Consider the following 45959-nt stretch of genomic DNA (forward strand, 5'->3'; position numbering starts at 1 on the left):
TACTGAGCAAGTTAGAAGTATATTTAAAGATGCCATCGAGGTGGATGGTGTACTCGTGGGTGCTTATCCTATGCATGATGAGATCAGGGATAAGTTTCGTGCAGAAACAGGGGTGAGTTATAACTTTACAGCGGACTGTAATGACAATCAACAAGGTAAATATTTTTATATTGAGCTAAGTACCAGTTTTAATGATCCTGAAGTGATTGATCATATGTATTTTTATAATTATTTTGACATAATTAGTGATGAAGAAAAAGAAAGACAACGGAAAGAGTTTTGTGAAGGTCCGGATAGAGATGATCCTATTATTGGGGGAGGATGTGAAAATTATCCTTTAAAAAAATAATGCATATATTTCAAAAAAAACTAGCGCTATTTCTCCCCCTTTTACTGTGCATTAGTTGTAGTAATGGTCAGTCTTCGACAAAACAAGACGTTGAAACAGAAGGTTTTATAAAGAAAATAAATCCACAACATCAGTTTAAGGTCCATGGCTGTGCGATTAATTATAATGGTACGGATTTATATATGAGTTCAGGCGTTGAGCCATGGCTTAAAGCTTTAGGTAAAAACTATCGGGTTGTCGAAAGTGTAGATCCAATTAATCGAATTAATATTTATATATATGATGATATCGGTGTTCGTTTGGTTGAGCGAATAGCGGATAAACAAATCGATAGTTTTAGGTTTCGTTTAGAGCGCCCAGCACATGATATTCGTAAAGAAACAGATGCAGAAATCGAAGAAGAGTTAAAAAAACCAGATACTGAGCAAGTTAGAAGTATATTTAAAGATGCCATCGAGGTGGATGGTGTACTCGTGGGTGCTTATCCAATGCATGATGAGGTCAGGGATAAGTTTCGCGCAGAAACAAGCGTGAGTTATAACTATACAGCGTACTGTAATGACAACCAAAAAGGCGAGTCTTTTGGCATTGAATTAAGTACAAGTTTTAATGATCCAGAAGTGATTGATCATATGTATTTTTACAATCATTTAGATACTATGACTTTGGAACAAAAGAAACAATTAGGTCGTAGAACAGATGAAAACGGACGTGAGATTTGTGGAAGTTATATGGATATAAAAACAATGTCTGTTGTTCCAAGTTATTGTACGAAAGAAGAATTAGAAGATGAAAAGAAACAACAGTCAAAATAAAGGAAAAGAAGCCGCTATTTAAGGCGTTCACATTGGCATTTTTATGGGTATAGTATGATAGAAAAAATCAGCGCTATGATTTCAAGCTTTTACCTGCAATCATGATTGCAGGTAGTCCAAAGAATTAGATTTCATGATTCAGTAACGGGTTTGTTTTAGCCACTATTGTCAAGCCTCAGTTCAAAATATTGATTTTTCTTAGGGCATAAAAAAACCAGTGCAAAGCACTGGTTTTTATTTGATACTTAATTTTGATTTTTCTTTGGATCTAAACTTGGATCTTTAATTTCAATATAAGTATTGGCACGCAACTCTCTTAACCAACTGTCATATTCTGATTCAAATTGGCGTTCCCCTAAAATTTGACGAGCCATACGTTTTTGATATTCAGAAGTCATATCTTGTTGACGTTTGCCAGTGACTTGCAGGATATGCCAACCAAATTGGGTTTCGAATGGTTTGCTGATTTCGTTGACTGTCGCACTTTGCATCATTTTATCAAATTCAGGGACCATCATGCCTGGGCTGACCCATCCTAAACTACCACCATCACGCGCTGAACCAGGGTCATTCGAATATGTTGATGCAAGTGTTGCAAAATCTTCACCCGCTTTGAGACGGTTATAGATACTCTCAATCATTTGTTTAGCGTTTTCAGGGCTAACTACTTCGGAAGTTTTAATGAGAATATGACGAGTTTCAAACTGTGGAACAAGTGCTTTTTGCTCATTTGATTTCTTTTCAAGTAGTTTTAAAACATGAATACCATCTTTCGCTTGGACCAACTCAGTGGTTTGTCCTGGTTCAAGAGAGCTTACTCGGGCAGCAAGTTCAGTTGGGATTTCTGAAAGTGGGCGAAAGCCCATGTCCGCACCATCTACTTTGATTTGAGCCGTGCTGAATTTTTTCTCTAAACTTTTTACATCATCTGTGCCTTTTAAATCAGTACGAACAGATTTGGCAACTGCCTCAAGTTCATCCGCAGGGGCATTACCTGATATACGCATATGTAGGACATGTGCTTGGCTTCCAACAGCAGCTTGACCTTCAGGTGATTTTAAAAAGTTTTCAACATCAAGATCGGTAATTTTAATACGAGACATGACTTGTTGTTGACTGAGACGCTGAATCAATAAATCTTCGGAAACACGATCACGTAATAATTCATATGTTCCGGGCGCAACGCTATCTAGCTTTTGTTGGAAAGCTTCTAAAGAATTAGAACCGGACTGTTGAGCGACTTTAAGAACAGCTTCATTTAAGCTTTTTTCATCAGCTTTTAAACCATATTTTTTCACTTGCTCAAGTTGTGCGTCATGGGTGATAAGCTGATTGAGCACTTGCTGTTGCAAAATAATTTGCGGCGGGAGTTCTTTTTTTTGTGCTTGGAACTTATGTGCAGCTTCAGCAACGCCTTGGTCTAAATCGCTTTTTAAAATTGCTGTAGAACCAACAATGGCAATGATTTGATCTTTCGGTGCTGCATAAACCGATAATGATGTAGAGATGAGTAAAGCTAAGGTTGATGCTTTAAATAGTTCTTTAAATTTTTGCGTCTTCATTAATGAGTCCAAGATTGATTAGCTTTATCAAAACCTAAAATACGATTTTGAAGTAATGAACTTAACTTGTTGTTCAAACCACCTAGTCCTTTGAGTGTGATTTCAGCCATAACTGCGCGTTTCGGCTTGGTATCTGGGAGAGAAACATCATCTAGATCATTGAAGTAAGAACGACCATAGACCGAAATTCCCCAACAACAAGATTCATAATTCACACCTAATAGATATTCGCGTGCAACATGATTGTCAAGGTCATATTGAACATGCCCCATAATACGCCAGTTATCTTTTACTGGTTGTATAAATGATGCAACTGCTTGATCGTATTCTCGTTGGCGATCAGGAAGGTTGTTTCTATAAAAATATCCAACGTTGTATAAATTTCCTTTTTCACCTGTGTAATACATTTGGAAGTCATGTTGTGCGCTATCGCCATTGGACATCCAAGCTGAATTGGTGCTTACAGTAAATTTTTGCGAAAGCTGACTCGAAATGCTGATCACAGGACCAGTGTGTTTTTCTTTATCCAACTCATCTGTATTGTTGAGTAAAGTAACTTTACGATCATCAAAATAATAACTTTGTCCAATACTGGCTCTTAAGCGTTCTAAACCAACCGTATCAAATAGACTATAACTTACTCCGAGTGACAAGAAGTTGTTATCTTCTAGGCGGTCATGACCGTAAAAACGGTAAGGGCTAAACAATTGATCATAATTGATTGATGCACTAGTCGAATCAAAGTTTGGATAACCCGTTTGATTTTTATACGGTGCATAAGCATAGAATGCGCGAGGAGTAATGGTTTGAAGGAACTTACCATCTTTTTCAAAGGTTAGCCCAGTGTCCAAAGTAAACTGAGGAACAACCACAGATTTATTTTTTGAATCTTGACTTTGGTTGTTAAGATTCAATTGATCCACAGTAGTTTGGTCATAGAATGTATTTAAACTACGGACAGAAACTTCTGGAATGACGAATGACCACGGATTACGGAAGTTATAACGTGTCGCAAACTGATTATACAAACGTGTACCGCTAGGTTGGTTGCTATAATCAGCATCATTAATATCTTTTTTGAAATATGCAGTATCGTTGTTAAATTCGTATTCCCAGCCTTGATAATCGCCACCTACATAATTGAGTAGAAACTGCGGTAGACGAGCATAAGGTCTGTCTACATCTTTGACTGTTTTATCTAAGGTTTGGAAATCTTCAACTTTTAATTGAGCTTTTAAACCAGGAATACCGTGGTTGTAGTTGAGTTCCCAAGCGCGTCGTTGATTCAGTTCGGTACGCGAGTTTGGATTGCTGTCTAAGTCCGAAAAAAAGTCTTTATCAGACACATAGTTATATTCTAGATTGGTCGACCATTGTTTATCGATATTCCATCTATGTAGAAAATGTAAGTCCTTACGATCTTCATCATCGTAGCCACGATCTGAAGGCAAGTAACTCCCCCAAATACTACCCGCACCAAAATTCTCGGTTAAATAACGGAATTCGCCTTGAGCCATTAGACCACGGTCTGTAATGAGTCGAGGAGTGATGGTCGCATCATAATTCGGCGCTAAGTTTAAATAAACTGGAACCGCAAGTTCAAAGCCACCGTCGTTGGTAAACCCGAAGTTTGGACTAATGATCCCCGTGGTACGACGATCATCAATTGGGAAATTGAAGTAAGGAACAGCAAGTACAGGAACATCTTTTACATATAATTTGGTACCACGCGTTACACCGCGCCCAGTTTCTTGATCGAGCTCAATCTTATTGGCTTGGATTTTCCAAGTTGGTTTCTGGTCAGGTGGGCATGTACTATAACTGGCATTTTCTAGTACGATATTTGTTGGTGATGTTCTTTCAATTTTTGCTGCATGACCATGCGCATGTGTTATTTCAGCAATATAAAAACTATTGTTTAATTGCCCAGTTTCATCTTTTAGGTTGTAATCAATCTGATCGCTTTGCGCAATGATACCGCCTTGCGCCATTTGTACATTGCCTTTTGCTTTTGCAAAAGTTTGTGTTTTATCAATGGTTACTTCATCTGCGCGAATCATTCGCCCAGATTGATCAATCATGACATCTCCAGACAACACAGAGTCGCCATTTGGATTGTAGTAGGCTTGATCAGCAGTAATGACAGATGAAGCTTCTTGAGGGTCAACTGTTTTTGCCTGAGTGCTAAATGGAGTAACCCAAACCCCTTCACAGTAGCGATTACTTGCATTGTTTTCATCACGTACTTGGGCTTCAGGCGCGTTTTTGTCTACATAGTATTGTTCAAAAAAGTTTTGACCAGGGTAACTCTCTTTAATCGTAGCATTTAATTGCTTGTTATTCACTTTGGAGACAGCTGCTTCAGAAACAGAGGTTGTCGATTCAGCATAGCTGGATACTGAACTTCCACAAAGAAGTGTCAAAATAGCAGTCGCTAAAGGATTAAATTTAAACTGATGCTTCATTTGTCTCATTAACCAAATATGCTAATCGCAATTAATTATTGTCGCATCATAGAGAAAAAGTTGATAAGTAGCTACACTTAGCACTTCAAAAATTCAGCCTGAATTAGATTAAATTGCAAATGAATACACAACGTGAACACTTGATACAAACATGGATAACATCTGTACTCAGTTCAGATCAATTTGAAATCAATTTTTTAGCAGGCGATGCGAGTTTCCGTCGTTATGCACGAATTACTTTGAATAATAAAACATTTATGCTGATGGATGCACCTCCTGAGAAGGAAGATTGTCGTCCTTTTGTTGCGATTGATGAATTCTTTGACTCAAATGGTGTCAGAGTTCCGCATATTGTCGCAAAAGATCTACAACAAGGTCTGTTATTGCTTGAAGATTTTGGCGATGTTCTGCTGTCTACACAATTAAATGAACAAACAGTAGACGCACATTATGCGCAAAGTTTTAAACAGTTGGTGCAATTGCAATCAATTGAAGGTAAAGCGCATCTACCCGCATATGCTTATGAAAAGTTAATTTCAGAAATGGAGTTGTTGACGGATTGGTTATTGCCTGCTTTAAACATTCAAGTGAGTCAAGAAGAGCAAGCTTTAATCAAACGAACTTTTGCAATATTGGCAAATGCTGCTTTGGCACAGCCACAAGTGATCGTTCACCGAGACTTTCATAGTCGCAACTTGATGATTCTTGAAGGTGAGGTTGAACAGGGTATCATCGATTTCCAAGATGCTGTGATTGGTGCGGATACCTATGATTTGATTTCAATTACCCGTGATGCTTATGTGCAATGGAATCCTGAACGTGTGTATTCATGGTTTAAAATGTTCTATGCGCTTTTACCTGAATCAGCGAAACATGAGCGTAGTTTTGAGCAGTTTAAACAAGATGCCGATTTGATGGCAATTCAGCGTCATATTAAAATTTTAGGTATTTTTGTGCGTTTATTTGAGCGTGATGGAAAATCAGGTTATCTCAAAGATTTACCACGCGTAATGTGGTATTTACTGGAAGAGTCTAAACCGTATGCGGAATTGCAACCGTTTATGAACTTTATACATACAAGAGTTTTGCCTAAATTTGAAGACAAATATGGCAAATATGAGGTGGTTGCAGCATGAAAGCAATGATTTTAGCTGCAGGGTTAGGCAATAGAATGCGTCCTTTAACCTTATATAAGCCAAAACCTTTATTGGAGGTGGGAGGCAAAGCACTTATTGTTTGGCATATTGAAAAATTAAAAAAAATAGGTGTGACTGAAATTATCATTAACTCTGCATGGTTGGCAGATATTTTGATTGGTACATTGGGAGATGGTGCTCAGTTTGGTGTAACAATTCGCTGGACCAGAGAGGATGAGGGTTTGGAAACCGCAGGAGGCATTATCAATGCTTTGCCTTTGTTGGGCGACGAGCCTTTTATTTTAATCAATGGTGATGTTTGGACCACATTTGATTTCTCAGCCTTACTTGATGTGAAACTTGATAAAGATTTAGCACATTTGGTTTTTGTTACAAATCCTGAACAGCATCCTGAGGGTGATTTCACTTTGTTAAATGGTCGAGCTTATACTTTTGATCAAGAACAGCTTGGTGAAAATTTAACCTATAGTGGTGTCGCTATCATCAATCCTAAAATGTTTGATGGTTTGGAACATGGTAAACGACCATTGGCTCCATTGCTCAAACAAGGCATGTTGGATGGCAAGATTTCTGCAGAAAAGATGCAAGCGGCATGGTTTGATGTAGGGACTCCTGAGCGTTTAACCGCCTTAGATTTGCAAATTAGACAGGGTGTATATGTTTAACTGCATATTAACTCATCGTTAACTACTGTTCCACGGGCTAGAAATCGGTATACTTTCAGCTAATTTTTTAGAGATGTTATTCGATCATGCATCCATTTTTTCAAGAGTTAAAGCAAGGTAGCTTAAAGCTTGGCTTAGAACTGACTGATGAAGCTTTAGAATTGTTATTGCGTTATCAAGATGCACTCGTCCTGTGGAACAAAGCATATAACTTAACCGCAATTCGTGATCCCAAAGAAATGTTGGTTAAACACTTGTTGGATAGTTTAAGTATTTTAAATGATTTACCTCAAGGTCGTTTGTTAGATATCGGAACAGGTGGTGGTATGCCTGGGATGATTATTGCATTGTGTCAGCCAGCGCGTCAGTGCGTGTTGCTTGATTCGAATGGTAAGAAAATTCGTTTTCTGAAACAGTTTATTGCAGATTTAAAATTAAAAAATGTTGTTGCGGTGCAGACGCGCGTAGAAAATGAAGACAGTATCAATGACCTTGGGCAGTTTGATGTGATTACCAGTCGTGCATTTGCTTCATTGACTGATTTTGTCGCCGCCTCAAAGCCTTATATGCATGAGAAAAGCATTATTGCTTCAATGAAAGGGTTGGTGCCTACAGAAGAAGTGGATGCACTGAAAGATCATTGGCAATGTGATATTGTAGAGTTGCATGTGCCGCGATTAGATGAACAACGTCATTTACTTTTATTAAAACAGATCTAAAACAGACAAAGGATTGGGGTTACCATGGCTCAAATTATTGCTATCGCAAACCAAAAAGGTGGCGTCGGTAAAACCACAACAGCCGTAAATTTGGCTGCCTCTTTGGCAGTATTGAAAAAGCGTGTTTTATTGGTCGATATGGACTCTCAAGGCAATGCCACAATGGGGTCTGGAATTCAAAAAAATGATTTATTGTATTCAGTTACTGATGTGTTGCTGAGTGAAGTTCCAATTGAAACAGCGATTACTAAAGCTGAAGTCGGTTATAAAGTTTTAGGTTCAAATCGTGATTTGGCTGGTGTAGAGCTGGCAATTGCAGAACAAGAAGGGCGTGAATTTATTTTACGTAATGCTTTGCAACAGATTGAAAAAGACTTTGATTACATTATTGTCGATTGCGCTCCAAGTCTCAGTTTGATTACAGTAAATGCACTGGCTGCAGTTGATGCTGTCATTATTCCAATGCAATGTGAGTATTATGCACTGGAAGGTCTTGCAGATTTGACACAAACCATCGATAAAATTCAACAAGCGCTGAACCCTGAGTTGGAAATTATTGGGGTGCTTCGAACCATGTATGATGCACGTAATGCATTGACTCGTGATGTTTCTGCCGAACTTGAACAGTATTTTGGCAAAAAACTTTATGATACAGTGATTCCGCGTAATGTGCGTTTGGCTGAAGCGCCAGCACATGGTTTGCCGATTATTTATTTTGAGAAAAGCTCTAAAGGTGCAATTGCATATTTAAATTTAGCAGCTGAAATGTTGAAAAAGAGTAAAGTGAAAAAAGGAAATAAAGCATGACCGTTAAAAAAAGAGGCTTGGCTAAAGGTCGTGGCTTAGATGCATTATTAGGTTCAATCCAAAAAGAAAAATTACAGCTTGAAGTTCAAGCTTTGGATCATGGTCAGTTAAAACAGATTGATGTCAATCAATTAAAACGTGGTGCATATCAGCCGCGTCGCTTTATTGATGAGCAAGACCTGCAAGAGCTTGCGGCTTCGATTAAAAAACACGGTGTTATGCAGCCGATAGTGATTCGTCCAATTGAGAGTGCTGAAACACCTTATGAAATTATTGCGGGTGAGCGACGTTGGCGAGCTGCACAGTTAGCGGGTTTAACAGAAATCCCCGCAATTGTTCGTGATTTGACTGATCAGGTTGCGATTGCATTGGCATTGATCGAGAACATTCAACGTCAAGATCTTAATCCTGTAGATCAAGCTTTGGCTTTACAGCGTTTCCATGATGAATTTGGTCTAAGCCATCAAGAAATTGCGGATACAGTAGGTAAGGCACGTACAACCGTGAGTAATTTATTACGCCTATTAAGTCTTGATGATGAAATTAAAAATCTGATGCAACAAGGCTTATTGGATATGGGGCATGCGCGTGCCATATTGACCTTGAAAGCCAAAGATCAATTACAAATTGCCAAAATGGTAATTGATCGCAACTTATCAGTTCGTCAAACTGAACAGCTGGTACGTGATTGGAATACGCCTAAACAGGAAAAATCTAAAGACCCACTTGCACCTGATGTGCAGCAATTGACGCAAAAACTTTCGGAACGTTTCAGCGCCAGTGTAAAATTAGATTATAACAAGCAAGGCAAAGGGAAGTTGGTCATCAGTTATAACTCGCTTGATGAGTTGGATGGTATTTTAAATATCTGTTTAGCAGAACAATAATTTTTTCATGATTGATTAATTTGGGGAACTAAAGATGTGGGAACTTGTTAAAGCCGGCGGTTGGTTAATGCTGCCATTGGTTTTATGTTCGATTTTTACAGTTGCAATTTCGATCGAGAGATTTATACGACTAAAACGATCTTTAGTTCTGCCTAAATCATTGATGCTGTATAAAGGACGAGATATTGATGAGGTTCTAGATGTTTTGGAACAGGATCAATCTGCGCGCCAATCAGCATTGGGGTATATTTTTAAAGATGCCGTGGATGCTTATTCTCAAGGTGAAGAATACGCGCGCGCGCAAATGGAAGTGACAGCTTCACGTGAAATCGGATATTTAGAAAAAAACATCAATTTCTTGGGGACTTTAAGTGCTGTTGCACCTTTGTTGGGTTTGTTGGGCACAGTGATCGGGATTATCGAGTCATTTTTAGTGATTGATTTGGGTTCAACTGCAAATCCAACCATGATGATTCCAGGTATATCAAAAGCGTTGATCACAACAGCCGCTGGGATGTTGATCGCAATTCCTGCTCTATTTGCTTATCGTTATTTTCAACGTTTGGTGCAGGAATATGTGGCTGAATTAGAGCAACAATCAACATTATTTCATGCAGCATTATTTTTTCAAAAACACCTTGAAAGTGCACAACGAAAAGCAGGTTAAGGCTGAGCTGGAGGTGTTTTATGAAATTTAAACGAAGAATGGTTGAAGATATTCATATCAACCTTACCCCATTGATCGATTGTTTGTTGTTTATCTTGGTGATTTTGTTATTGACCACCACTTTTAATCAACAGAGTCGTATCAATTTGTCTTTACCTGATGCGCAAGGTGTTCCGCCAAAAGAATACAAAAACAAGATTGAAGTCATGGTAGACTCGACAGGTCATTATGCGGTAAACGGTCAGGCACTTTCGAGTAAAGAGTCTGCTGATTTAAGTACTGCGATCAAACAGGCAGCCAATGATAAACGTGATTTAATGTTTGTCATTGCCGCTGATGCGAAAGCCACTCATCAAGATGTTATTCGAGTAATGGATGTCGCAGGACAACTGGGTTTCGTCAATATCAATATCAGTACTAAAGTTCCATCTCGAGGTTATTAATTCGTGAATCAAGATTTTAAGGTTTATATTCGCCTATTGGCATATTTGAAGCCATATTGGGGGGCAGCCTTACTCGTTATTGTCGGATTTGGAATAAATGCAGCCACTGAAGTCTCAGTTGCTAAGTTACTCAAATATATTATTGATGCGATTCAAAGCGGTAGCCGTAGTGATCTCGATTGGTTTCCTGCATTAATTATTTTGCTTATTTTCTTTCGCGGTTTAGGTTTATTCATGGGCGGGTATTTCACCGCTGTGATTTCCAGAAGTTTGGTGTTTAGTATACGCCAAGAAATTTATGCCAAACTGCTCAAACTGCCTGCACAATATTATCTTGATAACTCATCAGGTCATATTACTGCAAAGATTATGTATAACGTTGAGCAGTTAACGGCAGCTTCATCAGAATCACTGAAAACATTGGTTCGAGACGGTACGATTACACTCGGTTTATTGGGCTATTTACTTTATACCAATTGGCGTTTAACACTGTGTATTTTTATCTTTATGCCCATTATTGGTCTGCTGGTACGTAAAGCATCTAAGCGTATGCGTAAACTATCGATTCAAGTGCAAAATACCATGGGTGATGTTAACCATATTGTGCACGAAACAGTAAGCGGTAATGCTGTTGTTAAAAGCTTTGCTGGTGAGGATAGTGAACAAGCTCGTTTTTACAAGTCATCCCAAGAGAATTTAAGACGCGGCTTGAAAATGGTCGTGGTGCAGAATTTAAATAGCCCACTTGTGCAATTGGTGATGTCGTTTGCATTGGGGATTATTATTTGGTTGGCATTACGTCCGCAAATTTTGGGTGATACTTCAGCGGGCGAGTTTGTTGCTTATATCACTGCAGCAGGTTTGTTGGCAAAACCAATTAAAAACTTAACAGATATCAATGAGAAATTACAGCGTGGTATGGCTGCTGCATATTCAGTGTTTGAGGTTTTAGATTTACCACAAGAAGAAAACACGGGTACAAAGACTCCTGAGCTACAAGGCAATATTAAATTTGAGCATGTTGATTTAACCTATAAAAATAATGTCAAAGCAATTGATAATTTATCATTAGATATACAATCAGGACAAACTGTCGCACTGGTTGGTCGTTCTGGGGCTGGAAAATCATCACTTGTTAATATGTTGGTGCGTTTCCAAGAAAAAAGCGCAGGTGAAATCTATTTAGATGATTTACCGATTTGTGATATTGAATTGACATGTTTACGTTCGCAAGTTGCGATGGTCAACCAACAAGTGGTTTTGTTTGATCGAACTGTTCGTGAGAATATTGCCTATGGTCAGTTGGAAGCAGCCACAGAAGAGCAAGTAATAGCTGCTGCAAAAGCGGCATATGCACATGATTTTATCATGGCATTGCCAAAAGGCTATGATACGCCATTGGGTGCGCAGGGGCTTAGCCTATCAGGAGGGCAACGTCAACGAATTGCGATTGCACGTGCACTTCTTAAGAATGCGCCTATTCTTATTCTGGATGAAGCGACCAGTGCTTTAGACAATGAATCTGAGCATTTCATTCAGAAAGCCTTTGATGAAGCAATTTTAGATAAAAATCGAACAACGATTGTAATTGCGCACCGTCTTTCGACTATTGAAAATGCAGATAAGATTGTGGTTATGGATAAAGGGCGTATTATAGAACAAGGTAGCCATGCTGAATTGTTGGCAAAACACGGCGCTTACTATCAGTTACATGAACGCAATTTTGAGGAATAACGGATGTCTCTCGCGCAAATCATTCAAGATGCTTGGAATAAACAATCCAAGTGGTTGATTGTACTGCGTCCGTTGTCATGGCTATATCAATTTGGTTTTGTTCTCAATAAACAGTTGTATCAATTTGGACTCAAAGAAACGTATAAAGCTCCAGTCCCGGTGATGATCATTGGAAACATCACTGTAGGTGGAAGTGGGAAAACTCCACTTTTGATTCAGTTGGTCAAATATTTACAACTTAATCAGGTTCGTGTCGGTGTGATTAGTCGTGGTTATGGGGGTAAGGGTCCATTTCCTGCACTGGTAACATTAGATTCCTTACCTGAAGCGGTGGGTGATGAGCCTTGTTTGATTGTGCAATCGACTGATGTGCCTATGGTGGTTGGCGCAAATCGCCGTGCAAGCATTGAGCTGTTGCTTCAGCGTTATGATTTGGATTTGATTATTAGTGATGATGGTTTGCAGCATTGGGCATTGCAACGACAGATTGAATGGATTGTTTTAGATAATAATCGAGGCTTAGGGAATAAAAAAATGCTTCCCGAAGGTTATCTGCGAGAACCAATCAGTCGTTTAAAGCAAAGTACAGTGATTGAACATGCGCAACAGCCACATTCACCATTGAACATGCATTTAGAGGTTGCCGAACCTTATTTGTTAAATCCTTTTTTTGATCAAGCTGAAGCTTTTGACCCCACGCTCGATTATTATGCGGTGGTGGGTATTGGGTTCCCACAGCGATTCTACAATACTCTGGAAAGTATTGGTGTGAGCCAATTTCAATGTCATGAATTCCCAGACCATCATGATTATGAAATTGATGATTTACAATTTGAAGATGCAAATCCAATCATTACGACTGAAAAAGATGCGGTGAAATTACTGGCTTTATTAAAAGATCATCCTGAATTTAATCGCGAAATTTGGGTGGTTCCTGTCGGTGCAGTACTCTCAGAAGAATGTTATTTGCTCCTTAATCAACAACTCTCTCAGCTTGGTATTGATCTAATACAAGGTTAATTTGATGAAACATATTGTTATTCCTGCACGTTTTTCGAGTACACGTTTACCTGGAAAGCCACTTTTAGAAATTCATGGTCGTGCAATGATTCTGCGTGTCGTTGATCAAGCAAAAAAAGTTCAGGGGTTTGATGATCTGTGTGTAGCAACAGATGATCCACGTATTGCTGAGATTTGTCGTCAGGAGGGTGTGGATGTGGTGATTACAGATCCTAATCATCCATCGGGTACTGATCGTTTGAGTGAGGTTGCTCGAATCAAAGGTTGGGATGCAGATGATATCATTGTCAATGTGCAAGGCGATGAACCTTTACTCCCTGCACCATTGGTCATTCAAGTCGCAACACTGCTTGCCGAAAATCCACAATGCTCAATGTCAACGCTATGCGAACCCATTCATCAGCTTGAAGAGTTCCAGCGTGAAAGTATTGTTAAAGTGGTCATGTCAAAGTTTAAAGAAGCGCTTTATTTTAGTCGTTCACCGATTCCGTATGAACGTAAAACTGAACAACTGAATGATCAAACATTACATCAATCTGCATATCGACATTTAGGTTTGTATGCGTATCGGGTGAAATTGTTACAAGAATATGTGACTTGGGATATGGGTACTTTGGAGCGTTTAGAGAGCCTTGAACAATTACGTGTTTTAGAAAATGGACATCGTATTGCCATAGATATTGCACAAGTCAATTTACCGCCAGGTGTGGATACACAAGCAGATTTAGATCGTTTAAATGCCTTAGATGTTTCTGTTTTTAAATAATTTATATTTAAGCTATTTATTTTTAGGTCTTTAATTTATGGATGTATCAAGTTCTCAGGTTTACCCTTGGCAACAACAAACATGGGATACACTGACTACACGTTTTCCCAAATTAGGACACGGTCTGCTATTTTATGGTAAAAAGGGCTGTGGCAAAGATGCTTTTGCACAGCATTTTTTGTCATGGGTTTTATGTTTAAATAAGACGCGACAAGGTGCTTGTGGTGAGTGTAGCAGTTGTCAGTGGTTAAAATCGGATACCCATCCAAATTATGTCAATATCACGACCGATGAAGAGAATAAGAAACAAAACGCGAAAATTAAGATCGAGAAGATCCGTGATTTACTACCATTTGTGCAACAGACAGTAGATGGTTGGCGCGTTATTGTGATTGAACCCGCTGAAGCATTAAATATTGCTTCAGCAAATGCATTATTAAAAACACTCGAAGAGCCTGGTGAACGGGTTTTGATTATTTTGTTGGCGGATCATTATCTAAAGCTTCCAGCAACAATTCGTAGTCGATTACAGCATTTTGCGATGGATCGAATTACTCCTATACAAACAGAGCAGTATTTACAGCAACAACTTCCTGTAGAAAAACATGCTCAAATTCAGTTGTTGATGAACTTATCTAACAATATGCCTTTACAAGCACAGTCCCTTGCAGAATTGGATTGGCTGAATCGGCGTGGGGAATTTTTGCAAGATTGGTTCAAACTGGTCAGTCAAAAAAGCATGCCAATGCAGTTTGCTTCAAAATGGAATAAAGAACTGAGTTTTTATGATCTGATTCAAATGTTTGAATACTTGTTGTCGGATATAATTTGTGTCAAGCTGAATCAAGTTGTCAAAAATTCAGATTTAGTGTTTTCAGAGATTGCGACACAATATGATTTACAAACACTGTTCTCGATTTATGAAAACTTACAACAAGCGAAACTCAAAGTTGATCAAAATGTACAAACAAATCTAATTATTGATCAACTCACCATTCAGTTAATGAATGTGACATAAAATTTGAATATTTAAGGGGAATAATCATGCAACCACGTATGGGCGGTTTGATTCAAGTGAACATCGCTGATCGAGCAACTTTGCAGGCAAGCTATATGCCATATATTTTAGGTGGTGGTTTGTTTGTACCTTCAAAAACCCCAGTCAAAATGGGTGATGAAGTTTTTGTACTTGCGGGCTTACCGGATCAATCACAAAAAATTCCTTTAACGGGTAAGGTGATTTGGATCACGCAAAAACAAAATGGTATGAAGCCTCAAGGTTTTGCAATTCAGTTAACTGGTGAAAAAGGCGTCTATTACAAAATGGAAGCAGAAAAACTACTCGCCGGGAGTATGTCTTTGGATCGTCCAAGCTTTACAATGTAAGCCAATTTAGAATATTTAGGAAAGCCTGTGTTTGTTGATACGCATTGTCATTTAACCATGTTAAATCTTGAACCTTATGCAGGCGATTTGGATCTAGCATTACAGCAGGCACGGGATGCAGGGGTCTCTAAATTTATGGGGATTTCTGTTGATTTAGATGACCATATTGTGCTTGCTGATATCGCCGCACGTCATGCCGATGTTGGTTATAGTGTTGGGGTGCATCCTTGTGAAGATCCAGAGATGATGCAGCGCGCAACTGTAGAAAAACTTGTAGAACTTTCACAAACTGAAAAAGTTTGGGCACTGGGTGAAACAGGGTTAGATTACTTTCACAGCACCGAATTTATAGAAGAACAAAAACAATGTTTCGCACGACATATCCATGCATCGCAAATCGTCAACAAACCCGTAGTGGTACATACCCGTTCTGCAAAGCATGAAACTGTCGATATTATACGCGCTGAAAAGTCAACGCATGGTATTTTGCACTGTTTTACTGAGGACTGGGAAACTGCTAAAGCTGTTTTGGATTGTGGCTATTACATTTCATTTTCTGGGATTGTATCCTTTAAAAATGCACAGGATTTAAGAGATGTGGCTAAACAAGTACCACTTGATCGTGTTCTAATTGAAACAGATAGTCCTTATTTAGCGCCGATGCCTTATAGAGTAAAGTCTAACGAACCTAAATACGTTCCCTATGTAGCCAAAGCCTTAAGTGATGTATATGATAAAACACTTGAGGAGATGGCTTTCATTACCACACAAAATTTTGAAAATCTTCTTCGACAAAAGTAAAGCGCCACTGATTGATAAAATCATGACTAGAAGTGCGTCAATTTATTAACGGATAGAATTAACAAGAGAGTTTATCGGGTGAAGATGGATCGACAGGCTCAATTTAGAGCAAGAGAAGCTTTAATTTTTCAGGTTGCTGAACAATTGCTTTTAGAAAACGGTGAAGCGGGGATGACATTAGATGCACTCGCTGCGGAACTAGATCTAGCGAAGGGAACACTTTATAAACATTTTCAGAGTAAAGATGAACTTTACATGCTGCTGATTATTCGTAATGAACGCATGTTATTAGAGATGGTGCGAGACACTGAAAAAGCTTTTCCTGAGCATTTGGCTTTTTTTATGCTGCACCATTTACATCATCCTGAAAGAGCGGTGTTATTTCATCAAATTGAAGAACGTTTATCGACTACAGGACAAGGGATTTATCACTTGTTTAATGAGCTTTATCAGGTTCGCAAACAACGCCTTCGTCTGATTATTCGGATGACGGAAAGTTATTTGGAGTCCATACATAGTTTGATGTCAGTACGTGATTATTTGGCTTCGATTTGGTCAATAACACATGGCGGTGCTGCAATACTGAATTCAAGTTTTTATCAACGTTATTTGGGTTGTCGAGATACTTTGCGTGTGGCTTTGATTGATCAAGCATTAGCGATTCCCAAACACCCACAAGCTTCAGAACAAGTGGCTTAACGGTTATGAAGCGTATGCCTACATCTCTCAACAATAAAGGTTTTACCTTGATTGAGGTGATGGTTGTCATTGTGATTATCAGCATTATCGCTTCATTGATTGTTTTAAATATTGACGGTGTTGATCAGCGTAAGGCGATGCAAGCACGTGAGATGCTATTGCTTGATTTAAAGCAAATCAATCGTGAAGCCAATGATCAATCCCGTATTTATGCTTTGGATTTTCATGCTGCAACCGATGTCGCTACCGCACAATATGGATTGGTCGAATATATTCCCATGCAGCAAGATCCAGTACAGCGTGTACGTGTGATTGATAACAAACCTTGGAAAGATGTTACAGATTTTACCCGCCGAAATTTGCCAGATCAGGTTTCATTTTCAATTCAGCCTCAAGAGCATCAGTTTCGAGATGCCAATAATGCGGATTTACTGGGAAATAATGCACCTAAATTGATTTGGTTTGGCAATGGAGAAGCAAAACCTGTCATGATTCAAATGTATTATCAACAAAAACCTGTAGGTGGTGTGATTCGCGTAGACTATTTAGGTAAAGTCGATGAAGAAAAATAAAGGCTTTACCCTTATCGAAGTGGTCGTGGCATTGGCGATCTTTGCTGTTGCAGCAATAGCTTTGACTAAAGTTGCGATGCAATATACCCAATCTACAGCCAATGCCATTTTACGGACCAAAGCACAATTTGTTGCACAAAATGAAATTTCAATGATGATGATTAACCGAGAGTGGTTAACTGGAACAGCTTCAAAACAGATCACGGCTCAAGGTGAAACATGGCAAGTGGATAAAAAAGCAGAGTCTACACTGAGTCCTGATGTGCAAAAAATCGATGTGCAGGTCAGTTTATTTAATACTGATACAGGTAAAGTGGAAGCAGGAATCACCAATATGGTGTTTTATAATTATCCAATCAAAGAAAAATAGTCATGAACGTCGTCCAAAATAAAAACAATAATACTGTCAAAATGCAGAAGAGATCAGGTTTTACTTTGATTGAGTTACTTGTCGCAATTGCTATTTTTGCGGTGCTTTCTGCCTTGGGTTGGAAGATATTTGATTATTTGATTAAGGTCAAAGATCGTAATGTGATGCACGAAGAGAATTTAGGGCAACTCCAAGGTGCATATCAACAAATTCAGCGTGATACATTGCAAATCGTGCCAATTTCAGCCCGAAGTGGTGAACAAGTTGAACCTGCATTGCGCTTAGATCGACAAAAACTATCATTTAGTAAAGCTGGTGTTACAGATCCTTTAAAGCAAGGTCTCTCACCTTATGAGCGAATAGAATACGGTTATGACCAGCAAGAGAAGAAACTATATCGATTAAAGTATTCCAATCTGAATAGAAATAGCTCGGAACAACCATTGTCGAGTGTCATGCTGACGGATGTAGATGCCTATCAAATTGAAATACTCAATCCAAATGAGTCAGATCGTTGGCCAAATGACTTAACTAAAAATGATAGCCAATTACCGCGTGGAATTAAAATGAAAATCACGATTCATGAAGTAGAATATGAGTGGATTTTTAGTTTATTGAATACTGATTTTTTGATAAAGAATAATCAAAATGGATAAATCATTTATACAATTCAAACCACAGCAAGGGATTGCCTTAATTACTATTTTAGTAATGGTGGCTTTGGCAACTATTATTGCTGCATCAATTGCAAAACATCAAAGCTATACCAATGAAAGCACAGGCTTTTTAAAACGTCAAAGCCAAGCCTTGTTCTATGCCAAAAGTGCAGAAGCTTTTTATTCTGAGATATTGGTTCAGGATAGTGAGAATGGGAAAGAGGCTGACTACCTTCAAGAAACATGGGCAAAACCCATGCCAGCCTTTCCAGTGGAAGATGGTTATGTCTCAGGTGTTTTGGAAGATGAATCGGGTAAATTCAATCTCAATAGTTTATTAAACACTGAAGCTAAGCCGAATGAGGCAGCACAGAAATATTTCTCTAAATTGTTGGTGCGTGTTGGTTTACCCGCGGATAACGTTCAGGCGGTTATTGATTGGCAAGATCCTGATAATGAAACGATCGGCGCAATGGGAGCAGAAACAAGCTACTATCAAGGTCTCCCTAAACCTTATTCTGCTGCAAATCGTAAATTTGCCAGTATTGAAGAGTTAAAGTTGGTGCGTGGTTTTGAAGGTACCAAATATGATTTGATTGCGCCTTACATATCAGCTTTACCAGACATCAATACGCGAATTAATGTCAATACAGCACCTGCCATGGTTTTGGCAGCAATCAATGAAAAATTAGATGTCAATAGCATACAAACTGCATTAAATGCACGCCAAGAAAAACTTGAGTATTTTGCCAATGTGGGTGATTTGATGAAAATATCACCCTTTGATAGTTTGGATGCAACGGAAAAAACAGAAGCAGACAAAATTTTTGGCGTGAGATCGAATTATTTTAAAGCAAAAATCGAAGTCTTATTAAGCAACCGTAAGCGTCAATTTACCAGTCATTTGTTACGAAATGATCAGTCGCAAGTGTTTGTATACTCACGAAGTTTGGCACCTTTTTAATTAAAAGATTAAAAGAATTATCTGTAAGTTTATTATTCTAAAAGGATTTTTAAGGTTGTAAAAAGGTTGGTTGAGATATTTTATTGAATTGGATAAGCTCAATCCAAGCCAAAAAAGGGGATTATCCTTTTAGCTAATTGTAATGAACGAGAAAATTAATGCTCAGGGTTCGAGTTTTGCTTTATAATCGAGTTTCTTAACCGCTTTGTTTATAAAATTTGGCTCATGTTAATTCGTAAGTTATTTAAGTTTGAAAATGCACATATTGTGCGTAATTGCACATCAGATCGTTGTAAGCGATCTATACATGGGCATAGCTATAAAGTTGAGTTATTACTGAAAGCTTCAAAACTTGATCATGGTCAAATGGTATATGATTTTGGATTGCTGAAAGGAATAATCAAAGAAATTTTTGATAGCTTTGATCATGCGATTTGTTTTTGGCAAGAAGATAGTCCTGAGTATATTCAAGCGTGTAAAACATTTAGTGCGCGTTGGGTGGCATTACCTGTTTCACCTTCAGCTGAGCAGTTTTCACGTGTATTTTTCTTTCTTGCGCAACAGGTTCTAAAATCAACCATTACCCAGAATGGTGAAGGTGATGTTGAGGTTTATTCTGTTATCGTGCATGAAACAGATACAGGATATGCGCAAAGCTTTCAGGAAGATATTGAAAGCACACAAATGGGACTGCTAAGTTTGGATAAAATTATTTTTTCTGAACAAGTTCAAGTTGAGTGGACAGACCCTGAAATGTATGAAAAATTGAAACAAGGTGTTCAATTTCAAAACCCTGAAGTGGATTTACAGGTTAAAATATAAATTGCGGTTTCAATCAAGAAATCCATTGAGATATAGATACGTTTTTAGGAAATTAAAATTTAGGATGAAAGTTGATGCAATTGTCTGAACTCGAACAAACAAAACTAAATCAAGTTCGGTTAGATCAAAGTTGGAAAGAAGGCTTGGCTGATTTCCTATTAAGTCAGCAAATGGATGATTTGCGTTCTTTTTTAGTGGCTGAAAAAAATGCAAACAAAACCATTTATCCACCAAGCTCGCTCATTTTCAATGCCTTAGACACGACGCCTCTTCCAAATGTAAAAGTGGTGATTCTTGGACAAGACCCTTATCATGGTCCTGATCAAGCGCATGGCTTGAGTTTTTCTGTACAAAAAGGGGTCGCATTACCTCCGTCTTTACGCAATATTTTTCATGAACTGAATACCGATTTAGGTGTTCCAGTCTCACGACATGGTGATTTGAGTAAATGGGCGCAACAAGGCGTATTACTGCTTAATAGTGTATTGACCGTAGAGGCTGGGCAACCTACATCACATCAGAAACGTGGTTGGGAAAATTTTACCGATCATGTCATTGATGTACTCAATGAGCGAAGAGAGCATATTGTGTTTATCCTATGGGGTGCATATGCTCAGAAAAAAGGACAACGTATCGATCAGAACAAACACCTCGTATTAAAGGCTGCTCATCCATCTCCATTGGCAGCAAATCGTGGTGGTTTTTTTGGTTGTAAGGTTTTCTCTAAAACAAATAATTACCTGAAACAACATGGCATTGAGCCAATCGACTGGCAGCTGGACGCATGACAAATTCTCCCGAAATAAATAACTATCACCCTGATTTGATTATCGAAGAAGCGCAAAATGGTTGGCGCATTATTCGGTTAAATCGCCCTAAATCGCTTCATGCGCTGGATGAATCCATCGTTGCAGCACTATTGAAGCTGTTTGAAGATTTTCATGATGATGATGCAGTCAAGGCAATTTGGTTAGATTCAACTACACCTAAGGCATTTTGTGCCGGTGGTGATGTGCGTAAGCTTCGTCAATTGGTGATTAACAATGAAGTCGAAACTGCCAATCAATTCTTTGAAACTGAATACGCTTTAGATTTATTGCTACATAACTATGCCAAACCTATTGTTGTTTGGGGTGAAGGTTATGTTATGGGTGGTGGTTTAGGCTTATTTATGGCTGCACCATTCCGTTTGGTGACGCCTTACTCTCGTTTGGCGATGCCAGAAGTGAATATTGGACTTTATCCAGATGTTGGTGCGACGCGATTCTTGGCAGATCGTGGTCCTATCGGATTATTTACTGGTTTAACAGGATCCATCATGACTGCTGCAGGTGGTTATGGAATCGGTTGGGCAACCCACATTTGTGATGCGCAACGTGATGTAGTGTTGCAAAAACTACTCGATATTGATTGGGATCATTATCCTGCTGGTGATTTCCGTGCTTTGGATGACACGCTAAATAGTTTACATCGCCCGGTTTCACCGGGTCCTCTACAAAACTCATTGGATGTAATCCATAGTGTTTGTCGTGGTGTAAACTTTGAACAAGATTATGAAGCGATCATTGGTTTAAGCGATGCACGCAGTGACTGGTTGCGCCAAGCCAGTGAGAACTTACAAAAAGGTTCTCCAAGTACTGCTGCAATTACATGGTTATTATGGCAATGGGGACGCCAAGTTCATTCTTGGGCTGAAGTATTTGAATTGGAAAAGCAAATTTCTGACTGGAAAATTCGTCATCCAGATTTTGTTGAAGGTGTACGTGCGCGTTTAGTTGACAAAGATCTGTCTCCAGAGTGGGAAAAGGTTGAATCAAGAACGTTAAAAGGCATTCTTGGACACAATCCGCCGAAAACGACTATTGAAAGTTGGAATGTACTATTGACTCAATATGGCATTATCTAGTCTAAAATGACTGAATTGCCGCAGCAAAATGTTGATGAAAAATGGATGCAACTTGCTTTAGAGCAAGCTGCATTCGCAGCTTCCCTTGGTGAAATACCTGTAGGTGCAGTCTTGGTGAGTCAAGGTCAATTAATTGGCATGGGCTTTAACCAACCGATTGCACAACATGATCCTACTGCACATGCCGAGATTCAAGCACTCCGGCATGCTTGTCTCAATATTCAAAACTACCGACTTCCTGAAGATACCACTTTATATGTAACACTTGAACCTTGCACAATGTGTGTAGGTGCGTTAATACATGCTAGGGTACATCGGGTTGTATTTGGTGCAGAAGAACCCAAAGCTGGTTCACTCATCAGTAGCCGAAGGTTGTTGGAGACGGGTTACTACAATCATATATTTGAATATCAAGGTGGATGTTTGCAGCAACAATGTTCACTTCAATTGTCTAATTTTTTTAAAATGCGTCGTGAACAAAAAAAACAATTAAAGCAACAACAAAAGACCTTAAATGACACATTAAAATGATCTAGAATACGGGTGTTTTTAATGACAATTGATATTGTCAAAAATAAGTGCGACAAAATATATGACCAGCATAAAAGGGTACAATAATGAATTCTATTCAAGTAAAACAAGAGTTTGATGCACCAGTTGAACAGGTATTTGACTTACTGTCGAAACATGCAACCTACAATGTGGCATTTGCGCCTGTACAAGTGGTACGTGTAAAAGATGCGGCTGATCCTGAACGTCCAGATGGATTAGGGTCGATTCGTCGTATGGGATTTGGTCCGATTAAACCAATTCAAGAGCAAATCACGTATCTAGATGTCAATAAACGTATCGAATATAAGTTGATTAAGAATCCACTCATCAAACACCATATTGGAATTATTGAGTTTGAAGAGCTTTCACCAAATAAAACCCGTGTTAACTATACGATCGAATTACAAGCACGTGCACCTTTTGTGAGTAAATTAATACTTGCACAGCTTAAACTAGCGATTACACTTGGCTTTAAGAAACTTGCAAAGTCTGTAGCTTAATTGGAAATACAATGACAATTCAAATTATCACGATTGATGGACCGAGTGGTTCTGGTAAGGGAACACTGGCAGCAAAACTCGCAGATCATTATCAATTTCATCTCTTGGATTCTGGAGCGCTCTATCGTTTGCTTGGGTTGTCGTTACATCAAAAAGCATTGTTGGATACTTTGGATGATGTGGATACACTTCAACAAAGCGTTACAATTGCAATGCATTTGGATATTGTGTTTAAGACGACTGAAACGGGTACAACTATTTTACTCGACGGGGAAGATGTGACCCAAACCATCCGTACTGAACGGGTGGGGGAATTTGCTTCAAAAGTTGCTGCAATTCCAGCGCTTAGGGCGGCTTTGGTTGAACGTCAGCATGCATTTGCTCAAATGCCTGGTTTGGTTGCAGATGGTCGAGATATGGCGACTTCGATCTTTCCACAAGCGCAAGCTAAAATATATCTCACCGCATCGGCTGAGTCCCGTGCAGCACGTCGTGTAAAACAGTTGCAGGGAATGGGGCTGGATGTTAAAATAAGCGACATTTTAGCTAATATACAAGCTCGAGATAAGCGAGATATGGAACGCGCAGTCGCTCCACTCAAGCCAGCAGTAGATGCTTATATCATCGATAGTTCGGAATTGAACATTGATGAAGTATTTAAACTGATGACTGATTATGTCGATACTCATTTAGCTAAGTAACGAATATTTAATTAAATATTAGCAAAAGCATAGCTTGATCAGTTTCATATGGACTATGTAGATGCTTAACTAAACCGGCCTTGTCTGATCCAAGACCGCTGACTTTTCTAGGTATATCATGACCGAATCTTTTGCAGCCCTCTTTGAAGAAAGCGAATCAACTCTTAATATCGACAAAGGTGCCGTTATTAAAGGTATCGTTGTTAGCATCGACTCTGACTGGGTTACTGTTGACACTGGCCTTAAATCTGAAGGTGTTGTTGCACGCTCAGAATTCTTAAACGAACAACGTGAACTTGAAGTTCAAGTTGGCGACGAAGTTGATGTTGTTGTTGAAGCGCTTGACAACGGTATGGGTCAAACAGTTTTATCACGTGAAAAAGCGAAACGTGCTGAAACTTGGACTAAACTTGAAAAAATCTTTGAAGACGGCGAAATCGTTACTGGTGTTATCTCTGGTAAGGTTAAAGGCGGTTTCACTGTTGACATCGGTCCAGTTCGTGCATTCTTACCTGGTTCATTGGTAGACACTCGTCCTATCCGTGACACAACTCACCTTGAAGGTAAAGAGTTAGAATTCAAAGTAATCAAACTTGATGCTAAACGTAACAACGTTGTTGTATCTCGTCGTGCTGTTATGGAAGCTGAATCTTCAGCTGACCGTGAAGCGCTTCTTTCTCAATTGGAAGAAGGTCAAACAGTTACAGGTACAATCAAAAACCTTACTGATTACGGTGCATTCGTTGACCTTGGTGGTATTGATGGTCTTCTTCATATCACAGATATGGCTTGGAAACGTATCAAACACCCTTCAGAAGTTGTTGAAGTGGGTCAAGAAGTTACTGTTAAAGTACTTAAATTTGACAAAGAACGTAACCGTGTATCTTTAGGTCTTAAGCAATTAGGCGAAGATCCTTGGTTAGCGATCATGAACCGTTATCCTAAAGGTTCTATCGTTAAAGCGCGTGTAACGAACTTAACTGATTACGGTTGTTTCGCTGAAATCGCTGAAGGCGTTGAAGGTTTAGTTCACGTTTCTGAAATGGATCACACCAACAAAAACATCCACCCATCTAAAGTTGTTCAGATTGGTGATGAAGTTGATGTTATGGTTCTTGAAGTTGATGAAGAGCGTCGTCGCATTTCATTGGGTATCAAGCAAACTCGTGCGAACCCATGGGAAGAATTCTCTAAGTCACACGACAAAGGTGAAAAAGTTTCAGGTACGATCAAGTCAATCACTGACTTCGGTATCTTCATCGGTTTACCAGGCGGTATCGATGGTCTAGTTCACTTGTCTGATATTTCTTGGAACGAACAAGGCGAAGATGCCATCCGTCGTTACAAGAAAGGTGATACAGTTGAAGCTGTTATCTTGTCTGTAGATGCAGAAGGTAACCGTATCAGCCTTGGTATCAAGCAAATGAACAGCGATCCGTTCAATGACTTCTTAGCTGCTAACGAACGCGGTGCGTTGGTTAAAGGTACAGTAACTGCAGTTGACGCTAAAGGCGCTACTGTTAAGTTAGCTGACGAAGTTGAAGCTTCTTTGAAAGCATCTGAAATCAACCGCGATCGCGTTGAAGATGCAACTAAATTCTTAGAAGTTGGTCAAGAAGTTGAAGCTAAAATCATCAATGTAGATCGTAAATCACGTTCTATCAACTTGTCGATTAAAGCGAAAGACGAAGCTGAAGAGAAAGAAGCAGTAGCTAACTTGAAGACAGCTGCAAATGGTCAAGACAATGGTCCTAAGACTATTGGTGATTTGATCAAAGCGCAAATGAACCACTAAGTTATTGTTAAGAAGTATTATTTAATGTAATTAATTAATATTTTTTATTCAAATACTGTAAAAGGTAGCGTAGTATATGATGACTGCGCTACCTTTTTGTATTTAAAAAGGATATTATCTAGTGTATGTCAAATAGCATTAAAATTAATGAGGTCTTAAATGACAACTGAAGCACTTAATAAGTCTGACTTAATAGAAAGAATTGCTCTCAAGAACCCACATTTGGCAGAGCCATTGGTTGAAGAAGCAGTAAAAATTATGATTGATCAAATGATTGCATCATTGTCTTCAGATGATCGTATTGAAATTCGTGGTTTTGGTAGCTTTGCACTACATCACCGCGAGCCGCGTGTAGGTCGTAATCCTAAAACAGGTAAGTCTGTAGAAGTTGCAGCGAAAGCAGTGCCACACTTTAAGCCTGGTAAAGCATTGCGTGATGCAGTAAACGAATCTGCTAACTAATAAAATTCGAATGGGGTGATTATGCGCTATTTCTTAGTTGCATTACTGTTGGTGGTATTTGGTTATGCTTTAGCATTAGTCCTACAAAACCCTGCTGAGCTGCCAGTAGACTTGTTGTTTACACAGGTTCCAGCAATGCGTTTAGGGCTATTACTATTATTGACTTTAGTCCTCGGAATTGTTCTTGGATTGTTGCTTGGTGTACAGGTTTTCCGTGTATTCCAAAATGCTTGGGAAATTAAGCGTCTTCGTAAAGATATTGATCATCTCAGAAAGGAACAAATTCAGACTGCGCAATTGGCTGCTGCTGAAGCTGCTGCAAATGCTCGTCATGAAAAGACGGTATTAGATATTCAACCTGAAAACAAGAATTCTAATCCTCTTTAATCATTATGCTAAAAAAGCGCTTTATTTCACCGGTAAAGCGCTTTTTGCTTTCTCATTGATTCCATTTCTTTTAGTTAAAATCGCACTACTTGATCAAGCGAAACACAGTAGTAACAAGCGTAGATACGAGAATAATACTGATCAGCGAATAATTTTTCCAAATTAAATACAAACCGACAGCGACACCGATAATTTTAGCAAAATCAGTCGATTCGTTGCCTTCAAAAAAAGTACTCAAGATTGCAATCGAAAAAAGTAAAGTGGTTGCTGTATCATTAAACAATTGTTCTTGCTGTTTACTGATCAAAAAATAATGATTAAATGCCAAGCCTGAGTAGCGAATTAGGTATGTGCCACCTGCAAGAATCATAATACCAATTAAAATAATCATTTGTTGATTCATGTTATTTTCTTCCTGCAATTAGACCCAACAAGGACATGAGTATTGGGATTCCAGTTGGAAGAAAAGGAACTGTTGCTAAACTTATTATTGCACCTGTGATTGCGGATCTCCGTGTTGATTTTCGCTTTAATGCGTTGAATGTAAGTGCAAACAGCACTACAGGAAAAATCGTATCGATTCCTAAAAGTTTTGTATACTCTAGGTGGCTTCCCATAAGATAACCTATCAATACGCCTAAGGGCCAAGTCAGCAAAATTCCCATTCCACAAAGCCAATATGCACTACGTTTTAGAGTGTCTGTTGATTGTGTAAGCCCGAATAATACACTTTCATCATTCATGATATGGCTTGCAAAAAACTTAAACTTATTATTTTCAATAAAATGATGTACAGCTAAACCAAATGGGAGGTGGCGAAGATTGATTAAAAGCCCAGCAATTGCAGCAGTAATTGGGCTGCTCCCAGAAGCGATCATGCCAATAAATGTAAATTCAGCAGCGCCTGCCAGTACGCAACTTGATAGAAGCAATGGAATCCAGATTGGCAGGTGATAGTTGACGGCAAGTGAGCCTAAGGAAACACCAATTAATCCTGTGGCTATACAAATAATCACAATAGATTTGACAAGAGGTCTAGGTAAGCTTTTAATTTCTTTATACTTCATCAGAGTCAGCCTGAATTTAGAGTGTAGGATTGTTCGATATAATGAACAGTCATTTGTTATAATAGTTTGATTGTAATTGTTCGTCAAATCGAACGATCGTATTTTTTGAGTGAAATAATGACGATACCTATTGAAATCATTGCAACCAATTTACAAAGAGAACGGAAAAGTGCAGCCTTGTCCTTAGGAGAGGTTGCAAGACGTGCAGGCATCGCGAAATCTACACTCTCTCAGCTTGAGTCTGGACAGGGTAATCCTAGTCTGGAAACATTATGGGCATTATGTGTGGCTTTAAATATTCCTTTTGCTAAACTGGTAGAAGTACAAACACAATCATCGCAAGTTATTCGCTATGGAGAAGGTGCTTCTGTAACTTCTGAAATATCGAATTATCAAGCAGTCTTGTTAGCAACATGTCCACCGAATGCAAGACGGGATGTATATATTTTAACGACTCAACCAGGAGAACCTCGTTGTAGTCAACCGCATCCTGTGGGGAGTGTGGAGCATATTATTATCATGCAAGGATCAGCGAAAGTAGGTTTGGTCAATGCTTATGAAGTTCTAAAAGCTGGTGATTATATGTCTTATCCAGCAGATCAAGCGCATATCTTTGAAGCACTCGAGCAAGATACACGCGCAATTCTAATTTCTGAACAGAGATAGTGCATTTTGCAATGTTAAAACTGGGTTTTTTAGTGAAGTCGGTTTTCTGCTTCTCCTAATCACTTTATAATGTGCCAAATTTTATGTGATGGAATGAAGATCCGTGAGTATTATTGTTGCCTTAGATGCAAAAAGCCAATATGACGCCCTAAAAATTGCTGATCAGCTCGATCCATCACTATGCCGTTTAAAAGTGGGTAAAGAACTATTTACTCATGAAGGTCCAAGTGTCGTTAAAGCATTGCATGATAAAGGCTTTGAAGTATTTTTGGACTTAAAATTTCATGATATTCCAAACACGACTGCGCAGGCAGTATGTGCTGCGGCTGACTTAGGGGTATGGATGGTGAATGTGCACGCTTCTGGTGGTCGTAAGATGATGGAGACCTGTGTAGAGCGTTTAAAAGCAGGTAATTATTCTACACAACTGATCGCTGTAACTGTTTTGACCTCAATGGGGCGTGAAGATCTACGAGATATTGGTTTAGATATTGAACCTTTTGAGCAAGTGAAGCGTCTTGCCAAACTCACTCAAGACAGTGGTTTGGATGGTGTAGTCTGTTCTGCACAAGAAGCAAAAATGTTACGCCAAGATCTAGGCGCAGAATTTGCGCTTGTTACACCTGGGATTCGCCCAGCAGGTGCAAATGCAGACGATCAAAAACGTATCGTTACACCTAAACAAGCGATGCTTGATGGTTCGACACATTTAGTCATTGGTCGACCGATTACTCAATCGGAAAATCCAAGCCAAACACTTCAAGATATTCTCTCAACGCTTTAAAAAGTAAACCCTCTTTCAATATTGAAAAGAGGGTTATTTTTGGTTGCATTATAAAGAACATTTTAATCTAACGATGTATGAAAAACATTCGAAATTATAAATCGTTTAAAGTGCTGCCAACATGCTGACCGCAATTGGGGCAAGTACAGACAGGACAAAACCACTGACCATCGCATGTGGAATAAAATCATTGCCGCAGGCTTGTTTTACCATGGGTAATGTGACATCCATTGCTGTTGCACCAGCTGAAGAAATTGCAGATCGTGGGTAACGCCATCCAATCAGATACATAAATAAAATTGCAAATATTTCTCTAAATAAATCATTCATTAAAGCCACACTACCTAAGTGAGCGTTCTTTAATTCTGTTACTACAATCCCCGTCATAGAATAGAAACCATAACCTTGCGATAACATGATTAAATCTCTCATACTGATGCCTTGTATCAAGAAAAATGAAGCAATTGCACCAAAGAGTGAACCGATTACACATGCCAAAGGAACCAGCATGATTTTCCAATTTAACCAAGAACGATCCAGTGGTGAATAAGCTAGATCCAAACCGATCAATAGCATATAAACTAAAAGTAGGTTCCATGTACTGATATGTAAAGGTAAATCAGCAGCATGTGCAAATTCAGCCAGTGCATAACCGATTGCCAAAGCGATAAAGGCATAACTAATATTTAATAACGAACCGAGCAATAATTCAGCAGAGACTTTACCTTGGGCGGGTTTAAATCCAATCGCTTTAAACACGATGTAGCAACAGATAAAAGCACCCAATGATGTGGTTAATGCGATCGTCAGGGCGCTGGTTAATATTTGTGCAGGACTGGCAATATTGTGAATGGTCTGAGAAAATTCGATGGCAATCGCAATGAGTAAAATATAAGTGAAATAAGGTAATATCTTGAACGCGATTTTTTCAATAATTTGAGGAATTCTTCGAGCGAGAATAAATCCTAAAAACAAGCAAAATAATAGTTGAAAAATTAACCAAAGCGATTGCATAAAAAATAGATAGGCAGTGAAAACCTATCTATTATAGCGAAGCTTTTAAAAGCTGCTTGCAATATTATGTCCTGATTATCAAAAAATTATGCGGCTTGAGATTTGGCTTGAAGTTTTTGTTTGTTTCCTAACAGTCTAAAATCACTCGGATTAAGCTTGCGTGTTTCTAACCAAAACTTCCAGGTATATGTAGGCCAAAGCGCAAAGTTTTTACCGCCATCCTGTTGATACCAACTCACACAACCTGACTGCCAAACGGTACCTTCAAGTTGCTTTTGAACTTTTTCATTAAATTGATCTTGAATTTCTGCTTTAACGACAACAGCTTGCGTTTGGGTTTTTTGCACCATTTGAATCAATTGTAAAATATAATTGACTTGGGATTCGATCATGAAAATAACAGAGTTATGCCCTAATACAGTATTCGGTCCAAGTAATTGGAATAGATTTGGAAAGCCTTTGGTAATGACACCATAGTAGCTTTCTGCGCCATCTTTCCAAACTTGTTTTAATTCAAGACCATTTTCCCCATAGCAATCAAAAGATTTTAAGTAAATGCGTGGATCAGTAATAAAACCAGTACCATAGATTAAACAATCAATTTGGCGTGCTTTACCATCTTTCGTGATGATTCTGTCTTCCGTTATTTCTTGAATAGCATCAGTAATCAGTTCAACATTGTCACGATTGAAAGTTGGAAAATATTTATTTGAAATAAGGATGCGTTTACAGCCCATAACATAATCAGGAATGAGTTTTTTCGCTGTTTGTTGATCTTTGACTTGGAATTTAATGAAGGCTTCAGCAAGTTTTTGACCGTATTTCATGATTTGTGGTTTAACAATAGGTACTACACGCGACTCATTCGACCAATATAAACGGGCACGATGTAGTTTTCTAAACCATTCAAAGCGCTGAAATAGCTTTTTATCAAGCGTATTGTAGGCACGCTCATCACGTGGGATTACCCAAGCAGGTGTCCGTTGTAATACATAGAGATTTTTGACTTTGGCAGCGATTTCAGGAATGTACTGAATTGCACTTCCTCCAGTCCCAATGGAGGCAACATTCTTTTGATTCAGATTATATTTATGGTTCCATTGAGAGGAGTGAAACACTTCACCTTTAAATTTTTCAATGCCTTTAATCTGTGGAATTTGTGGAACATGCAGAGGACCAGATGCAAAAATAACAAATTGTGCATCAATTTGCTGACCATTTTTTAATGCTAAATGCCAATTAAACTGATCTTCGTCATATTGTGCAGAAATCACTTCTTGGTTAAATTGAATATATTTTTTTAAATCATATTCTTGAATCAAATCTTGGATATAATCAAAAATCTCAGGTGCTTCCGCATAACGTTTTGACCAATCAGTTTTGGGGGCGAATGAAAGTGAGTACATGTGCGATTGAACATCACAAGCAGCACCAGGGTACTGGTTTTCACGCCAAGTACCGCCCACATCATTGGCTTTTTCAAGGATAATGAAGTCATGGATATTGGCTTGTATTAAGCGAATTGCCATGGCTAATCCCCCAAAACCTGCTCCAATAATTGCAACTTGTGTTGATTTTGCTTTAACCGCAGATGTTGTACTCATTTTTCTTTACTCTGAGTTTTCCAGTTTTGCATAGAATATAGAAATTGTAGAATTTGAAATATGATTGCACTGACATGAAAATTGATATATTCGGCAATTTCCAAAAAGTTGACTTTGTAGTAAAAAGTTTGGGTGAAAATGAAATGATGATGAAATGAAGCGATCGATTCTCGGTTTAATGTATTTAATTCACGGTATGCGTAATGCGGGAATTGATGTTGACTCACGTCTTGCAAGTGTCGGAATTAAAGCTGATGCACTTGATCCGAGTTCAATTATTCATCCCAGTTTAGAGTGGGATATTCAGAAAATTATCGGTCAAGGTGTACAGCCTGAAACAGGTTTATTCATTGGTCAGCATTATTCTCTAGCAGGATATGGTCCTTTATTGATGCTATTGGTGACTTGCAGTAATGTCGGTGATGCAATTCAAAATGGGATTCGTTATCAAGGTTTGACCTATCTGTATGGAGTACTTGGGCTTGAAAAAGGTCATCATCAAATTGCACTGACTTATCAACCAGTGGATTTGGAAACCGAAATGGGTTTACTTCGGGCGCAATGTGAAATTTCAGGGACCTATAAATTTCTTGACGATATTTATAAAATGATGGGATTAACTGCACCAAGTGTCAGAATTGAATTACCGTTTCAGCAACCTCAAGATCCCAGTATTTTAAAACAATACCATGATTATTATGGTTCAGATTTACACTTTAATTGTGATAACGCTGCATTTTGGATTAATGAAGATGTGATGCAATTGCCCATACCTTCAGCTGATCCCATTACCCATCGGGTGTATGAGGCAAAATGTATTGCTGAAATTGAGCGTTTAAATGCTGAGGAACAGAAAGTTGCTCCGCTGATTCAACGTGTCAATGATTATTTGGAATTACAACAAGGTGTTATTCCATCGATGGCTGAGGTTGCACAGGCTTTAAATGTTCCTGAGCGTACCTTGCGCCATCAGTTGCAACAATTGAATACCAGCTATAAACAGATTCGAGAGCAGTTAATTAAACATAAAGCTTTACGTTTGATTGAATACAAAGAGTATTCGATTGAAGTGATTGCCGAATTGTTAGGCTATTCAGAACCCGCGGCATTTAATCATGCGTTTAAGCGTTGGTTTGGACAAAGCCCGCGACAGTACGGTAAATAAACAGGTGGTGTTAAAATGAAATACAGTATCGAAATTATGCCAAAGTTTTATTTATCAAAAATGAATCTTCGATATACTTCCTTTAGCCTTTAAAAGTAACAATACGATATGTTATTAGATCAGAATAGAACTTCTTCAACAGCATTTACTCCCGTTTCACCTGCTGAGCGTTATGCCAAAGCATTATCCTCTGGGCAATTTTTACCAGATGACGCTCAAGCACAAGCAGTACATGAGCTGGAACGTGTATGGCAAGAGCTGATTAATCGTTATAAAGCTTCAAAAAAGGCTTTTCGTCGTTTCCGTCGCCAAACAGCGCCAAAAGGGGTTTACATGTGGGGTGGCGTTGGACGAGGAAAAACATGGTTAATGGATCAATTCTACGATTCCATCCCATTTCGTCGTAAAACACGCATGCATTTTCATCACTTTATGCAATTTGTTCATAAAGAACTTAATAAATTATCTGGGCAGCGTAATCCTTTGGATATTGTGGCAGATCAGATTTACAAAGAAGCGGTTGTTATTTGCTTTGATGAATTTTTTGTGTCCAATGTGACTGATGCAATGATTTTGAGTGACTTGTTCCAGAAATTGTTCACTCGTGGCATTACTTTAGTGGCAACCTCAAATATTGCGCCAGATGGCTTATACAAAAATGGTATCCATCGAGATCGTTTTATCCCAACCATTGAAATGGTGAAAACCCATTGCGTCGTTTTAAATGTAGATGCTGGGGTAGATTATCGTTTACGAGTATTGAAACAGGCACAATTGTTTAAAGCACCGCTAACCGATGATCATAAAGTGTGGATGGCAAAACGTTTTAGTGCTTTGACAGCTTCACAGACGGTGTCGGAAGAACCTATTACGATTAATAATCGTATTGTTGAAACTCTGGGACATACTGAAGATGTATTATGGTGTGATTTCAGAGAGCTATGTATGAAGCCGCGTAGCCCATCTGACTTTATTGAAATTGCAAATATTTATAATACTGTTCTTGTGAGTAATGTACCGCATTTGACTGATTTGCTTTCAGAAGGAACACGTCGTTTTATTTATTTGGTCGATGAGTTTTATGATCGTGGAGTAAAATTATTATTAACTTCTGAAGATTCAATTATTGAAATTTATCAAGGTGAAAAGCTTGCCTTTGAAATTGAGCGTACACGTTCGCGTTTGCTAGAAATGCAGTCTGATGAATATTTACAGTCTGAACATCGTCTGATTAAAGGCAACAGTGAATTAGAAGTTGAATAATTGATTTATGTATGTAAAAAGCGATCTTGGTCAACAAGATCGCTTTTTTATGCAAGCTATAGTCAAACCGCCTGATTATTCATACAAGTGATTTGGATGATTCTTTTATTTTATACTTTTGAATCATAAACAGTCTTGCTATCACGAGGCGACATGAATGTCGCCATGTTGAGCGGGGGGATGAGGATGTACCCCTCGCTCAACGGAAGATTTTTGTTACTTTTCATCTCTGAAAAGTAAAGTATCGCCTACGCAAAACAATTTAAACTTTAGAGCTAAAGCGTGGCAGTGTTAGCTTTATATCATTAAACAATATATTGATCGTTTTAATTTTATTGATCAAGAGAAATGATATTCTACTGTATGAATTTTTCAACAGATTGACTATATAAATAAAACTTCAAGCTCAATATTTTCCCATCCGCATAAGCTGATGGGAATGTATTGAATGATTCTTTAGACACTTCGTCTGCAAAGATAGAAGTTAGCCTACTTGAATTTCTGTAGTAGGGTGGCGCACACGACTTTTATTCGGGGTTGCAATCAAATAAGCTAATGTAAGAGGACCTAGACGTCCAGCAAACATGAGACAAATTAAGGCAATTTGACTGCCTGCATGCAGATTTTCAGTTATTCCTCGCGATAAACCAACAGTGCATGCTGCGGAGACCGCTTCAAATAGTAAATCTAAAAACTTTTTATCTGGTTCAAGGATCAACAAAGTAAAAAAACCAATCAAAATCAAAAGAGATGTGATGGCTATGACTGCAAGGGCTTTAAATGTAGCTTGATGAGAAACAGAATGACCAAAAACTGTAATTTCATCTGAACGTTTTAAAAAAGTGATGACACTTAAAATCATAATGATAAATGTACCCACTTTAATCCCACCCGCAGTACTGAGCGACCCACCACCAATAAACATTAGCACCATGGTGATTAAGGTAGAAGCATTGCTCATACTGCTGACTTCCAAACTGTTAAAGCCTGATGAACGAGGAACTGTTGCATGAAACCATGCGTTAAGTGCTTGGTCACCAAAAGACATAGGTGCAAGTGTGAGTGGATTAGATGCTTCAATCGCCCAAATCACGATAAACGCAAACAGATTGAGCCCAGCAATGGTCGACAGAATTAGTTTGCTGTTGGTTGAAAGTTTCTTCCAGCGTTTGGCTTTCTTAATGTCCATCAATACAACAAAACCAATACCACCAATGATATATAACATACTGATGGTAAAGGTCACCATGTACTGATCTGAGAAACTCATTAAGCTGTTGGGGAATAGTGAGAATCCACCATTGTTAAAAGCAGAAATACTATAAAATAGGGCATAGAAGAAAGCGTGTTCTAGGTCGTAATGATGCGACCATGCCATGGTCAGAATACCCGTACCAATCGCTTCAAAAAATAATGAATAGAGAAAAACACCTTTAACAGTAAAAGTTGCTCTTGCTAAACTGGTTTGCCCAATGGTTTCTTGCGCCATAATTTGCTGTTTGAGCCCAATCTTGGACGATAGACTTAGTGCAGCGAGGATTGCGAAGGTCATAAATCCCAGACCACCACATTGAATCAAGATCATGACCACCACTTGACCGAAAGTGGTCAGTGATTCACCGATATTGACGACTGACAGCCCTGTGATCGTTACTGCGGATGTCGCAGTAAAGAGGGCATCCACCCAAGTCAAATCACCTTGATGGGCAAAAGGAAGTTTGAGCAACACTGTTCCAATAATAATAAAACTCAGAAAACCTAAAGCGAGTAAGCTTGGAGGGCTGAGATTGATACTGTTGTGTTGCTTGTTGATCAGTTCTTTTTTAGATAAACGCATAGTTATAACTATAAGAAGCGAATCGAAAATTGTCTGAGCATTTCTACAGGTCCTTCAAGAATTAAAATGTCTTTTTCCTGTAAAATTGTGCCAGGTGCAATATCATAGAGGACATGAGATCCACGTTGTAACAATAAAGTGGTGAGTTCTGGGGTATTTTCCATGACAGTTTGAAACTGAGCGCCTTGTAAGTTCGCACCAATTTCAATTTTTACGATATAACGATCATTATTGAGCGCCATATAGCGTCTGACCATCGGATAACTTAAAGACTGGGCAACACGGATTCCCATATCTTCTTCAGGATGAATGATTTTACTGATTCCCAAATGCGATAAAATCATGTGGTGGGATTTAGATTTAGCTTTGACAAAAATCTTTTCAATACCCAGGTTTTTGAGATGAAGTACGCACAAAATACTCGCTTCAATATCTTCTCCAATTGCAACTACAACAGCATCACAATTTTTGATATTGAGTTCATCTAAAACATGTTCATCTGTTGCATCTGCAATGACGGCATGACTGATTTTATCTGCAATGTTTTCTACATTTTTCTTTAATGTATCAATACCAATCACATCATGGTTTAAGTTGGTGAGTTCAAGCGCAACAGCTTCACCAAAACTACCTAAACCGATAACAGCGAACTGCGCCATTCTACAAAATCCTTATCTCAGCACTGAAATTGTGTGAGCATTATCATCTTCAATTTTTATATATTTTATATTTAAAGTATTCAATCGCCAATCTCGAAACCTTGAATATAAACTGATATATGTAAATAAAACCTGAATTATGTCATAAAACCTTCAAATGAGTTAGCTATGCTCATTCAAGGTATACAAAATTGATCCTCATTAGGATTTAGTTCTTTAAGTAAGTATAAGAAAATGGACGATAAAAAAATTTATAAAATACTCCAACATTGGTTCCCTGAATTGAAGCAAAGGGATATACCAAAAAAGAAGTATCGTAAAAGTTTTGAAGAGTTTCTGAATTGGATGGCTGCTGAAAAATTCGGCGGTCGTTTTCGTGCATATTTGATGAAAATAGATCGCATGGAATTTCATGAAAATCAGATTGAGCGAAGTGCGGTATTTCATGAATATGCCGTTGATGGTCTAGGTATTCAAAGTACCATTCGTCAAAGAGCTCAACCTTTATTTGATCATTATGAATTGCATAAAGATGTTATTGGACGTTATTATAATGTGCAAGATCAAGTCTATGATATTGTATTTGAAGAAATATTAACCGAAGCAAAACAGCATCAGCATGAGTTGCTTCTGATCTACGCTGAAGATTATTATTGGTTAATTGTTCCTAACCATGAGCATAAAATCGAAAAATTCTGTAAACATTTTAATAAACAATTTCATGATGAAGATGTCAGTATTGAGCACTATGCATTATTTGATTGTTCTAGATCGACTTGAGGTTTAAATTTGCTTTTCACTAAGCTAACAATAATATGATGAGAGATTATAATGCCACATAAAATATACCCACTTCTTCAAGCAACTGTTGCTGAATTAAAGACACAACCCATTCCTGTAGACGATGAATTCGATTCTTTTGATGAATGGGTCAATGAACAGCATGATTTCCTACATTATTTTGAATTAAAAGATTATTATGATAATGGAATTGAAGATAACTTTTATTTTAAAAAGCACAATGTTGACACTGAACAATTGCAAAATGAAATTGAAAGTGCCGTTGGGGAACTCTTTGAACAATTTGAAGATGCTGATGATGTTTCATTTGAAGATCAAATGGATGTGATGGAACGTACAGAGGAAATCATTTTTGATGCGATTAAAAAAGTAGCCAACCAATACCAGTTATCATTATTAGTGGTTTATCGAGAGAATCCATATTGGATGTTGCTACCTACGCAAGATGAAGATCAATTGATTCAAATTGCAGATGCTTTTAATGAGGCATTTAATGATGATGGTGATTTAAATATGGTCGTATATTGAGTATAGGTCGCTTTATTGTATGATTGCTTTAAATATTTGATCTATATGTTTTAACTTCTTAAAACCCTTTCGACTATTAAAAGTGGACTGCGTGAAATTATAGCGATATTGATAGTTCTATCCTGCATTGCTAAAGAAGGAGATTGAGTAACTATTTTTGCTGAATGACGGTTCGGGAAAGAGTCATGAATCAAGCAAGTCTATTATTTTTATAAAATGGATATAAATAGCCCGTAAAGTATTACGGGCTATTTATAGGCTTCATTAAATTTATTTCAAGAAACGTTGATAACCGAGATTATTGGTAATTTCTTGGTATGGATAATTGATATTTTCTAAAGTCTCAATTAAACCATCTGGGTTTTGTACGGCATCTTCTGCATCCAAACCAACCAAAACACGACCTTCAGCTGCACCATGATTACGATAATGGAATAAGCTGATGTTATGTGTAGGACCCAAACGTTCAAGGAAAGTCAATAATGCGCCTGGGCGTTCAGGGAATTCAACTCGGAATAAACGTTCATTGGCAATATCTGCATGACCACCAATCAAATAACGAATATGCAGTTTTGCGACTTCATCATCAGATAGATCATCAACATCATAATGAACTTTCAATGCTTCATAGATGTCATGGCGTTCTTTTTCACCAAATTTTAAACTAATACCGACAAAAACCTGAGCTGCTGAAGCATCACTTGCGCGATAGTTAAATTCAGTGATATTACGACCTTGTAAAGCACGACAGAAGTTAAGGAAAGAACCTTTTTCTTCTGGGATCGTAACTGCAAAAATCGCTTCTTTACGTTCCCCTAATTCAGTTCTTTCAGCAATATAACGTAAACGGTCAAAGTTCATGTTTGCACCACAAACAATTGACACCATGTTCTTGCCTTCAAGCCCATGCATTTCTACATATTTTTTGATACCTGCCAAAGCCATTGCACCAGAAGGTTCTACGATACTGCGACATTCGTCATAAGTATCTTTAATCGCTGTACAGATTTCATCGGTGTTGACTAAAACTACCTCAGGCTCAACAATTGGTCCTGAAAGATCAGATTTTTGTAATTGAATCACTTCAAATGGTTTCTCACCAATCTGAGCCACAGCTGTGCCATCAGCGAATAAACCAACAGAAGGTAAAATCACGCGTTCTTTAGCTTCTAAAGCGGCTTTTAGACAGGCAGATTCATCATATTCTACAGGAATGACTTTGACATGTGGTGCGACATCTCCCAGATACGCTGCTACACCTGCAATAAGACCACCACCACCAACCGCAACGAATACATATTCAACATCGCGCCATTGACGTAAAATTTCATTGGCTATCGTTCCTTGCCCAGCCATCACCAGTTCATCATCATAAGGTGGAATAAAGGTCATTCCTTCATCTGCTGCACGTTGAATTGCATATTTATTGGCAACATCAAAAGAATCGCCGTGGAGAACCACTTCACCACCCAAACGTTTAACGGCTTGTACTTTAATATCGGGTGTGGTTTTGGGCATCACAATAATGGCGCGAATACCTAACTTTTGACCAGATAAAGCCACGCCTTGTGCATGGTTACCCGCAGAAGCAGTAATAACGCCACGTTCCAACTGAGATTTCGGTAATTGGCTGATACGGTTATAAGCACCGCGCAGCTTGAAAGAAAAGACAGGTTGTAAGTCTTCGCGTTTGAAGCGAATGTTATTGTTTAGTTTTTCACTAATTCGTGGCGCTGCTTCGAGTGGGGTTTCGATTGCAACGTCATAGACCGTTGCCTGTAATATTTGTCGAACCAAACGAGACAGCATGTTAATTTTCCATCTAACAGTTTAAAATGAGCATCCATTGTAACAAACCGTTGCACCTTTGCGTTTTAAAATTATGCAAAATGTGCAGGAAATTGAAATTTAATTGAGAGATGTCATGAGCCTTTATGCAACCCAGGATGAGAAAAAACAAGCTGCAGCCCAAGCCGCTTTAAAACACTTACCAAAAGGGGGCATTTTGGGTGTGGGAACTGGAAGTACAGTCAATTTTTTGATTGAGCTTTTGCCTCAACTTCAACTTGAAGCTGCAGTAGCAAGTTCTGAGGCGACTGCGCAACGCCTTAAAAAGTTAGGAATTGAGGTGGTTGATATGAACCATGTCGGTGGTTTAGATGCCTATGTGGATGGTGCGGATGAAATTGATCGTCATATGCATATGATCAAAGGTGGTGGTGCTGCACTGACACGCGAGAAAATTGTTGCTTCAATTGCAAAAAAGTTTGTATGTATTGTCGATGATTCAAAATGGGTTGAGCAATTAGGACGTGAATTTCCGTTACCAATTGAAGTGATTCCTATGGCACGCTCAGCAGTTGCACGCAAAATCGTCTCTTTAGGGGGTGATCCGACTTATCGTGAGGGTGTTGTTACTGATAACGGTAATGTGATTTTAGATGTTTTTAATTTGAATATTTTAAATGCGCTTGAATTGGAAAAGACCATCAACGATATTCCAGGTGTTGTATGCAACGGGATTTTTGCAATCAATAAAGCTGATGTTGCCATCGTTGCAACCAATAATGGTATTGAAGAGCGTACAGCGATCTAAATATTAGTTCTATTCCTGTTAAACCCTTCGTGGAGAAGGGTTTTCTTTCTTCTAAGGCATTGGGGTAAATTAAATTTAGAGTTATATGACAGCCACACTTCCTGAAATTAAAATTACTCATCATGCACGTGCAACACGTTTACGTTTACGTGTTGAACCATCTCAAATTCGATTAACTGTGCCCAAGTTTTGTACTCAACGTCAAATTGATGATTTTTTAAAACAGTCAGAACAATGGGTGATTGAAACATGGCAAAAACAGCAACAACATATTTCGCTTGTTGACCGAAGTTTACCATCTACATTGAGACTATTTAATCTGCAACAACCACTCAAGATTATTTATCAAAAGCAAAAGCAAGCCTATGTTTTTGATGAGCAATCACTTACCATTTTGATCAGTGATCATCAAGCCGAAGTTTATTTAAAAAAATTTGTAATTCATTATGCTCAACAGCATTTGCCCAAGTACTTACAACAAATCAGTGAACAAACAGGTTTAAAGTATAAACAGTGTACAATTAGACAACCTAAAACCCGTTGGGGAAGTTGTACTTCTCGACATGATATTATGTTGAATGGCGCATTGGTATTGTGTGATTTACAGATCACACGCTATGTATGCATACACGAATTAGCGCATACTCGATATTTTGATCACAGCCCTACATTTTGGTCAGAAGTTTCGAAATATGATCCGAATTATAAGCAACATCGTCAAATTTTAAAAAATGGAACTTTACCTTGGTGGTGGAGCTGATCCAATCGTAAAATAAAGTGTAAATTTTAAAAAAATAGCGTTGGAAAATAACATGGCAATAAAAAGAATCGTCAGTAATATTCAGGCTTTTGACCTGACCTTGGCACAAACATTTTATGCTGACTTTCTAGGCATGGATTTAGTCATGGATCATGGGTGGATCAAAACCTATGCGAATTATGAAATGATGCACCCTCAAATTAGCATTGCATCACAAGGTGGAAACTCAACAGTTGTACCTGATTTTTCAATCGAGGTAGATAATGTCGATGAACTGTATCAGCAGGCAGTGGAGTTGAATTTGATCATCACGTACGCGTTGACTCAGGAAGAATGGGGCGTAAAGCGTTTTTATGTCAAAGACCCATTTGGAAAAATCATCAATATATTGCAACATATTGAATCTTAGATTTTTAAAATGATAATAGGATAGGTGTTCAATGCAATGGAACAAATTGGTCCCAGAACTAATCGTAAAAGATTTGCATAAAAGTTATCAGTTTTGGGTGGAACTTTTGGGCTTTACTGTTATGTATCAGCGAAAAGAAGAACAATTTATCTACCTTGATCTGGATGGTGTACAGTTTATGCTGGAACAACAACAGGAAGGGCAATGGCTTACAGCACAGTTAGATTATCCATTGGGACGAGGGATAAACTTTCAAATCGAAGTTGAACAGCTTGATGAGATTTTAAGTCGTTTAACTTTGGCTCAATGGTCACTGTTCAGTGTGTTGGAAGAATGCTGGTATCGTGCAGATGATGTAGAGCATGGTCAAAAACAATTTTTAGTCCAAGATCCAGATGGCTATTTATTACGTATTGTTGAGGTGCTTGGGGAAAGACCAATTTAACTTGATAAAGAGTGAAATGCCATAAAAAAGATGCTTGGAACGATGATGAAGATCCGATATTTTCAACCACAAGATATGCTGCCATTGAGTGAACTTTTTTTAGAGAGTCGAAAGAAGAGTTGGTCATGGCTGGATTCTTCGAAATGGCAACTTGGAGATTTTGAGGTATCTACGCAAAATGAAATTGTTCTCGTTGCTGAAAATAATCAACAATATTTGGGCTTTACTTCTATTTATCTTCAAGATAATTTTTTACACCATCTCTTTGTTGCTCCAAGTGTACAAAATCAAGGCGTCGGCAGCACTTTGTTAGCATCGGCAGAAAAACTATTTAATGGCACAGGCTATCTCAAATGTTTATCTGAGAATAAAACTGCGCTGGCTTTTTATAAACACCATGCTTGGAAAGCAGTCAGTACAGGTGAAAGTGATGATGGCGCTTATGTATTGATGTCTAAAGAAAAAATTATAAAGTAGTCCTATTCACCCATTGTTTAATTTTATTGACTATTTGTTCGGGTTGCTTAATCCAAGCACTATGTTGATTTCCCTTGATGGTTTGGGTGAGATCTAAAGTTTCCACAATTGGCTGTTTGAAATAATGACTTAAACCCAACATGGATGACATTGGTGCAAAGTCATCATCCTTTAAAGCAATAAATAAGGCTGCATTTTTAACAATCTTTTGCTGAGTGATGATGTGTTTATAATTTCCTGTAAAGACAACTTTTGACCAATCTCGCATTAAAGATTTGGCTTCTCGATTGCCAAAGGCAATTTTATACCCAGCAAAATAACCATCTTTTAAAATCATGGCATTGATAACACTAACCGCTTTTAAGATATTGATTTTGCCTTTTAAGTCCCAGTTTTTTAGCCCGATATTGCCTGTTGCTATACCAATAACTGTATTGTCATGGCTTTGGGCATACAATGTCGCCAAATGCCCACCTAAACTATGACCCAATAAAATAGGTGATTGAAGATTTGCGTCTAAGGCAACCTGTTCAAGTTGTGGAATAAAATCACGAATAAGATCGGCATAACCATAGTCAATTTGAGCAGATACATGAGGTGTGTTGCGTCCACAATAGGGATAATCTGCAACAACGAGATTAAAACCATGATTTGTGAGCAAAGAAATTAACTTTTCGTATTTATTTATAGCTACGCCTAAAGCAGCCAATATAATAATTGTATGTTTATTTTGTGGGTGAAAATAAAGCTCAACAAGGATAGGATGTTGTTGAAAATATATCGTTTTTTTGGTTAAGGTGTTATTCAACATTTGATTATTCCTTAAAAATATTGAGCTGAATCATATAGGGCAATCCTAATCTAGAAACCAAAGCTGTGCGGGATTGAGGATGATTAAGCGATTCCTTATGTAAAAGTTTTTTGAAATGCGAATTAAATTGAGTTCGAGGATGCTGTATCAACACATCTTCAGCATATGTTTTTGAGAATCGTGCATAATCAGTGCCAATCACATCGCATGAAGTCGCTTGTTGTAGCAAGAGAGCCTCTATCGGTAAATCTTGATTAGATTCATCTAAATACCCATTCATATGTAGACAAATAGCTTCAGAAATAATCTTTGTTCTTGATGCATCATACTGATGTTTTAGACATAAATTTTCCGAACGTAAGGCGCTTTCATAAGTAAAGCAGTTACATGAATATTGATCCAAATGCTCAACTAAACCTAAATCGTGCATTAAGCAGGCAATGACAAAACTCTCTTGGTCAAAATGCCAGTCTTTGCTATGTGCTATACCGACTCCCCAAAAAAAGCTACGCCAGGAATGGTGGAAAATTACTCGATCTTGTGTGTTTTCTAGCTCAGCCATTGCCTCTTTAACCATAGGTGTATCAGGGATTTGAACATCGTGTAATGCAAAATGAGTATGATTAACATGAGACTGTATAAAGGTTTTGGCGTACTTATACGTGGTTGGAAGTAAAGTCTGTTTGAGCAGGTTGATTTTTTCTTTAAAGCTTAGACTTCCTTGGTTGATTTCCATCCATTTTCGGGATCCGATCATAACAAGTTATTCCTATTGTTAATAATTAGAGTAATTACTCTAATTTATTCTCTCTGAATTTATTGAGGAATACAAGAAGCTTTAAATCAATAGTGAGTGAAGCTGAGCTTTGTTCCTCGCGTGGATAAGCAACTTCTAATGGTTTTTGAATATAGCTGATGATATAAAATAGATGAGTTGTCTGATTAGAATAGGATAGGATTGAATCAAAGGCGCGATAAAAAGAGTATAAAATTTAGGTTTTCATCGCATGGAGGAAATGAAACTCTTAAAAACAAATCAAATTACAAAATAATATGACTATTTTTAAGCATTAATTGGGCGTGTATAAAAAAATACTCTAAACTTGTCGACTTTCGAGCCTGTAAATAAAACTGTGTAAATGTCCAAATCTTAGTACCCTGTAATAGGGATAGATGGAGACATCCACAATGGATCACAGTCAATTGATGGCACTAGCAAAAGAATTTGCCAAAAACCTAAAAACAGATTCTGACCTGAATGAATTCAGTAAAGCTCTAAAGAAACTTACCGTTGAAACAGCCCTAAATGCAGAACTCACCGAGCATTTAGGGCATGAGCGTCACCAGCCTAGTGCCAAAGGCAATGCACGTAATGGCTACAGTAAGAAGCAACTACTCACGGGTGATGGTGAGTTTGAGCTGAATACCCCACGTGATCGTGATGGTACATTTGAACCACAATTAGTGAAGAAACACCAAACCAGAATCACCAGCATGGATAGCCAAATCCTATCGCTGTATGCCAAAGGCATGACCACCCGTGAAATCGTCAGTACATTCAAAGAACTATACGATGCAGATGTATCTCCTAGTTTGATTTCCAAGGTGACAGATGCGGTTAAAGAGCAAGTGATTGAGTGGCAGAATCGCCCACTCGATAACATTTACCCCATCGTGTACCTTGATTGCATTGTGGTGAAGGTCAGACAGGACAACAGCGTTATTAACAAAGCTGTCTTTCTAGCATTGGGTGTTAACCTTGAGGGTCACAAAGAACTGCTGGGTATGTGGATCGCCGAGAATGAAGGTGCCAAATTCTGGCTGTCCGTTCTAACAGAACTAAAGAATCGTGGTGTACAAGACATTCTGATTGCCTGTGTAGATGGTTTGAAAGGCTTTCCTGATGCGATTACTACCGTCTACCCACAAACACGCATTCAACTATGTATTATCCACATGGTACGCAACAGTTTGAAATATGTGAGTTGGAAGGACTATAAAGCCGTCACCAGTGACTTGAAGCGTATTTATCAAGCTGTTACTGAAGAGTCTGCCTTGCAGGCATTAGAAGTCTTTGCGAGCACATGGGATGATAAATACCCGCAGATTAGCAAATCTTGGTACGGGCACTGGCAGAACCTAAATACCTTGTTTGCTTATCCAGCAGATATTCGTAAAGCGATTTACACCACCTGAGGAGTATTGCTCCGCAAGTTTGAATCACTAAATAGTGTGATTCGGCAGGCAATCAAGAAGCGTAAGCTCTTTCCAACCGATGACTCGGTCAGAAAGGTAATCTATTTGGCAATTGAAGCTGCATCAAAAAAGTGGAATATGCCAATTCGGGATTGGCGTGCTGCTATGAGTCGGTTTATGATCGAATTTGAAGGTCGTTTAGACGCTTTCATTTAAGCGACATTTACACAGAAGTTTTTACAGGCTCC

The 45959-nt window shown here is 38.3% G+C and carries 50 protein-coding genes and 2 pseudogenes; 41 read left to right on the forward strand and 11 right to left on the reverse strand.

The annotated features are described in order from the left end of the window. Together ACINWC743_RS19380 and ACINWC743_RS19385 are read left to right on the forward strand one after the other, a co-directional pair. Nucleotides 1–349: pseudogene (locus ACINWC743_RS19380) on the forward strand (hypothetical protein); the annotation flags it as partial. After that, nucleotides 349–1164 (forward strand): hypothetical protein, encoded by an 816-nt coding sequence (locus ACINWC743_RS19385; RefSeq protein ID WP_035301477.1) that lies wholly within the window; start codon nt 349–351, stop codon nt 1162–1164. The pseudogene ACINWC743_RS19380 and the gene ACINWC743_RS19385, both read left to right, overlap by 1 nt. A 245-nt stretch (nt 1165–1409) precedes the next feature. Here the strand turns inward: ACINWC743_RS19385 and ACINWC743_RS19390 are convergent, their stop codons facing one another. Beyond that, complete coding sequence (locus ACINWC743_RS19390; protein ID WP_009586658.1) at nt 1410–2726, reverse strand: peptidylprolyl isomerase; 1317 nt, start codon at nt 2724–2726, stop codon at nt 1410–1412. Continuing rightward, the gene (locus ACINWC743_RS19395) at nt 2726–5191 is read right to left on the reverse strand and encodes an LPS-assembly protein LptD (RefSeq protein ID WP_009586645.1); all 2466 of its coding nucleotides are present in this window, start codon (nt 5189–5191) and stop codon (nt 2726–2728) included. The genes ACINWC743_RS19390 and ACINWC743_RS19395 overlap by 1 nt, the downstream gene beginning before the upstream one ends. 119 nt (nt 5192–5310) lie before the next feature. Here ACINWC743_RS19395 and ACINWC743_RS19400 point away from each other — a divergent pair, with 119 nt between their 5' ends. The 27 genes from ACINWC743_RS19400 (at nt 5311) to ACINWC743_RS19530 (ending at nt 26629) form a co-directional block, all read left to right on the forward strand. Next, complete coding sequence (locus tag ACINWC743_RS19400) at nt 5311–6327, forward strand: aminoglycoside phosphotransferase family protein (RefSeq protein ID WP_009586646.1); 1017 nt, start codon at nt 5311–5313, stop codon at nt 6325–6327. Continuing rightward, nucleotides 6324–7013 (forward strand): N-acetylmuramate alpha-1-phosphate uridylyltransferase MurU, encoded by a 690-nt coding sequence (gene murU, locus ACINWC743_RS19405; protein ID WP_009586655.1) that lies wholly within the window; start codon nt 6324–6326, stop codon nt 7011–7013. Before ACINWC743_RS19400 ends, murU begins: the two co-directional genes overlap by 4 nt. A gap of 86 nt (nt 7014–7099) precedes the next feature. Next, the gene (gene rsmG, locus ACINWC743_RS19410; protein ID WP_004831002.1) at nt 7100–7732 is read left to right on the forward strand and encodes a 16S rRNA (guanine(527)-N(7))-methyltransferase RsmG; all 633 of its coding nucleotides are present in this window, start codon (nt 7100–7102) and stop codon (nt 7730–7732) included. Between the two features lie 24 nt (nt 7733–7756). Next, nucleotides 7757–8539, forward strand: coding sequence for a ParA family protein (locus tag ACINWC743_RS19415; protein WP_004831001.1), 783 nt, complete (start codon nt 7757–7759; stop codon nt 8537–8539). Next, a complete protein-coding gene (locus ACINWC743_RS19420) occupies nt 8536–9426 on the forward strand; it encodes a ParB/RepB/Spo0J family partition protein (RefSeq protein ID WP_004831000.1) in 891 nt (296 codons plus the stop codon). Before ACINWC743_RS19415 ends, ACINWC743_RS19420 begins: the two co-directional genes overlap by 4 nt. Before the next feature lie 34 nt (nt 9427–9460). Then, nucleotides 9461–10093, forward strand: a complete 633-nt coding sequence (locus ACINWC743_RS19425; RefSeq protein WP_004830999.1) for a MotA/TolQ/ExbB proton channel family protein — start codon at nt 9461–9463, stop codon at nt 10091–10093. A 20-nt stretch (nt 10094–10113) separates the two neighbouring features. After that, complete coding sequence (locus ACINWC743_RS19430; RefSeq protein WP_009586635.1) at nt 10114–10536, forward strand: ExbD/TolR family protein; 423 nt, start codon at nt 10114–10116, stop codon at nt 10534–10536. 3 nt (nt 10537–10539) lie between these two features. Next, nucleotides 10540–12270, forward strand: a complete 1731-nt coding sequence (msbA, locus tag ACINWC743_RS19435) for a lipid A export permease/ATP-binding protein MsbA (RefSeq protein WP_004830996.1) — start codon at nt 10540–10542, stop codon at nt 12268–12270. Nucleotides 12271–12273: 3 nt separating this feature from the next. Next, entirely contained in the window at nt 12274–13290 is a 1017-nt protein-coding gene (gene lpxK / locus ACINWC743_RS19440) for a tetraacyldisaccharide 4'-kinase (protein WP_005029269.1), read from the forward strand. A gap of 4 nt (nt 13291–13294) precedes the next feature. Then, nucleotides 13295–14056 carry a 3-deoxy-manno-octulosonate cytidylyltransferase gene (gene kdsB / locus ACINWC743_RS19445; protein ID WP_009586647.1) on the forward strand — a complete coding sequence of 254 codons (762 nt, stop codon included), beginning with the start codon at nt 13295–13297 and terminating at the stop codon, nt 14054–14056. A gap of 37 nt (nt 14057–14093) precedes the next feature. Continuing rightward, a complete protein-coding gene (locus ACINWC743_RS19450; RefSeq protein WP_009586649.1) occupies nt 14094–15074 on the forward strand; it encodes a DNA polymerase III, delta' subunit in 981 nt (326 codons plus the stop codon). Between the two features lie 26 nt (nt 15075–15100). Beyond that, nucleotides 15101–15442: a PilZ domain-containing protein gene (locus ACINWC743_RS19455; RefSeq protein WP_004830992.1), complete on the forward strand. Its 342-nt coding sequence runs from the start codon at nt 15101–15103 to the stop codon at nt 15440–15442. Between the two features lie 27 nt (nt 15443–15469). Further along, nucleotides 15470–16243: a TatD family hydrolase gene (locus ACINWC743_RS19460; protein WP_009586659.1), complete on the forward strand. Its 774-nt coding sequence runs from the start codon at nt 15470–15472 to the stop codon at nt 16241–16243. An 84-nt stretch (nt 16244–16327) separates the two neighbouring features. Then, nucleotides 16328–16942 (forward strand): TetR/AcrR family transcriptional regulator, encoded by a 615-nt coding sequence (locus tag ACINWC743_RS19465; protein ID WP_004830990.1) that lies wholly within the window; start codon nt 16328–16330, stop codon nt 16940–16942. A 5-nt stretch (nt 16943–16947) separates the two neighbouring features. After that, on the forward strand, nt 16948–17514 hold the full coding sequence (locus ACINWC743_RS19470; protein WP_009586651.1) for a prepilin-type N-terminal cleavage/methylation domain-containing protein: 567 nt from the start codon (nt 16948–16950) through the stop codon (nt 17512–17514). Continuing rightward, on the forward strand, nt 17501–17884 hold the full coding sequence (gene gspI / locus ACINWC743_RS19475; RefSeq protein WP_009586653.1) for a type II secretion system minor pseudopilin GspI: 384 nt from the start codon (nt 17501–17503) through the stop codon (nt 17882–17884). Before ACINWC743_RS19470 ends, gspI begins: the two co-directional genes overlap by 14 nt. Before the next feature lie 2 nt (nt 17885–17886). Beyond that, nucleotides 17887–18540: a type II secretion system minor pseudopilin GspJ gene (gene gspJ / locus ACINWC743_RS19480; RefSeq protein WP_005029252.1), complete on the forward strand. Its 654-nt coding sequence runs from the start codon at nt 17887–17889 to the stop codon at nt 18538–18540. Further along, nucleotides 18533–19504 (forward strand): type II secretion system minor pseudopilin GspK, encoded by a 972-nt coding sequence (gene gspK, locus ACINWC743_RS19485; protein WP_004830985.1) that lies wholly within the window; start codon nt 18533–18535, stop codon nt 19502–19504. The genes gspJ and gspK overlap by 8 nt, the downstream gene beginning before the upstream one ends. 225 nt (nt 19505–19729) lie before the next feature. Further along, nucleotides 19730–20326 carry a 6-pyruvoyl trahydropterin synthase family protein gene (locus tag ACINWC743_RS19490; protein ID WP_009586637.1) on the forward strand — a complete coding sequence of 199 codons (597 nt, stop codon included), beginning with the start codon at nt 19730–19732 and terminating at the stop codon, nt 20324–20326. A gap of 74 nt (nt 20327–20400) precedes the next feature. Then, nucleotides 20401–21114: a uracil-DNA glycosylase gene (ung, locus tag ACINWC743_RS19495; protein WP_004830983.1), complete on the forward strand. Its 714-nt coding sequence runs from the start codon at nt 20401–20403 to the stop codon at nt 21112–21114. Continuing rightward, entirely contained in the window at nt 21111–22232 is a 1122-nt protein-coding gene (locus ACINWC743_RS19500; RefSeq protein WP_004830982.1) for an enoyl-CoA hydratase/isomerase family protein, read from the forward strand. The genes ung and ACINWC743_RS19500 overlap by 4 nt, the downstream gene beginning before the upstream one ends. Before the next feature lie 6 nt (nt 22233–22238). Next, a complete protein-coding gene (gene tadA / locus ACINWC743_RS19505) occupies nt 22239–22763 on the forward strand; it encodes a tRNA adenosine(34) deaminase TadA (protein ID WP_009586640.1) in 525 nt (174 codons plus the stop codon). An 86-nt stretch (nt 22764–22849) separates the two neighbouring features. Continuing rightward, nucleotides 22850–23284: an SRPBCC family protein gene (locus tag ACINWC743_RS19510; RefSeq protein WP_004830980.1), complete on the forward strand. Its 435-nt coding sequence runs from the start codon at nt 22850–22852 to the stop codon at nt 23282–23284. An 11-nt stretch (nt 23285–23295) separates the two neighbouring features. Next, entirely contained in the window at nt 23296–23985 is a 690-nt protein-coding gene (cmk, locus tag ACINWC743_RS19515) for a (d)CMP kinase (RefSeq protein WP_004830979.1), read from the forward strand. 118 nt (nt 23986–24103) lie between these two features. After that, nucleotides 24104–25780, forward strand: coding sequence for a 30S ribosomal protein S1 (gene rpsA, locus ACINWC743_RS19520; RefSeq protein WP_004830978.1), 1677 nt, complete (start codon nt 24104–24106; stop codon nt 25778–25780). A gap of 159 nt (nt 25781–25939) precedes the next feature. Continuing rightward, nucleotides 25940–26242: an integration host factor subunit beta gene (locus ACINWC743_RS19525; RefSeq protein WP_004720793.1), complete on the forward strand. Its 303-nt coding sequence runs from the start codon at nt 25940–25942 to the stop codon at nt 26240–26242. 21 nt (nt 26243–26263) lie between these two features. Further along, nucleotides 26264–26629, forward strand: coding sequence for a lipopolysaccharide assembly protein LapA domain-containing protein (locus ACINWC743_RS19530; protein ID WP_009586634.1), 366 nt, complete (start codon nt 26264–26266; stop codon nt 26627–26629). A gap of 85 nt (nt 26630–26714) precedes the next feature. Here ACINWC743_RS19530 and ACINWC743_RS19535 read toward each other — a convergent pair whose 3' ends face one another. Then, nucleotides 26715–27032 (reverse strand): AzlD domain-containing protein, encoded by a 318-nt coding sequence (locus ACINWC743_RS19535; protein WP_009586639.1) that lies wholly within the window; start codon nt 27030–27032, stop codon nt 26715–26717. Nucleotide 27033: 1 nt separating this feature from the next. Continuing rightward, the gene (locus ACINWC743_RS19540; protein ID WP_009586648.1) at nt 27034–27696 is read right to left on the reverse strand and encodes an AzlC family ABC transporter permease; all 663 of its coding nucleotides are present in this window, start codon (nt 27694–27696) and stop codon (nt 27034–27036) included. Nucleotides 27697–27813: 117 nt separating this feature from the next. Between ACINWC743_RS19540 and ACINWC743_RS19545 the strand changes: the two genes are divergently transcribed. Further along, nucleotides 27814–28362: a helix-turn-helix domain-containing protein gene (locus ACINWC743_RS19545; RefSeq protein WP_004830974.1), complete on the forward strand. Its 549-nt coding sequence runs from the start codon at nt 27814–27816 to the stop codon at nt 28360–28362. Nucleotides 28363–28465: 103 nt separating this feature from the next. Continuing rightward, on the forward strand, nt 28466–29146 hold the full coding sequence (gene pyrF / locus ACINWC743_RS19550; RefSeq protein WP_009586638.1) for an orotidine-5'-phosphate decarboxylase: 681 nt from the start codon (nt 28466–28468) through the stop codon (nt 29144–29146). A gap of 105 nt (nt 29147–29251) precedes the next feature. On the opposite strand, the gene ACINWC743_RS19555 is transcribed toward pyrF, so the two are convergent. Together ACINWC743_RS19555 and ACINWC743_RS19560 are read right to left on the reverse strand one after the other, a co-directional pair. Then, nucleotides 29252–30160, reverse strand: a complete 909-nt coding sequence (locus ACINWC743_RS19555) for a lysine exporter LysO family protein (protein WP_009586642.1) — start codon at nt 30158–30160, stop codon at nt 29252–29254. A gap of 86 nt (nt 30161–30246) precedes the next feature. Beyond that, nucleotides 30247–31764 carry a flavin-containing monooxygenase gene (locus ACINWC743_RS19560; protein WP_009586643.1) on the reverse strand — a complete coding sequence of 506 codons (1518 nt, stop codon included), beginning with the start codon at nt 31762–31764 and terminating at the stop codon, nt 30247–30249. Nucleotides 31765–31918: 154 nt separating this feature from the next. Between ACINWC743_RS19560 and ACINWC743_RS19565 the strand changes: the two genes are divergently transcribed. Further along, a complete protein-coding gene (locus ACINWC743_RS19565; RefSeq protein WP_005029229.1) occupies nt 31919–32929 on the forward strand; it encodes a helix-turn-helix domain-containing protein in 1011 nt (336 codons plus the stop codon). A 108-nt stretch (nt 32930–33037) separates the two neighbouring features. After that, nucleotides 33038–34192: a cell division protein ZapE gene (zapE, locus tag ACINWC743_RS19570; RefSeq protein WP_009586656.1), complete on the forward strand. Its 1155-nt coding sequence runs from the start codon at nt 33038–33040 to the stop codon at nt 34190–34192. 484 nt (nt 34193–34676) lie between these two features. Here the strand turns inward: zapE and ACINWC743_RS19575 are convergent, their stop codons facing one another. Beyond that, nucleotides 34677–36029 carry a TrkH family potassium uptake protein gene (locus ACINWC743_RS19575; RefSeq protein ID WP_004830967.1) on the reverse strand — a complete coding sequence of 451 codons (1353 nt, stop codon included), beginning with the start codon at nt 36027–36029 and terminating at the stop codon, nt 34677–34679. 8 nt (nt 36030–36037) lie between these two features. Further along, nucleotides 36038–36688 (reverse strand): potassium channel family protein, encoded by a 651-nt coding sequence (locus ACINWC743_RS19580; RefSeq protein WP_004830966.1) that lies wholly within the window; start codon nt 36686–36688, stop codon nt 36038–36040. Nucleotides 36689–36922: 234 nt separating this feature from the next. Here ACINWC743_RS19580 and ACINWC743_RS19585 point away from each other — a divergent pair, with 234 nt between their 5' ends. Continuing rightward, a complete protein-coding gene (locus ACINWC743_RS19585) occupies nt 36923–37468 on the forward strand; it encodes a hypothetical protein (RefSeq protein ID WP_004830964.1) in 546 nt (181 codons plus the stop codon). 51 nt (nt 37469–37519) lie between these two features. After that, on the forward strand, nt 37520–38017 hold the full coding sequence (locus tag ACINWC743_RS19590) for a hypothetical protein (protein WP_009586644.1): 498 nt from the start codon (nt 37520–37522) through the stop codon (nt 38015–38017). A 270-nt stretch (nt 38018–38287) separates the two neighbouring features. Here ACINWC743_RS19590 and ilvA read toward each other — a convergent pair whose 3' ends face one another. After that, the gene (gene ilvA / locus ACINWC743_RS19595; RefSeq protein ID WP_004830962.1) at nt 38288–39826 is read right to left on the reverse strand and encodes a threonine ammonia-lyase, biosynthetic; all 1539 of its coding nucleotides are present in this window, start codon (nt 39824–39826) and stop codon (nt 38288–38290) included. A gap of 115 nt (nt 39827–39941) precedes the next feature. Between ilvA and rpiA the strand changes: the two genes are divergently transcribed. The 5 genes from rpiA to ACINWC743_RS19620 all read left to right on the forward strand — a co-directional run bounded on the left by rpiA (nt 39942) and on the right by ACINWC743_RS19620 (nt 42704). Next, on the forward strand, nt 39942–40613 hold the full coding sequence (rpiA, locus tag ACINWC743_RS19600; protein ID WP_004830961.1) for a ribose-5-phosphate isomerase RpiA: 672 nt from the start codon (nt 39942–39944) through the stop codon (nt 40611–40613). A gap of 85 nt (nt 40614–40698) precedes the next feature. Continuing rightward, nucleotides 40699–41373 carry a M48 family metallopeptidase gene (locus tag ACINWC743_RS19605; RefSeq protein WP_009586641.1) on the forward strand — a complete coding sequence of 225 codons (675 nt, stop codon included), beginning with the start codon at nt 40699–40701 and terminating at the stop codon, nt 41371–41373. 52 nt (nt 41374–41425) lie between these two features. Then, complete coding sequence (locus ACINWC743_RS19610; protein ID WP_009586657.1) at nt 41426–41782, forward strand: glyoxalase superfamily protein; 357 nt, start codon at nt 41426–41428, stop codon at nt 41780–41782. Nucleotides 41783–41813: 31 nt separating this feature from the next. Then, nucleotides 41814–42227, forward strand: coding sequence for a bleomycin resistance protein (locus ACINWC743_RS19615; protein ID WP_009586636.1), 414 nt, complete (start codon nt 41814–41816; stop codon nt 42225–42227). Between the two features lie 42 nt (nt 42228–42269). Next, nucleotides 42270–42704, forward strand: a complete 435-nt coding sequence (locus tag ACINWC743_RS19620) for a GNAT family N-acetyltransferase (protein WP_228129119.1) — start codon at nt 42270–42272, stop codon at nt 42702–42704. On the opposite strand, the gene ACINWC743_RS19625 is transcribed toward ACINWC743_RS19620, so the two are convergent. Both ACINWC743_RS19625 and ACINWC743_RS19630 read right to left on the reverse strand, forming a co-directional pair. Continuing rightward, entirely contained in the window at nt 42694–43515 is an 822-nt protein-coding gene (locus ACINWC743_RS19625; protein WP_009586633.1) for an alpha/beta fold hydrolase, read from the reverse strand. The genes ACINWC743_RS19620 and ACINWC743_RS19625 overlap by 11 nt on opposite strands. Nucleotides 43516–43519: 4 nt before the next feature. Further along, nucleotides 43520–44272, reverse strand: a complete 753-nt coding sequence (locus tag ACINWC743_RS19630) for a hypothetical protein (protein WP_009586654.1) — start codon at nt 44270–44272, stop codon at nt 43520–43522. Between the two features lie 431 nt (nt 44273–44703). Here ACINWC743_RS19630 and ACINWC743_RS19635 point away from each other — a divergent pair. Beyond that, nucleotides 44704–45927, forward strand: a pseudogene (locus ACINWC743_RS19635) (IS256 family transposase). The last annotated feature ends 32 nt before the right edge of the window (nt 45928–45959 follow it).

Origin of the sequence: Acinetobacter sp. WC-743 (genome assembly GCF_000335555.1) — a bacterium.
Taxonomy (GTDB): Bacteria; Pseudomonadota; Gammaproteobacteria; order Pseudomonadales; family Moraxellaceae; genus Acinetobacter; species Acinetobacter bereziniae.

Excerpts from the sequence above, each read along its gene's own strand:
- ACINWC743_RS19470 (WP_009586651.1), top strand. The coding sequence starts at position 16,948 with ATGAAGCGTATGCCTACATCTCTCAACAATAAAGGTTTTACCTTGATT.
- cmk (WP_004830979.1), top strand. The coding sequence starts at position 23,296 with ATGACAATTCAAATTATCACGATTGATGGACCGAGTGGTTCTGGTAAG.
- ACINWC743_RS19500 (WP_004830982.1), top strand. The coding sequence starts at position 21,111 with ATGACAAATTCTCCCGAAATAAATAACTATCACCCTGATTTGATTATC.
- ACINWC743_RS19490 (WP_009586637.1), top strand. The coding sequence starts at position 19,730 with ATGTTAATTCGTAAGTTATTTAAGTTTGAAAATGCACATATTGTGCGT.
- ilvA (WP_004830962.1), bottom strand. The coding sequence starts at position 39,826 with ATGCTGTCTCGTTTGGTTCGACAAATATTACAGGCAACGGTCTATGAC.
- ACINWC743_RS19530 (WP_009586634.1), top strand. The coding sequence starts at position 26,264 with ATGCGCTATTTCTTAGTTGCATTACTGTTGGTGGTATTTGGTTATGCT.
- ACINWC743_RS19555 (WP_009586642.1), bottom strand. The coding sequence starts at position 30,160 with ATGCAATCGCTTTGGTTAATTTTTCAACTATTATTTTGCTTGTTTTTA.
- ACINWC743_RS19400 (WP_009586646.1), top strand. The coding sequence starts at position 5,311 with ATGAATACACAACGTGAACACTTGATACAAACATGGATAACATCTGTA.
- ACINWC743_RS19535 (WP_009586639.1), bottom strand. The coding sequence starts at position 27,032 with ATGAATCAACAAATGATTATTTTAATTGGTATTATGATTCTTGCAGGT.
- zapE (WP_009586656.1), top strand. The coding sequence starts at position 33,038 with ATGTTATTAGATCAGAATAGAACTTCTTCAACAGCATTTACTCCCGTT.
- ACINWC743_RS19455 (WP_004830992.1), top strand. The coding sequence starts at position 15,101 with ATGCAACCACGTATGGGCGGTTTGATTCAAGTGAACATCGCTGATCGA.
- ACINWC743_RS19580 (WP_004830966.1), bottom strand. The coding sequence starts at position 36,688 with ATGGCGCAGTTCGCTGTTATCGGTTTAGGTAGTTTTGGTGAAGCTGTT.
- gspJ (WP_005029252.1), top strand. The coding sequence starts at position 17,887 with ATGAACGTCGTCCAAAATAAAAACAATAATACTGTCAAAATGCAGAAG.
- ACINWC743_RS19390 (WP_009586658.1), bottom strand. The coding sequence starts at position 2,726 with ATGAAGACGCAAAAATTTAAAGAACTATTTAAAGCATCAACCTTAGCT.
- ACINWC743_RS19385 (WP_035301477.1), top strand. The coding sequence starts at position 349 with ATGCATATATTTCAAAAAAAACTAGCGCTATTTCTCCCCCTTTTACTG.
- gspI (WP_009586653.1), top strand. The coding sequence starts at position 17,501 with ATGAAGAAAAATAAAGGCTTTACCCTTATCGAAGTGGTCGTGGCATTG.
- ACINWC743_RS19565 (WP_005029229.1), top strand. The coding sequence starts at position 31,919 with ATGAAGCGATCGATTCTCGGTTTAATGTATTTAATTCACGGTATGCGT.
- ACINWC743_RS19560 (WP_009586643.1), bottom strand. The coding sequence starts at position 31,764 with ATGAGTACAACATCTGCGGTTAAAGCAAAATCAACACAAGTTGCAATT.
- rsmG (WP_004831002.1), top strand. The coding sequence starts at position 7,100 with ATGCATCCATTTTTTCAAGAGTTAAAGCAAGGTAGCTTAAAGCTTGGC.
- ACINWC743_RS19525 (WP_004720793.1), top strand. The coding sequence starts at position 25,940 with ATGACAACTGAAGCACTTAATAAGTCTGACTTAATAGAAAGAATTGCT.
- rpsA (WP_004830978.1), top strand. The coding sequence starts at position 24,104 with ATGACCGAATCTTTTGCAGCCCTCTTTGAAGAAAGCGAATCAACTCTT.
- gspK (WP_004830985.1), top strand. The coding sequence starts at position 18,533 with ATGGATAAATCATTTATACAATTCAAACCACAGCAAGGGATTGCCTTA.
- ACINWC743_RS19585 (WP_004830964.1), top strand. The coding sequence starts at position 36,923 with ATGGACGATAAAAAAATTTATAAAATACTCCAACATTGGTTCCCTGAA.
- ACINWC743_RS19615 (WP_009586636.1), top strand. The coding sequence starts at position 41,814 with ATGCAATGGAACAAATTGGTCCCAGAACTAATCGTAAAAGATTTGCAT.
- ACINWC743_RS19465 (WP_004830990.1), top strand. The coding sequence starts at position 16,328 with ATGGATCGACAGGCTCAATTTAGAGCAAGAGAAGCTTTAATTTTTCAG.
- ACINWC743_RS19395 (WP_009586645.1), bottom strand. The coding sequence starts at position 5,191 with ATGAAGCATCAGTTTAAATTTAATCCTTTAGCGACTGCTATTTTGACA.
- murU (WP_009586655.1), top strand. The coding sequence starts at position 6,324 with ATGAAAGCAATGATTTTAGCTGCAGGGTTAGGCAATAGAATGCGTCCT.
- ACINWC743_RS19575 (WP_004830967.1), bottom strand. The coding sequence starts at position 36,029 with ATGCGTTTATCTAAAAAAGAACTGATCAACAAGCAACACAACAGTATC.
- ACINWC743_RS19425 (WP_004830999.1), top strand. The coding sequence starts at position 9,461 with ATGTGGGAACTTGTTAAAGCCGGCGGTTGGTTAATGCTGCCATTGGTT.
- ACINWC743_RS19540 (WP_009586648.1), bottom strand. The coding sequence starts at position 27,696 with ATGAAGTATAAAGAAATTAAAAGCTTACCTAGACCTCTTGTCAAATCT.
- ACINWC743_RS19590 (WP_009586644.1), top strand. The coding sequence starts at position 37,520 with ATGCCACATAAAATATACCCACTTCTTCAAGCAACTGTTGCTGAATTA.
- ACINWC743_RS19415 (WP_004831001.1), top strand. The coding sequence starts at position 7,757 with ATGGCTCAAATTATTGCTATCGCAAACCAAAAAGGTGGCGTCGGTAAA.
- rpiA (WP_004830961.1), top strand. The coding sequence starts at position 39,942 with ATGAGCCTTTATGCAACCCAGGATGAGAAAAAACAAGCTGCAGCCCAA.
- ACINWC743_RS19430 (WP_009586635.1), top strand. The coding sequence starts at position 10,114 with ATGAAATTTAAACGAAGAATGGTTGAAGATATTCATATCAACCTTACC.
- ACINWC743_RS19630 (WP_009586654.1), bottom strand. The coding sequence starts at position 44,272 with ATGATCGGATCCCGAAAATGGATGGAAATCAACCAAGGAAGTCTAAGC.
- ACINWC743_RS19605 (WP_009586641.1), top strand. The coding sequence starts at position 40,699 with ATGACAGCCACACTTCCTGAAATTAAAATTACTCATCATGCACGTGCA.
- ACINWC743_RS19625 (WP_009586633.1), bottom strand. The coding sequence starts at position 43,515 with ATGTTGAATAACACCTTAACCAAAAAAACGATATATTTTCAACAACAT.
- ACINWC743_RS19610 (WP_009586657.1), top strand. The coding sequence starts at position 41,426 with ATGGCAATAAAAAGAATCGTCAGTAATATTCAGGCTTTTGACCTGACC.
- ACINWC743_RS19510 (WP_004830980.1), top strand. The coding sequence starts at position 22,850 with ATGAATTCTATTCAAGTAAAACAAGAGTTTGATGCACCAGTTGAACAG.
- ung (WP_004830983.1), top strand. The coding sequence starts at position 20,401 with ATGCAATTGTCTGAACTCGAACAAACAAAACTAAATCAAGTTCGGTTA.
- kdsB (WP_009586647.1), top strand. The coding sequence starts at position 13,295 with ATGAAACATATTGTTATTCCTGCACGTTTTTCGAGTACACGTTTACCT.
- tadA (WP_009586640.1), top strand. The coding sequence starts at position 22,239 with ATGACTGAATTGCCGCAGCAAAATGTTGATGAAAAATGGATGCAACTT.
- ACINWC743_RS19450 (WP_009586649.1), top strand. The coding sequence starts at position 14,094 with ATGGATGTATCAAGTTCTCAGGTTTACCCTTGGCAACAACAAACATGG.
- lpxK (WP_005029269.1), top strand. The coding sequence starts at position 12,274 with ATGTCTCTCGCGCAAATCATTCAAGATGCTTGGAATAAACAATCCAAG.
- ACINWC743_RS19545 (WP_004830974.1), top strand. The coding sequence starts at position 27,814 with ATGACGATACCTATTGAAATCATTGCAACCAATTTACAAAGAGAACGG.
- ACINWC743_RS19420 (WP_004831000.1), top strand. The coding sequence starts at position 8,536 with ATGACCGTTAAAAAAAGAGGCTTGGCTAAAGGTCGTGGCTTAGATGCA.
- ACINWC743_RS19620 (WP_228129119.1), top strand. The coding sequence starts at position 42,270 with ATGATGAAGATCCGATATTTTCAACCACAAGATATGCTGCCATTGAGT.